The following is a 56,328-nucleotide window of genomic DNA, read 5'->3' as shown; positions in this document are numbered from 1 at the left end:
CCGGCCACGGCCGGCTTGCTCGCCACGTCTCCCAATCGAGCGCATCTCCCACTGCCGTCGGCGCGCCCTTCGTTTGCATCAATGCCTGCGCCAGTGCGCACGCTTCGCCGGTCACCGCCGGCGCCAGCAGATAGCCGTGCCGGTAGAGGCCATTCACGCGCAACAGCCGCGCACCGTCCCACTGCACGCGCGGCAGATGATCGGGCAGCGCTGGGCGGCAGTTGACGTTCAACTCGACGATGCGCGCTTCACCAAACGCGGGGTTCAGCGAATGCGCCGCCGAGAGCAATTCGAGCGCCGAGCGCACGGTCATCGGCGACATGTCTTCGGATTCAAGCTCGGTCGCGCCGATCACATAAAGATCGTTCTCTTTGGGCGCGATGTAGATCGGATAGCGCGGATGCAGCAATCGCACCGGGCGGCGCAGGCCGATCCCCGGCGCGTGAATGCGCACCACTTCACCGCGCACACCGCGAAGCTGCGTGAGCGCCGCGCGCGCACCCAGACCGCGACAGTCGATGACGAGTCCGGCGTCGGGGTAATCCCCTTCGGCAATTTCGGTGTTCCAGTGCAATTCGGCACCGGCTTTTGCCAGCCCTGCGGCGAGTGCCCGCAGCAACTGGCGGTTATCGAGCTGGCCCTCGTTGGGCAGCAGCCAGCCTTCCTGAAAGCGTCCGGCGAGGGCGGGCTCGACTTCGGCGAGCGATTTCGCCCCTTGGCCGTCGAGGCGTTCTACACCACCACGCAGCAACTCAGGCGGGGCGTTGGCGCGCATGCGGCGGTCGAACATGACGGCTTCGGCGCGGTCGGGCTGGTGCCACACGACGAGCGTGCCGTTGCGTTGGAAAAACACGTGTTCGGGAAGTCCGTCGATCAGCCCGGGCCAGCGCTCCAGCCCGACAGCGCCCATTTCGACGATGCTCGGCTCGGCCACGGCCGCTTCGGCCAGCGGTGCGAGCATGGCGGCGGCCACCCAACCGGCGGCGGACGAGCCATCGGCATCGCCGCGCTCATAAAGCGCGACGCGCGCGCCGGCGCGAATCAGTTGCCACGCGACGAGGCGGCCAGACAGCCCCCCGCCGAGCACGGCAACGTCGGGACGTGAAGTCGTGGCGCTCATACGCGCACGCCCGCACAAGCCATCACGGCGTGCAGGCACTCAGGGCAATGCGAAGGAATTTGCGGAAGGTAACGCATGGGGTCCTTTCCTCATGAAAGCAAAAGGACGAAACGGTGCCAGGCACCTTACCCCACTGGAGGAGTCGGAAACTTCCCACGCCGGTATTACCCGGGTCGGGTGCAAAGGGTCTCTCTCAGCCCCGCGATCGTCACGCATGGTCTACACCCGCGTTCGATACGGAGCACCCCTGTTTCGCCCGCAGCCATTACAACATAGATGCCGACGCCCGTGCAAGCTGGCTTCCCGGGTGGGTAGACGCTCGACGCGTCTCGTTTTTTGACGTTTTTCCCGGGCGTTGTAACAGCGCGTAAACTGAATTTCGGCGTGACGCGAGCCCTGGGCCGGGAATCGTGCAACACACTGAGGAAGACGACGGTCAAACGAACCGTCGGGTATCAGTGACGCCGTCGGGCGTCATCGGGTATTCGATCCGGAACACGGGCAGCCGCGCGTCTCCGGGCACTCCCCATAACACGTTGCACCACTGCGGCAACGCCGCCAGACGATCATGGCCCACACGCCGACGCCACCCACGCCACCCACGTCCGACGAGCCGCCGGGCGCTGCCGATCCGGCGAAACCCGCGCCAACACCCCCGAAATCTCCCACGGCATGGCAACTGATCCGGCCGTATTGGGTCTCGGAAAAGCGCTGGGAAGGACGCCGCCTGCTGCTGCTCGTGATCGCCCTGAATCTCGCGGTGGTGTTCATCAACGTGCGCCTGAACGCGTGGAATGCGCGTTTTTACGATGCGCTCGATAAACGCAACTGGCCGGTCTTCACGTCGTCGCTGATGGAGTTCGCCGTGCTGGCGTTCAGCTTCATCATCATCGCGACGTTTCGCACGTACTTCCGGCAGATGCTGGAAATCAAGTGGCGGCAATGGGTCACCGATACGAATCTGACGAAGTGGTTCACGCGTCAGGCCTATTACCGCATCGAGCGCGATCATCTGGCGGACAACCCCGACCAACGTATTTCCGAGGACATCCGCACGCTGGTGAATTCCTCGCTGGCGCTCTCGCTGGACCTGCTGACCACGCTGGTCTCGCTGTTCTCGTTCGTGACGATTCTCTGGACGATTTCGGGCGCGGTCTCGTTCGCGCTCGGCACGATGAACGTGACGGTGCCCGGCTATATGGTCTGGGTGGCCGCCCTCTATGCGGTGGTCGGCTCGTTCTTCATCTTCAAGGTCGGCCGCCCGCTCGTCGGTCTCAGCTATCGCCAACAACAAGTGGAAGCCGACTTCCGTTTTCTGCTGGTACGGCTGCGTGAAAGCTCGGAGCAGATCGCGCTGTATCGCGGCGAAGGTGCCGAGCTTTCGCGCCTGAAATCGGCCTTTGGCGCAGTGCGCGACAACTGGTGGCAGATCATGGTCGTCACCAAGCGGCTGATTTTCGCGAACTCGATTTACGGTCAGATCGCCATCGTGTTTCCGATCATGGCGGCGGCGCCCCGGTACTTCGCGGGCGCCTTCACACTCGGCGTGCTGATGCGCATCATCGACGCGTTCGGCCAAGTGAGCGACGGCTTCTCTTGGTTCGTGAACAGCTTCACGACACTGGCCGACTGGAAAGCCACGATCAACCGGTTGCGGGAATTTACACGCGTGATCGACGAACCGCCGCGCGCAGGCGGCATTGCGGTAGTCCCCGCGCAGGCCGGGGCAGCACCCGCTTTTACCGCCACCGATCTGCAACTCGCACTCCCGAACGGTTCACCGCTCGCGAACGTCGGCTCGTTTGCCTTTGCACGCGGCTCACGCTGGCTGGTGCGCGGGCGCTCGGGCTGCGGCAAGAGCACGATGCTGCGCGCGCTGGCCGGTCTGTGGCCATTCGGCAGCGGGCAGGTCGACGTGCCCGCCGACGCGCGTGTGCTGTTTCTGTCGCAGCAGAGCTATCTGCCGATCGATACGCTGGCGGCTGCGCTCGCCTTCCCGTCGCCACCGCAAACCTTTACCGATGCGCAGTACCGCGATGCGCTCGCTGCGGTAAGCCTCGGGCAGTACAGCGGCGACCTGCAAACCGTCGCGCATTGGGCGCGGCGTCTGTCCGGTGGTGAACAGCAACGCCTCGCTGCTGCCCGTGCGCTGCTTCAGAAACCCGACTTCCTCTTTCTCGACGAAGCGACCAGCGCGCTCGATGTCGAAACCGAAGAAGCCGTGTACGACGCCCTGCACGCGAATCTTCCCGACACCACGATCGTCAGCGTTGCGCATCGCGAGACACTCGTCCGCTTCCATCAGCACACGATGACGTTGCACCCTGTCGAGGAGGTTGCGCCACCGCGCGCGGTCGGGGCGGCGTAGTTTTTGTACGATCCGTTTCACCGCTGCTTTCGGCATTCGCACAACGGTATTAGCCGCGCCTTTGTTCACTTCCTAATTAATATTGACGCGGCTATTCCACGCCTCCCCCCGTTTGGCATAATCACACGCACCCTCCGCTTTATCCGGGCTCACCGTGATTACCCCTACTTCCTCGTCCGGCGGCGACGCCAGACGCACTATCGTCGTGACCGGTGCCGCCTCAGGCATCGGTGCCGCCATCGCACGACACCTCGCCGCCCCCGACACACAACTCTTGCTGCACACACGCGGCAGTTCCCCTGAGAGCCAACAGCGACTCGCCGACGTTCGCACCACGTGCGAATCGCTCGGCGCGAAGTGCGCCGTGTGGCTAGGCGATCTCTCGGATGTGTCTGCGGCGGCGCGACTGATCGACGCCGCACGCGACGCCTTCGGCCCTGTCGACCAGATCGTCAGCAACGCCGGTTTTGCCACGCGCCAAAGTTTCGCCGACATCGACGACGAGGCCTTTGCTCACGCACTGGCGGCGATGCCCGGCACCTTCGCCGCACTGCTGCGTTGCGCCCTGCCCGACTTGCAACGCTCATCGCGCGCGAGCATCGTCGCGATCAGCTCGTTCGTCGCGCATCGTATCGCCGCGAACACGACCGGATTTCCCGCGACAGCCGCCGCGAAAGCCGCCATCGAAGCGCTCGCGAAAAGCGCCGCCGCCGAGTACGCGCGCGCCGGTATTACGGTGAACTGCGTGGCACCGGGCTATACCCGCAAGGACAGCGGACATTCCGCGATGGACCCGGCGGCATGGCAACGGGCGGCCGACGCCACCCCGACCGGCCGCCTCTGCGAACCCGATGACATTGCCGCACTCGCCGCCTTCCTGCTCGGCCCGCACGCGCGGCAAATCACCGGTCAGGTGATTCACGTCGACGGCGGCCTGACGATTTAACACCGCGTCAGAACAACAACTCCGTGCGACGGCACAGGTGACTGGCGCATGCAGCACACGCACACATAACGACAAATACACGATTCACCGAGGAGTCTTCATGGCATTTTTTTCCTGGTTCAACGAACTCAACACGAAGGAACGCAAGGCCCTGTATGCGGGCTTTGGCGGCTACGCCGTCGACGCGTTCGACTTCATGATCTATTCGTTTCTGATCCCGACGCTGATCGCCGCATGGGGCATGACGAAGGGGGAAGCCGGCATGATCGCGACCAGTTCGCTGATCTCGTCGGCGGTCGGCGGATGGCTCGCCGGCATTCTCGCGGACCGCTACGGCCGCGTTCGCGTGCTGCAATGGACGATCGCCACGTTCTGCCTCTTCACGTTCCTCTCGGGCTTCACCAACTCGTTCTGGCAACTGCTCATCACGCGCACGCTGCAAGGCATCGGCTTTGGCGGGGAATGGACGGTGGTCACGATGATGATGGGCGAAATGATTCGCTCGCCCCAACATCGCGCGAAGGCAGTCGGTACGGTGCAAAGCAGCTGGTCCGTGGGCTGGGCCGCGGCAGCGTTGCTCTACTGGTTCTTCTTCGCCGTGCTCGACGAAGGCACCGCATGGCGCGCCTGCTTCTGGATCGGCATTCTGCCCGCCGTGTGGATCACCTACGTGCGCCGCAACGTGTCGGACCCGGAGATCTTCACGCAAACTCGCAAGAAGATTGCGGAAGGAAAACTGCAAAGCAACTTCACGCAAATTTTCGCGCCCGAACACCTGAAGACGACGATTCTCGGCAGCCTGCTTTGCACCGGCATGCTCGGGGGTTACTACGCGATCACGACGTGGCTGCCGACGTATCTGAAAACGGTGCGCGGTCTGTCGGTGTTCAATACGAGTGCGTATCTGATCGTGCTGATCGTCGGCTCGTTCGTGGGCTATATCGTCGGTGCGATTCTCTCGGACAAACTCGGCCGTCGCGGTGCGTTCATCTTCTTCGCCGTCGCCTCGTTCGTGCTCGGCATGGTCTACACGATGCTGCCGATCACCGATAGCGCGATGTTGTGGCTGGGCTTCCCGCTGGGCATCGTGGTGCAGGGTATTTTCGCGGGCATCGGCGCGTATCTGACCGAGTTGTACCCGAACCATATTCGCGGCTCGGGGCAGGGCTTCTGCTACAACCTCGGGCGCGGCATCGGTTCGTTTTTCCCCATCGCAGTGGGCATGCTCGCGCAAACGGGCTCGCTCGTGAAGGCCATCGGCTTCGTCGCCGGCGGCGGCTATCTGCTAGTGGTGGTCTGCGCACTGTTGCTGCCGGAGACGCGCGGCAAGGTGCTCACGACGCCGGACTTCACTCACTGATCGAGTACTGATTACGCACTGATCACGCGCTGAAATGGCAAAACGGGATGCCGGATCGTTGACGACGTTCGATCCGACATCCCGCTGCCTCACCGGGCGTTCGTCTGAACCACCGCGAGCGCGCCGGACAACTACCGCGGTGCGCGCCGCTTGTGCGCGGCGTCGCGACCGTCATACCCCCGCCTACACACCCGCTACCGGCCCAACATTCAAGACGCCCGCATACCGCGTTTCCGGCAAACCCTGCACGCCGCATCGCACGGCGAATACGTGACCATCGTGCTCGTTGGCATTCGCCCCCGGACGGATCGACGTGACAAACAACGTATCGTACTCGCGCCCGCCAAACGCACACATCGAGGGCTTGGACACCGGCAACACGATCTCGCGATCCAGTGCACCGGCAGGGGTGAAACGCAGCAACCGGCTGCCGTCATTCGCACAAGTCCAGTAGCAACCGTCCGCGTCGACCGCCGCGCCATCGGGGCGCCCGGGGTACTGGTTCATATCCACGAACAGGCGCTGCCCGCTGATCGCACCGCTGTCGATATCGAAGTCGAACGCCCACACGAGACGCCGCGTCGGGTGCGAATCGCTCAAATACATGGTGCGGCCATCGGGCGAGAAGCCCAGACCGTTCTGCGTCACCAATGCGTCGACCAGCGGTGCTGACAACTGGCCCGCGGCGTCGAAGCGGAACAACGCACCGGCATCGCTCGCCAGCGACATGTCCTGCACCATCGTGCCCGCCCAGAAGCGGCCCTGCCGGTCACAACGCCCGTCGTTGAAGCGCATGCCCTTCGCCGGAAACACCGGCGCCGCGAGACGATGGAATTGCGTCGTGTCGACGACGTCTGACTTGCCAAGATCAGCAAGATCATCGCGATGCACAGCGAACAGCCCGGTCTCGGCACCGGCGAGCAACGTGCCCGAGGCGTCGAACGTGAAGCACGCGACCTGCTCGGGGAACGTCCATTGACGATGCGCGCCATCGGCCGGCGTCAGCCGATGCAGTTGCTTCGCGGGGATATCCACCCAGTAGAGCGCCTGTTCGTCATCGCGCCAGAGCGGGCTTTCGCCCACCGCGTGCGGTGTCGCACGCGCCGGCTCCAGTCGCTCGATGCGTTCGATCGACAGACTCATGACTTGGGCTCCATCGGCCCCATCAGCACGAACGGACCGCCTTGGTAGCGCTGGGTCCAGTCATCCATTTGCGTATCGGGCGCTTTCGCCGGGAACAGCCCCGCGAATTCAGCCGAACTGTCTTTCGGACGGTAGCCGAGGAACGACGCCTTGGTGTTGTCGACCCACAGCGTTGGGTTGTCCGACACGCCGTAGACGATGGCGTGGCCCACGCGGTTGGTGAACAGCGAGCAACGCACCAGCTCGGCCAGATCGCGAAAGCTCAGATACGTGACCATCATGCGCGGATTCTTCGGCTGCTCGAACGATGAGCCGATGCGCAGACACACGGTCTCGAGGCCGAAGCGATCGAAGTAGTAGCGCGACAAATCTTCGCCAAAACACTTCGACAACCCGTACATGCCATCGGGCCGGTGCGGCACATCGGTGTCGAGCACTTCGGTGACTTCATGGAAGCCCACCGCATGGTTGGAACTCGCGTACACGATGCGCTTCACACCCTGCTTCTGTGCCGCGCTGTAGACGTTGTACAGCCCCAGAATGTTCGCTTGCAGAATGTCGTCGAACGGCGCTTCGACGGAAATGCCGCCCAGATGCACGAGCGCATCCACGCCTTCGAGCAGTGCATGCACGGCGGCGCGGTCCGCGAGATCGACCTGCATCGCTTCTTCGTGCGGGGCGTCTGCGGTGACCGGCACGATGTCGCTCACGCGAACGATGTCTGCCCATTCGGCAAGCTTGCCGCGCAATTGTTTGCCGAGGTTGCCCGCCGCGCCGGTCAGCAGCAGACGGCGGAAGGGTTTGCCGGAAGTCTGGCTCATGTCACTCCTTGTTCATCGGTAGATCGCCATGCATACGTCGATGCATCGCTACAACGAAATCGACACTGCGCCACACACCCATTAAGGTGCGCGACGCAGTGTCCGTCAAACTTGTCGTTCAAATTCAGGCGCAGGCTCACGCATTCGCCGTGCGCCCCACATCAACACGCTGCGCCGGTGCCGGCGTCGCCGTGCCGGTGATATGCGGCTTGACCACGGTCCACAGAATCACCGCACCGATCAGATCGCCCAGCCCCAGTGCCACGAAGAACGGCGCATAACCGACGGCGGTCACGAACGCACCGATCACCAACGTGAACAGCAGATTGCCGATACCGGCCGAGAGACCCGCCAGCCCGGTGACCGTGGCAACCTCGTTACGCGGGAACAGATCGGCAGACATGGAGATCACGCTGATCGAAAGCGTCTGGTGCGCGAAGCCGCCGAGGCACAGCAGGAAGATCGCCATCATCGGGTCTTTGACGAAGCCAACGCCGCACATCGCCGTCATGACAAACGCACCGATGGTGAACACCACGCGCTTGCCGTTGAAGATGGTGATCTTGAAATGCTTGTTGAGCCACACGGAAATGGTGCCGCCCATCAGACAGCCGATGTCGGCCGCCACGAACGGCAGCCATGCCGTCGCCGCAATCGTCTTCAGATCGAAGCCGCGCGCCTGACTCAGATACAGCGGCATCCAGAACACGATGGTGCCCCACACCGGATCGGCGAAGAAACGCGGCAGGGCGATGCCCCAGAAATTACGTTGACGCAGGATCGAACGCAGGTTCGGCTTGCGCGCATCGGCCACGGCATCGACGACGTTGCCTTCGTTGATGTAGTCGGATTCGGCTTGCGTGAGCGCCGGGTGGTCCGTCGGATGACGATAGAACGCGAACCACAGCGCCCCCCACACCAGCCCCAACGCGCCGGCGATCACGAACGCGGTTTCCCAGTTGTAGCGCAGGATCGACCAAGCGATGAGCGGCGGCGCAAGAATGGCGCCGATAGACGTGCCGATGTTGAAGATACCCGCGGCGAACGCGCGCTCTTTCGACGGGAACCAGAAGGCAGCAGCACGCATACCGGCCGGAATGAACGACGCTTCGGCCAGCCCCAGCAAACCGCGCAGGACGAACAGGCCGACCCAGCCGTCTGCCAGACCGTGCAGCATGCACACGATCGACCACATCACGCCGCACAACAGGAAGCCCAGACGCAGGCCGATGCGGTCCATCAGATAGCCCGTCAACGGGGCGCCGATCGGGTACAGCACAAGGAATGCGCCCGTAATCCAGCCGTACTGCTGGGTGGTAATGTGGAGATCCTTCATTACCGTGGGGGCGGCAACGGCAAGCGAGCTGCGCGCAAGGTAGTTCATGACCGTGCCGAGTGTCAGCAGTCCGATCATCCACCAGCGCAGGCCTTTGATCTTCAGTGCCATGATGGTTGTCTCTCTCCGTGGATTTTTTTGTCGCGAGTGCATGGCTCGCATGGAGAGGCATCCTACGTGAGACGATGTACGATGACAATGCCTGTTTGTGGCGTTTACGGATAATCCCTAGTGTTTTGATTGGTCCCGATGCAGCGCGCGTTACGCCTTATAGGTATTGATGTTTGCACATGTTGGGAAGGATTTCTCACATGTCGTCGCGTCGAAATGACGTCTTGTTGTATGACATCTTATATTTAGCGATTTACTGAATTTCCAGCTTGACGGGCATTGCACCCGACAACGCCCGCGCAAGACGAACAGGCAAGAAAAAACCGCCCGGACGTTGCCGTCCGGACGGTTTCTCCACAGCGGCGCAACTGCCTACGGCTGCGCCCCCTCCTCTCAAACTCAACAACCACCCCGTATTTGTGGTTTTGGCAGGCAAACTTGCTTAGCGCGGCAGTTCCGAATGGCCCATCAGGAACTCGTCGACTGCGCGTGCGCACTGACGGCCTTCGCGAATCGCCCACACCACCAGCGACTGACCGCGACGCACGTCACCGGCAGCAAACACCTTCGGCAGATTCGTGGTGTAGGCGCGCTCGCCTTCGGTCGAGGCACGCACGTTGCCGCGCGCATCCTTGTCCACGCCGAACGCGTCGAGCACGGTCTGCACCGGCGAGACGAAGCCCATGGCCAGCAGCACCAGATCGGCCTTCAGCTCGAACTCCGAACCGGCCACTTCCTGCATCTTGCCGTCCTTCCATTCGAGGCGCACGGCGATCAGTTTTTCCACCTTGCCGTTCTTGCCTTCGAAGCGCTTCGTCGCGACCGACCAGTCACGCTCGCAACCTTCGTCATGGCTCGACGACGTGCGCAGCTTGGTCGGCCAGTACGGCCACACCATCGGCTTGTTTTCCTGCTCCGGCGGCTGCGGCAGCAGCTCGAACTGCATCACGTGTTTGGCACCGTGACGGTTCGACGTGCCCACGCAATCCGAACCCGTATCGCCGCCACCGATCACGATCACGCTCTTGCCGGTCGCCAGCATCTGGTTTGCCAGCTTGTCGCCCGCGTTGACCTTGTTCTGCTGCGGCAGGAATTCCATCGCGAAATGCACGCCTTCGAGCTCACGCCCCGGCACCGGCAGATCGCGCGGCTGTTCTGCACCGCCTGCGATGACCACCGCGTCGAACTGCGCTTGCAGTTGCTCCGGCGAAATCGTCTCTTTCGAGAAGTTGTTGATGGTGGCGTCCGGCGCCTCTTTGCCGATGTACACACCGGTGCGGAAGGTCACGCCCTCGGCTTCCATCTGACGCATGCGGCGATCGATCAGCCACTTCTCGAGCTTGAAGTCGGGAATGCCGTAACGCAGCAGGCCGCCCACGCGATCGTTCTTTTCGAACACGGTCACGTCGTGACCGGCGCGTGCCAGTTGTTGCGCCACCGCCAGACCCGCGGGGCCCGAACCGACCACGGCAACCGTCTTGCCGGTCTTGTGCTTGGCGGGCTGCGGCTCAACCCAGCCTTCGCTCCACGCCTTGTCGATGATCGCGTGTTCGATCGACTTGATGCCCACGGCGTCGCTGTTGATGTTCAGCGTGCACGCGGCTTCACACGGTGCCGGGCAGATGCGGCCCGTGAACTCCGGGAAGTTGTTCGTCGAGTGCAACACCGCAATCGCCGACTTCCAGTCCTGGCGATACACCAGATCGTTGAAGTCGGGAATGATGTTGTTGACCGGGCAACCGTTGTTACAGAACGGGATGCCGCAATCCATGCAGCGTGCGCCCTGTACTTTTGCCTGATCGTCGGAGAGCGCGAGCACGAACTCCTTGTAATGCTTGACCCGTGCCAGCGGTGCTTCGTACGACTCGCTCTGGCGCTCGAATTCGAGAAAACCTGTGACCTTGCCCATGTTTCTTCAGTCGGAAAGTTTTGTGGTTACCGTGCCTCACCCGCGCGCGGCACGCCGACAGGGCCCTCACCCTGTGACGTGACCGCGCATTCGGTATCAGGCCGCCAGTGCTTGTTTGTCGTTGGCTTTGGCCATTTCGCCCAAAGCGCGTTTGTATTCGTTCGGGAACACCTTCACGAACTTGCGGCGGGCGCTGTCCCAGTCTTCGAGCAACGCCTTGGCGCGCATCGAACCGGTGTACTGGAAGTGACGCTCGATCAGCTCGCGCAGCAACGCTTCGTCGGTCTGGCCGCGATGCCACAGGCCCTGACTCACCGTACGCTCCTGCTCGCCGTGCGGCAGCACCGGATCCAGCGCGACCATCGCCGTGTTGCACTTGGCGCCGAAGGTGCCGTCGGCGTCGTAGATGTACGCCACGCCACCCGACATGCCCGCAGCAAAGTTGCGGCCCGTCTCGCCCAGCACGACCACCGTGCCGCCGGTCATGTATTCGCAACCGTGATCGCCCGTGCCTTCCACGACGGCCGTAGCCCCCGAGTTACGCACACAGAAACGCTCGCCGGCCACGCCGTTGAAGAAGGCTTCGCCTTCGATCGCGCCGATCATCACGGTGTTGCCCACGATGATGTTGTTCTCGGCGTCGCCGCGGAAGTCGTTGGTCGGACGCACGATGATGCGGCCGCCCGACAAGCCCTTGCCGACGTAGTCGTTACCGTCGCCCACGAGATCGAGCGTGATACCGCGCGCCAGGAAGGCACCGAAGCTCTGACCCGCCGTGCCCTTGAGTTGCACGTGGATCGTGTCGTCCGGCAGACCTTCGTGACCGTAGCGCTTGGCGACTTCGCCCGAGAGCATCGCGCCGACCGTACGGTTACGGTTACGCACCGGCTGGATGAACGAGACGTGCTCGCCCTTCTCCAGCGCCGGCAATGCCTTCTCGATCAGCGCGTGGTCGAGTGCCTGCACCAGACCGTGATCCTGCGATTCGACATGCAGACGCGGCACCGAGTCTTCGACTTCCGGCAGGTAGAAGATGCGCGAGAAGTCGAGACCCTTCGCCTTCCAATGCTCCACGCCCGACTTGGTGTTGAGCAGGTCGGCACGGCCGATCAGGTCATCGAACTTCGCGATGCCCAGTTGCGCCATGATTTCGCGCACTTCCTCGGCCACGAAGAAGAAGTAATTGACGACGTGTTCCGGCTTGCCTTGGAATTTCTTGCGCAGCACCGGATCTTGCGTTGCCACGCCCACCGGACAGGTGTTCAGGTGGCACTTGCGCATCATGATGCAGCCTTCGACGACGAGCGGTGCCGTCGCGAAGCCGAATTCGTCAGCACCGAGCAGCGCGCCGATCACCACGTCGCGGCCGGTCTTCATCTGACCGTCGGCCTGCACGCGGATACGGCCGCGCAGACGGTTGAGCACCAGCGTTTGCTGCGTCTCGGCCAGACCCAGTTCCCACGGCGAGCCGGCATACTTCACCGACGACAGCGGCGAAGCGCCCGTGCCGCCATCGTGACCGGCGATCACGACGTGATCGGCCTTGGCCTTGGCAACACCGGCAGCCACCGTGCCCACGCCCACTTCGGACACGAGCTTCACCGAGATCGACGACGAGGCGTTCACGTTCTTCAGATCGTGAATCAGCTGTGCCAGATCTTCGATCGAGTAGATGTCATGGTGCGGCGGCGGCGAGATCAGACCCACGCCCGGCACCGAGTAACGCAGCTTGCCGATGTACTCGGTCACCTTGTGACCCGGCAATTGACCGCCTTCGCCCGGCTTCGCGCCCTGCGCCATCTTGATCTGGATCTGATCGGCCGAGACCAGATAGTCGGCCGTCACACCGAAGCGGCCCGAGGCCACTTGCTTGATACGCGAGCGCAGCGAGTCGCCGTCTTGCAGCTCGATATCGGCTTCGATGACGTCGTGGCCCACGATCGAGGCAAGCGATTCGCCCTTCTTGATCGGAATGCCCTTGAGTTCGTTGCGATAGCGGCGCGGATCTTCGCCGCCCTCACCCGTGTTCGACTTGCCGCCGATACGGTTCATCGCGACGGCCAGCGTGGCGTGCGCTTCGGTCGAGATCGAACCGAGCGACATGGCCCCCGTGGCGAAACGCTTCACGATGTCTTTGGCCGACTCGACTTGATCGAGCGGGATCGCGCGTTGCGGATCGACGCGGAACTCGAACAGACCGCGCAGCGTCATGTGGCGCTTGCTCTGGTCGTTGATGAGGTTCGCGTATTCCTTGTACGTCTGGTACGAATTGGAACGGGTCGAGTGCTGGAGCTTGGCGATGGCGTCCGGGGTCCACATGTGGTCTTCGCCACGAATGCGGAACGCGTATTCGCCACCGGCGTCGAGCATGTTGGCCAGCACCGGGTTGTCGCCGAAGGCTTCGCGATGCAGACGCACTGCTTCTTCCGCCACTTCGAAGATGCCGATACCGCCGACGTTCGATGCCGTGCCTTGGAAGTACTTGCGGACCAGTTCCTGCGACAGGCCGATCGCTTCAAAAATCTGCGCACCCGTGTACGACATGTACGTCGAGATGCCCATCTTCGACATGACCTTGTGCAGACCCTTGCCGACAGCCTTGACGAAATGCTTCACGGCCTTCTCGGGCGTCAGGTCGCCGCCTTGCTTGCGGGCGATCTGCGCGAGCGTTTCCATCGCGAGGTACGGGTGCACGGCTTCCGCGCCGTAGCCGGCCAGCAGCGCGAAGTGATGCACTTCACGGGCCGAACCGGTTTCCACCACGAGGCCCGTGCTCGTGCGCAGGCCTTGCGCCACCAGATGCTGGTGCACAGCCGACGTGGCGAGCAGTGCCGGCATGGCGACTTGTTCGCGATTCGTCAGACGGTCGGAGACGATCAGGATGTTGTAGCCCGACTTCACCGCGTCCACAGCTTCGGCGCACAGCGATGCGAGGCGGGCTTCGATGCCTTCCTTGCCCCAGGCGACCGGGTAGCAGATGTTCAACTCGTACGAGCGGAATTTGCCGCCGGTGTACTTGTCGATGTGACGGATCTTCGAGATTTCCTTGAAGTCCAGCACCGGCTGCGACACTTCGAGACGCATCGGCGGGTTGATGTTGTTCGTGTCGAGCAGGTTCGGCTTCGGGCCGATGAACGACACCAGCGACATCACCATGTTTTCGCGGATCGGATCGATCGGCGGGTTCGTCACCTGCGCAAACAGCTGACGGAAGTAGTGATAGAGCGTCTTGTTCTTGTTGCTCATGACCGCGAGCGGGCTGTCGTTGCCCATCGAGCCCACGGCTTCTTCGCCGTTGATCGCCATCGGCGTCATCAACAGCTTCACTTCTTCCTGCGTGTAACCGAACGCCTGCTGCAAGTCGATCAGCGGCGTGGCCGTGTCGTGATGCACACCGGCCTCTTCCACCTTCGGCTCGATCTCGTCGAGCTTGATGCGCACGGCGTCGATCCAGCTCTTGTAGGGCTTCGCGTTGGCGAGGTTGTCCTTGAGTTCCTTGTCGTCGATGATGCGGCCCTGTTCCATATCGATCAGGAACATCTTGCCCGGTTGCAGGCGCCACTTCTTGACGATCTTCGACTCGGGAATCGGCAGCACGCCCGACTCCGACGCCAGAATCACCATGTCGTCATCGGTGATGACGTAGCGCGCCGGACGCAGACCGTTACGGTCGAGCGTCGCGCCGATCTGACGGCCGTCGGTGAACGCGATGGCGGCGGGGCCGTCCCACGGCTCCATCATCGCGGCGTGGTACTCGTAGAACGCGCGGCGGTTTTCGTCCATCAACGTGTGCTGCTCCCAGGCTTCCGGGATCATCATCATCATCGCGTGGGCGAGCGGGTAGCCGGCCATCGTGAGCATTTCGAGGCAGTTGTCGAACGATGCCGTGTCCGACTGGCCCGGATAGATCAGCGGCCACAGCTTTTGCAGATCGCTGCCGAGCACGGCCGACGAGATCGCACCCGTGCGGGCGTTGATCCAGTTGACGTTGCCCTTGACCGTGTTGATTTCGCCGTTGTGCGCCACCATGCGGTACGGGTGGGCGAGTTCCCAGGCCGGGAACGTGTTGGTCGAGAAGCGCTGGTGCACGAGGGCGAGCGCCGAGACGGTGCGCGGATCGGCCAGATCGCGGTAGTAGCGGCCGACCTGATCGCACAGCAGCAGGCCCTTGTAGACGATGGTGCGCGCCGACATCGACGGCACGAAGTATTCCTTGCCGTGCTTGAGCTTGAGCGCCTGAATGCGGTGGCTTGCGGTCTTGCGGATGACGTAGAGCTTACGTTCGAGCGCGTCGGTCACCATGATGTCCTGACCGCGGCCGATGAAGATCTGGCGGATCACCGGCTCGGTGGCCTTCACGTTCGGCGACATCGGCATGTCGCGGTCGATGGCGACATCGCGCCAGCCCAGCACGACCTGACCTTCGGCCTTCACGGTGCGCTCGAGCTCTTGTTCGCAAGCGAGACGCGATGCGTGTTCCTTCGGCAGGAAGATCATGCCCACGCCGTACTCGCCAGCCGGCGGCAGCGTGACGCCCTGACGGGCCATCTCTTCGCGGTAGAACTGATCGGGAATCTGGAGCAGGATGCCGGCACCGTCGCCCATCAGCGGGTCAGCGCCGACGGCGCCCCGGTGATCGAGGTTCTCGAGGATCTTCAGACCCTGCTCGACGATGGCGTGACTCTTCACACCCTTGATATGGGCCACGAAGCCGACACCGCAGGCGTCGTGTTCATTGGCCGGGTCGTACATGCCCTGTGCGTCCGGCGCCACGTACGCCTCACCCGGCAGCGCTGCTGCCGTCGCAATCGGTTGCTGTTTCTTTTCCACGAGTTACACCGTCTCTTGGCGAGGCCGCCGCGCGCATGTTCGTCACGGTCGGCCGGGTTAAGTGGGGGTTGGCCGGGCAGGCCAGACTGCGGTGTCGCACGCGTCGAAGGTCATTCTCGAGTGTCGCCACAGGTACCGACTCAGTGCGCACGGTTTTGCGCATCGCACCAATCGGCCGAAGTTGGAATATACGCTATGAAATTCACAATGACAAAATATTTTAATGGGGTCAGATTCTAATTAACGACCGCACCAAAAGAAGGCTTATTTTTATTGGGGTCAGATTGTTTTCGGCAATTTGACCGCCGTCATTAATTTGTTGAATTTCAAGCAGTTGGGGGAGATTGGCGAACCCAGACAGGTTCGCCGATGGGGAGATTCAGCAGGGGATCAGAGCAGGTCGGTGGCCGACTTACGCGGACGGCCACGGGTGAGTGGACTCACTCGGCGATTCGCCGCCAGCGACATTCGCGCCAGATATTCGGGGCCGCCGAGCAGCCACCCCTTCTGCGTGGCTGTACGCAACGCGTCAACCTCGTAGGGTGGCAGGGGAATCGAGAACCCCTCCGCGTAGGTACGTTGACGCTCGAACGGCGTATTGCCGAGTGACCAATACAGCGCGTGATCGGTGACGAGGCTGTCGACCGTCAGGCCCACGTGATGGTTGTAGCTCGACCACACATAGTTACCCGGCGCGTCGGCCAGCCCGGCGCGCACCGGGTTGAGTTCGACATAACGGCTCGCGAGCAGCAGATAGTGCTCGGCTTCGATCACCGTCGCCCGGTAGCGCCCCTCCCACAAGGTGCCGGTGCGCTGGTGCCGCCGGTTGAAATAGAGCACGTAATAGCGGCCGACCGCCTGAAGCGTGGCGGGCAGGCTGCGCTCGTCGGCGGGCGTCGCGACCAGATGGAGGTGGTTCGGCATCATGCACCACGCGTGAATGGCCAGCCCGTGCGCTCGCGCGGCTTCGCGCAGACGGTCATGGAATACACGCCGGTCTTCGTCGTCCACGAAGATGGCTTGCCGGTTGTTGCCGCGCAGAATCACGTGCTGCGGCTGACGGGGAATAAAGAGTCGCGGTAATCGGGCCATGCGAATTCAAATGTAATGCTTTAAAGCTCGATATCACGATTCGCGAGGCAGTTTCGACACCGAAAAACCCTTTAAATACTGATATCTAGCCAATTCCCTTTGATTCGTACAAAAACTCTAGATTCGACGATTGCGCCCAGAGTCCACCAGCGCATAATGCATCGAAAAATAAATAAATAATCTTGGGAGGATAGACAAATGACAACTCGGACCTACCGGTCCGCAGCGTGCTTTTGCGCGCTCGGTATCGGCATATCTCTGGCGTCCACCAGCGCCACAGCACAACAAGCCGGCGACAACGTCGTCAACCTCGGGTGGTTTCACATCGCGCCGCAGGACTCGAGCAAGCCGATGACCACCAGCACCAATCAGGACGGTCTCACCCCCACGCTCGTGCCTGCGAACTTTACCTCGCCGGGCTCTGGCGCGAAGGTCAGTAACGCCGATACGCTCGGGCTCGTCTTCACCCACTTCGTCACCGACAACATCGCCGTGCAGACCGTGGCCGGCGTCCCCGCCAAATTCAAGCTCACCGGCGAGGGTGTGATTGCACCACCGGGTATTGCCGGCGCGCTCACGAGTATCGACCTCGGCGCGCCGCAAAACAACCCGATCGTGCAAAGCGTTCGGCAATGGAGTCCGGCGCTGGTGTTCCAGTATTACTTCGGTCAGGCGAATTCGACGTGGCGCCCTTTTCTCGGTGTCGGCGTGAGTTATACGTTCTTTACAAACGTCAGTCTCAATCCGAGTTTCGAATCGGCGCTGAATCAGAATTTCGGCAGCGTGCTTGCTTTTACTTCCGGACATAACGGTCCGACAAGCGTAGAAGCCAAATCGTCGGCATCGTGGCAACCGGTCGTGAATGCCGGCTTCTCGTATGCGTTCGACAAGCACTGGGTCGCTAGCGCATCGGTTTCCTACATTCCGCTCAAGACCACCGCCAACATCAAGATCAAGGCGCAGGACGGTACGGTGCTTGCGTCCTCAGATGCCGAAATCAAGCTGAATCCGATTGTGACCTTCGTCTCGCTCGGCTACAAGTTCTAAACCCAGCCTGCGGGACGCTAATTGCGTTCGTAATATCGGAGTCCGGAGTTTTTTCTCAAAGCGTGCCTGACGTATAAAGGCACGCTTTTCTTTCGTCCAGCGCTTTTTTCTAAGGGCATTCCATGAGTCGATGCGTGGAAACAACACCTTTAGAGCGACACCTCCAGTCTCATGCTACCCGCGACTTTCCACGCTCGGCATAATGGCCCTGAATTTCATTTACCGAAATTCTCGACAATAAAGAATCTTGAGCAGGAGACGAATCAAATGAAGTTGAAGCATTTGACCATTGCTGCCGTGGCCATGCTGACGGCGTCGGGGGCCGCTTTCGCACAGAAAGCCGGCGATAACGTTGTCAGCCTCGGCTGGTTCCACCTCTCGCCGCAAGTTTCCAGCGATCCGTTGAAAGTGACGGGATCGAGCGTGCCGGGACTGGCTGCCGGCCTTAACGCTGCGCTTGGGGGCAATACGGGCGCCCAAGTGTCTGACGCCGATACGCTCGGCATCACGTTCGCGCATTTCTTCACCGACAACATCGCCGTCGAAGGCGTGTTCGGTGTTCCGCCGAAATTCCATCTGTACGGCCAAGGCCGCCTGCAACTGCCCGGCAACGGTGCACTGGCGTCGGCCAAGCAGTGGAGCCCGGCTCTGTTGCTGAAGTACTACTTCGGTCAGGCTGACGACAAGTGGCGTCCGTTCGTCGGCATTGGTGCCAGCTACTTCTGGTACTCGAACATCGAGCTCACGGATGGCTTCCAGGCACTGGCCAGCAACTCGCTTGCTCTCGGCCCGGGTGGCTCGACCACGGCAAAGCTGACCAACTCGTGGGCACCGGTGTTCAACGCGGGTATCAACTACAACATGGACCAGCACTGGACGCTGTCTTTCTCCGTGTCGTACATCCCGGTGAGCACGACGGCCAAGCTGACCACGACGCGCGGTCCGATCACCACGACCAGCGAAGCCAAGGTCAAGCTGAACCCGGTGGTCACGTTCCTGTCGCTCGGCTATCGCTTCTAAGTCGCAGTCGCGGCCAGATCACGGCAACGCGCTTCAAAGCGACGCAATACGCTTCAGATGGTTCAGAAAACGCCGCCTTTGTGCGGCGTTTTCGCATTTCTTCGCGGAAACGAGCACCATCGCAATCGATCGATCGGTAAATATCTGCAACTTTCCCTTTTGGACCGCTGTCTCTCATGGTGTACGCCCGCGAACGGCCACGCCATAATGGCCGCTCGCACCAGGTTTCCATCGGCGTGACGCCGGCAAGTCCCCCCGGACATGGCGCATGTCGCATTTCAATACCACCATCAGGGAGTCAGAAATGGGAATTGCCTCGAAAGCGGAATCAGCACTGAACAACGGTCTGGACGATGCCCGTTATGCGGGCCGTCGTACGGCACGCGCAGCACGTCTGGCCAGCGGTGACGTCTCGGCACGCGTTCGCGACCTGCTCGACGATCTCGACCACGCCCTCTCCAACGCAAAGTCGGCCTCCGACATTGAAGCGTTGCGCGCGGAAATCGGCGACAAGCTCCGCGAAGCGCGTAGCGACTTCGGCGATGCACGCGCCCATCTGCGCCGTCGTGCGAATGAGGTCTGGGAAGAAGCCGACGGCTATGTGCACGAACGCCCTTGGCAGACGCTCGGGACGGTCGCAGCCGTTGCACTGGTACTCGGGTTTATTGCCGGACGTAGTTAATCACAGCGCACCGCAGCGCAGCGCAAGGGGCGGCCTTCATCGAGGAGGCCGTCCTCACTCACTTACCCACTACAGTGTCGGCTCGATCGTGAAGAGCCTGCGATATTCCTTGATCGCGTAGCGGTCGGTCATCCCCGCAACGTAGTGCGCAATCCAGCGCGGTTGATCGGCCTCATTCTCGGGGCGGTAATTCGGCGGCAGCAACCGCGGGTCCGAGAGAAATGCGGCGAACAACTCCTGCACGATGCGTTGGGCTTTAGCGGCCATGCGCATCACCAGATAGTGGCGGTACAGGTTCTCGAACAGGAAGCGCTTCAACTGGCCCGCCTGCTCTCTCATCTCGTCGCTGAACGCCACCAGCGGCCCGACACCCCGAACATCCTCCATCGAGGCCGGCGAGGCATCCGCCACGCGGCGGCGCGTCGTGGCAATCAAGTCAACGATCAGCGCGTTGATGATGCGTCGTGTCGTCTCGTGCACGAGCCGGCGCCCGGAGATCTCCGGCCACTCGTGTTGCGCGTCGGCGCAATAGCGCTTCCAGAGCGGCACGGCGTCGAGTTGTTCGAGTGACAACAACCCCGAGCGCACCCCATCGTCGATATCGTGATTGTTGTAGGCGATCTCGTCGGCGAGATTCGCGATCTGCGCCTCGATGCCCGGCTGGCGCCCTTTGAGAAACCGCTCACCGAGTTCGCCAAGCTCCCGCGCATTCGCGCGCGAGCAGTGCTTGAGAATGCCCTCTCGCGTCTCGAAGCACAGGTTCAGGCCGTTGAATCCGCCGTAGTGCTCTTCGAGTTCATCGACAACGATGAGGCTTTGCAGGTTGTGCTCGAAGCCGCCGTAGTCGCGCATGCACGCGTTGAGTGCGTCCTGTCCGGCGTGACCGAACGGTGTGTGGCCGAGGTCGTGCGCCAGCGCAATGGCTTCGACCAGATCTTCGTTGACGCGGAGATTGCGGGCAATCGAGCGCCCGATCTGGGCCACTTCGAGGCTATGGGTGAGGCGGGTGCGAAACAGATCGCCTTCGTGATTCACGAAGACCTGTGTCTTGTATTCGAGCCGGCGAAATGCCGTCGAATGGATGATGCGGTCGCGGTCGCGTTGAAATTCACTGCGCGTCGCCGGGGCCGCCTCGGCAAACCGGCGCCCCCGCGAATTCAGCGAGCGGGCCGCGTAAGGGGCAAGCGACGCTTCGTAATCGACCATCGCCAGCCCTCCCGCTTACACGTTGGCGCGCAGCGTTGCGCGCAGTTCGGCATCGGGCACACGCGTCATGAACGCTTCGCCTAGCCGGTTGAGTAGCACGAAGCGGATATCGCCGCCCTCGGCTTTCTTGTCGACTCGCATCAGATCGATATAGCGATCTTCGCCAAGCGCCGGGCCGGTTACCGGCAACTTGGCCGCTGCGACGAGGGCCTTGATGCGCGGCACCAGCGCTTCGTCGATGTAGCCGAGCCGCGCCGACAGATCGGCGCCCATGACCATGCCGCATCCGACCGCTTCGCCGTGCAGCCACTCGCCGTAACCGAGACCCGCTTCGATAGCATGCCCGAACGTGTGCCCGAAGTTCAGCGTGGCGCGCAGCCCTTGTTCGCGTTCGTCGCTGGCCACAACGGCGGCTTTGATCTCGCACGAGCGTTGCACCGCATACGACAGCGCCGCCGTGTTGCGGGCATTCAACGCGTCGATATTGGCTTCGATCCAGTCGAAGTACGCTTCATCGGCGATCGCGCCGTGTTTGATGACTTCCGCAAGGCCCGCTGCTAACTCACGTTCCGGCAGCGTCGACAACGTGTCGATGTCGGCCAGTACGGCGCTCGGCTGCCAGAAGGCACCGATCATGTTCTTGCCCAACGGATGGTTGATACCCGTCTTGCCGCCGACCGACGAATCGACTTGCGCCAGCAGCGTCGTCGGCACCTGCACGAACGGAACACCGCGCATGTAGCATGCTGCGGCAAAACCCGTCATATCGCCCACGACCCCGCCGCCCAAAGCGATCAGCGTTGCCTTGCGATCGGCTTGTGCCCCCAGCAGCTCGTCGAAAATCAGGTTCAGCGTCTGCCAGTTCTTGTACTTTTCGCCATCCGGCAGCACTGCCGTGACGACGTGTTTGCCCAGACGTTGGAGGGTCGCGGCGACTTTCTCTGCATACAGCGGTGCGACGGTCGTGTTCGTCACGATAATCGCGTGCGTGCCGCGAACATGCGGCGCGAACAAAGCGTCCTGCGAAAGCAGGTCGGTGCCGATGTGGATGGGGTAGGCGCGCTCGCCGAGTTCGAGTTTGAGGGTAATCATGCCGCTGACTGGCTAGTTATCGTGGTCGGCAACATCAGCGTGAGACCGTGTCACGAATCGGTGACATGGCCGTTCCCGCTGCGTCGCTGGGAATGGGTTCGTTTGCGTGTGTGCTGGCGTTCGGCGTGCCCGTCCCGGCCGCCTCGCTGGCGCTGCCGGTGCTGCCGGTGCTGCCGGTGCTGCCGGTGCTTCCGGTACTTTCGCCGCCTTCGGTGCGTTCACCGTGGCCTTCATCGCTCGCGCCCTTGGCATCAACAACGTCACCGCCATCCGCATGGACATCGGCTTCAAGCTCAAGGTGAGGCCCGATCGGCACAATGCCGGCGACTTCCAGTTGCATGAGCACCATGTTGACGAGGGCGTTGACGCTTGGCCGGCCCGTCTCGATGACAAACGTCGCACACTCTCGGTACAGCGCGTCGCGCTCTTGAAACAATTGCTCGAGGCGCGCGCGCGGATCCGCCGTTTGCAGCAGCGGGCGGTTTTTGTCGCGACGCGTGCGCAACCACAAGTCATGCGGTGTGGCGCGCAAATAGACGACGGTGCCGCGCGACTTGATGCATTCGCGGTTTTCTGCGCGCAGCACGGCACCCCCGCCGGTGGCGAGAACGATGCCGCTGCGCTGTGTGAGTTCGTCGATGGTATGCGCTTCGCGCTGGCGAAAGCCGTCTTCGCCTTCGTGCTCGAAGATGACCGGGATTCGCACGCCTGTGCGCGCTTCGATCTCATGGTCGGAGTCATAGAACTGCCGTCCGAGACGTCGCGCGACGGCGCGTCCGACCGTGGTCTTGCCCGCCCCCATCAATCCGACAAGTATTACGTTTTCCAGCATGAATCGCTGATATTTGGGTTCCAATCCCTGATGATACCGGGATATGCGTCGGGCGTGCGGAACGCGTCGCCTCCAAAGACGCCGCCGTCAGCCTCGGATGCCCCACCGGAGCGTCGTTGGCCGGCGCCTCCGGGGGCACCACCGGCTGGCCCGTGAGCACCCCCGATCCGCCCCGTAATGCCTTGCGCGCGGGCGTCTCCTCGTTGTCTCCCGGTAACAGCGCGGCGCTGCCCGGTGCGATGTAGGCATCCACGCCACCGGCCGCCGGCACTACGCTGGGGGTGATGAACACCAGCAATTCGGTGCGCCGGCCCCCCTCCGATCGGTTCCGGAATAGTGCCCCCAGCAGGGGCACATCGCCTAACCACGGCACTTGGGCGCGCGAATCGCGCCGTTCCTCCTGATAAATCCCGCCGATGGCGACCGTCCCGCCGTCTTCGACCTGTACCTGCGTCTTAACGTGCCGGGTATCCACGGCAAAGCCATCCGCGACCGCCTGCCCCACGCTGTCCTTGCGCACATCCACGTCGAGAATGACCTGCCCGCCGGGCGTAATCAGCGGCGTGACCTCCAGACGCAGCGTAGCTTTGCGGAACTGCACCGTCGACACGCTTCGCCGCCCGCTGCGGGCCTGATAGGGCAATTCGGTACCCTGCTCGATGACCGCCTCCGCCTTGTCCGCCGTCACCACCCTCGGCCGCGACACCACCCGCCCGCGCCCACTGGTCTCAAGCGCCGACAACTCCAGTTGCAAAAACCGCGTGGCTGAACGCCCGAACAACGTAATGGCCAAGCTTGGCGGCGCCACGCCGGCGAGCGCCGCCGCAGGCAAAGCACTGTCGAGTACGTCGACCAATCCCTGCCCGCCTGCGCCGCCCGGCGAGCCCTGAGTTCCACTCTGAAGCCCATTCTGAATACCATTGCCCGCCGCACCGCCGTTTCGCTGCGACGTTGTACCACCACGCGCAGGCCCGGCCTTTCCGGCCTTCTGGGCTTGGGTCCGCGCGTAATAGCCTGCGAGGTTGACGCCGAGCGACTCGCTGAACCGATCGTCCGCTTCGACGATCCGCGCTTCGATCAATACCTGCCTGACCGGCACATCGATACGAGCGATGAACGCGCCAAGGGCATCGAGACGCTCGGGCAGATCCGTCACGAAGAGCTGATTAGTGCGAAGGTCTGCGATCAAGCTGCCTCGCGACGACAACAGCCGCTGCGTTTTGCGATCCTTCTCGCCGATGATGACTTCGCGTAATTCCAATGCCCGCGGGTAATTCAGCGTGAAGCGCCGACTGACGAGTGGTTGCATGGTCTCGCGCTTCGCGGCGGTCTCCAACTGTGCCTGCTCGTCGGCCAATAGTTCGGTCTTCGGCGCAACCCAGTCCACACCGTGCAGCGATCGCACGCCCAACCCTGCTGCCCGAATCAGCACCTCGAAGGCTGTCGCCGGGGAGACGTTTGCCATTTCCACCTCAAGCCGCCCCGCGACACGTTCGCCCAGCACCAGATTTCTTCCCGTCAATCGCGCAAACGCCTTCAATGCATCGACCGTGTCCACGCCGTGCAACGTCACGCTGATCTGCGCATCAAGGTCCTGCCCGGAAGGGTGTGCCGGTCCCGCCCAATCCGCGGTCACGCCGTTGGCCGCACGCCGGAACGTCACCCGACGCGCGCCAGCCTGCATCACCCCAATGGGGCTGGCGACGTCGGTGGCCGCCACTGGCGGGTCGGCAACCATCGCCGCACTCGCTTGCCCCGGACGCCCCGTCAGCGATGCCCGGAACACATCGACCATGGCCGTCGGCATCCGCCACGGCGCCGGTGCGTCAGGCAGCTTGGGCATCGGCACCGTGTCACTTACGACGCTGGCGGCAGACGTGCGATGCCAGACGTAGGTCGCTATCGTCACCTTGAGCGTTGCCCGTCCGTCACCGTCATGCCCTGAGCCCGTATCGGGCGCCTGCAAATTCAGCCGCTCGACCACAAGATGACGCGGCACCCGGTCGATCTCGGCAAGCAGGCCAATCAAACCCGCCACCGGCCCGGTCACTCGCATTTCCGCTCGCTCGGTGTCGATACCGGCTTTCGAATCGAATGCCCCCGGGCGGGCCATCTCAAGCACCAGTCCAGCGCGCGCGACAAACGACTCGAGATCGGCACGCCACATCCGGCCGGAACCTGTGTCCGCGGCATTCGCCGCATTCGCCGCATCGCGCGGTGATTGACGCGCGTCATCGGGCAATCGGCCGAGCGCCGCTGAAGCGCTATCCGCAAGTGCTCCCTGCGACACCTCCGGTGGCGCTACCGGCAGCAAACGCTCCCACGCCACGGTCTCGGCTTCCGCGTTTCGCAAGGCCGTCAACCATTGCGGCAATTGCTTCGCCTGTGATGTCGCGAGATCTAGCGCCGTGCGCCCGGCAGCAATGTCATTGTTCAACGATGTGCGGGCCGGCAGCCCGACGAGCCACCACATCGACCAACTCAACATGAGTGCCCCGAGCAAGACCCCTGCCCCGATGCCCCAACGCATGGGCGACGGCCATTCTGCTGGCGACACCGATGCCCATACGGACCAGCGTGTTCGACAGCGCTCGACAAGATCGGCAAGCAAATCACGGACATCGGCCGGTGACTGGCGATCATTTGTCATCGATGCCCTCCTCCTGATCCCACACGCCGCCATCAGTCAATGCAGGTTCAGCGACGGGCCGGTGCTCGACGCGCACCGCGAATCGCCGCACGGCCGGCAACGACGCGGGAGCATCCGCGCCCATCAGTTGCCGCGCCGCACCTTCGGGAATCAGACTCGATTCGACTTCCGCGACCTTCTTGACCCACGGCAGGCTTCGCAAGCGCTTCTGCATCTCACGCACACGGGACTGTGTTGTCGCGTAGCCGTCGACATGCAGTTGCCGGCCATCGATATCGACGCTCGACAGACGCACACCGTCGGCACATGCCCGCATCACGTCGAGAAGGCGGTCCGCCATCGCCTGCCGCCGGGCGACTAGGGCGAGCGCCGCGCGCCGGTGCGCCCGGAGTCCCGCCAGCGCGCGACGTGTCGTGTCGAACGACGCTGTCTCGGCGTCAAGTCGCGAGCGCGCCGCGTTTAGCGTCAACAACTGCGCCTGTCCTTCGTTACGCGCACGAACCTCCCAAGCGATCGGCAGCAGCGCCAGTAACGCACCCGCCAGCGCGAGCACCGCCCAGATTTGCCACTGTCGGCGGAAATCTCGCTGACGCCGCTGCGCCAGCGTGGGCAGCAAATCGATTGGCGGCAGATGAGGCCTTACTGCCATGGCAGCCCCCGCATCGACATGGCGCGCAATGCCAGACCACACGCGACGGCAAGGGACGCGCGTTCAGCGAACGGCTGGCGCCGGTGCGCCGGTGGGCTCGCTGCGTCGAGACGGCGCAGCGGATCAAACGGCCGTACGGGAACGTGGCACGCCGCGATGAGGCCATCGCATATCGCCGCAAACGCGCCCGGCGTCACGCTTTGCGCCGCCACATGCAGCGAGCCGGCGGCGACCGGCAGTCTGTCGAGTAGCTCGCGCACCACGCTCGCCAACGCGTCTGGGCTCCCATTCACGCCGTCAAAGCGCTCCCGTAAGTCGGCCACACAGGTTTGCGCGTCAAACACCGCCAGATCGAGATCGTGATCGCTGATCTGAAGTAGCGCCGTGGGCGATTGCAGCGTAACCGGAGTTTCGTCCGCCAACGCCCTCGGCTCACCCACCGCCGGCCACGCCCATTGGAATGCCCGACGCCCGGCGGCATGTGCCACATCGACGGCATGTGCACGCAAGCCCGCCATTTCCAACGCGGCAAGGCGGTCGTCGACGAGTTCGGCCTCACACGCATACAGCCGCAGGCGGTGACTCCCCGGTTCAGCCCAAGTCACTCCCACGCGCGAACGCAACCCGGGGCTACCGTCGCCCGGCAGCAATAACGCCGCATGCCGTTCGCACCAAGCGCGCAAGGCTTGCGCCGGCATATCCGGCGGGTACTCGACCACGTGCGTCTTGAGTAGATGCGCAGGTAGCGCCAGCACGATGGTGTCGCCTCGCAGGGCTTCGGCACTCGTGCCGGCACGTTCGAGCAGTTCGCCGAGCCGCCGCGCCGCCGCCTCTGGTTTGGCCAGTACCCCGCCGCGCAACACGTCGTCGTCGAGCGCCGCCGTACCGTAAGCATCGAGACGCAACCGCGCAGGACCGGCCACTCGTGCCAGTCGAACAAATTGCAGGGTTCCCGCGTCAAAGTGAATACCGCATCCACCACCATCGAGACGCGGCAAAAGGGCCGCAAAGGGGTGTGCGAAGGGACGTACAAAGGGGTGTGTGATGTGGCGCAAGCTGCGCAGAGCGGCTTCGAGCATGACGTGCCTCCCATGTGGGTCGATGTCGATGTGATCGATCCTAGCCATCGGGGAAGCGGCCTCCAATCGGACAAATCCGAATCCTGGCTCGCTGGCAGCGGTTCTTTTCGCTTTCGGAATCTGCGCCGCTTTTTTCTCATCTTTGTCCGAGACACGGCACGCCTGGAATCCCATTTCCAGCATCTTCGGCAAAGGGGCACCGATCGTTCGGGGGGCCTTCGCTAACCGTTCGTTATAATCGGCCCATTGTTTTTTTCGACTCCCCCATGGCAAGCACACCCCAAACAGAGACCCCACGCGACAAGCGCCCACCCAAGCCGCGCCGCTCGATCTGGCTGCGCATCGTTTTGTGGTTCGTCGGCCTGATCGCCGCGATGCTCGTCTGTGGCGCGTTGCTGGCGGGGTACATCCTGGTGGTCATGACGCCGCAGCTGCCGTCGCTCGACACCATCGTCGACTACCGGCCGAAGATTCCGCTGCGCATCTATACCGCCGACGAGATTCAGATCGGCGAGTTCGGCGAGGAACGCCGTAACGTCGTGCGCTTTGCCGATATTCCGGATGTGATGAAGAAGGCGGTGCTCGCCATCGAGGACGATCGCTTCTATCAGCACGGCGGCGTCGATTTCATCGGGATCTTCCGGGCAGGCGTGGCTAACGTCGCCCGCGGCGGCTCGTCGCAAGGCGCCAGCACGATCACGATGCAGGTCGCACGCAACTTCTTCCTGTCGAGCGAGAAGACATACACGCGCAAGATTTACGAAGCACTGCTCGCCTACAAGATCGAGTCGCGCCTGACGAAGGATCAGATTCTCGAGCTGTACATGAATCAGATCTATCTCGGCGAGCGTGCGTACGGGTTCGCGAGCGCCGCCCGCGTGTATTTCGGCAAAGACATCAAGGACGTCACGCTTGCCGAAGCCGCGATGCTGGCCGGTCTGCCCAAGGCCCCGTCGGCGTACAACCCGATCGTCAACTACAAGCGGGCGCGCGTGCGTCAGGAGTACATCCTCAAGCGCATGTACGACCTCGGCTATATCTCGAAGTCGGAATACGATCAGGCCATCTCGCAAGAACTGGTCGTGCGCGGCCTCGGCAGCGAGTTCAGCGTGCATGCCGGTTATGTCGCGGAAATGGTGCGTCAGCTGCTTTACGCCCAGTTCAAGGACGAGATCTATACGCGCGGCTTCAACGTCTACACGACGATCAATTCGGCCGATCAGGAAGCCGCGTATGAAGCCTTGCGCGCCGGGGTCATGGCTTACGAGCTGCGTCACGGTTATCGCGGACCGGAAGCCAACATCGATCTGCCGAGTGATCAGGACGACCGCGAACAGTTGATCGACGATACGCTGGTCGAGCACCCCGACAGCGGCGACATGGTGGCGGCCGTGGTGCTTGCGGCATCGCCGCAACAGGTCAAGGCGGTGCTGCTCAATGGCGACGACGTGAACGTCACGGGCGACGGACTGCGTTTTGCCGCTGCCGGCCTTAGCGCCAAAGCACAGCCCAAGCAAAAAATTCGCCCCGGTTCGGTCATTCGCGTGACGAAGGACGCCAAGGACAACTGGCGCATCGTGCAGATGCCCGATATCGAAGCGGCGTTCGTCTCGCTCGATCCGCAGAACGGCGCGATCCGCTCGCTCGTCGGCGGTTTCGACTTCAACCGCAATAAATTCAATCACGTCACGCAGGCATGGCGTCAGCCGGGGTCGAGCTTCAAGCCGTTCATCTACTCGGCTGCGCTGGAAAAGGGCTTCGCGCCCGCGACGATCATCAATGACGGCCCGCTTTACTTCACCGCGGCACAAACGGGTGGTCAGCCGTGGGAGCCGAAGAACTACGGCGGTGGCTTCGAAGGACCGATGCCGATGCGCGTCGCGTTGATGCGCTCGCGTAATCTCGTGTCGATCCGGATTCTGCAAAGCATCACGCCCGGCTACGCGCAGAAGTACATCGCGCGCTTCGGGTTCGAAGCCGACAAGCATCCGGCCTACCTGCCGATGGCGCTGGGTGCGGGCATGGTCACACCGCTGCAAATGGCAAGCGCCTACGCCGTGTTCGCTAACGGTGGCTTCCGCGTGAACCCGTTCATCGTGGCGCGCATCACGGACTCGAAGGGCAACGTGATCATGGAGGAGAAGCCGGCCACGGCAGGCGATGAAACGTTCCGCGCCATTCCGGCCCGCAACGCCTTCATCATGAACTCGATGCTGCACGACGTGGCAACGCGTGGCACGGCAGCCAAGACGAACGTGCTCAAGCGTAACGACCTCGCAGGCAAGACCGGTACGACCAACGATTCGCACGACGCCTGGTTCGCGGGGTATCAGTCACAACTGGTGGGGGTGGCGTGGATCGGTTTCGATCAACCGCGCAATCTGGGTGACCGGGAAACCGGTGGCGGTCTGGCACTGCCGATCTGGATCGACTACATGACCAAGGCGTTGCGTGGTGTGCCGGAATCGACACGCCCGGTGCCCTCGGGGATCATTCAGGCGAACGGCGATTATTTCTACGACGACTATCCGCCGGGTCGCGCAGTCAGTACGGTAGGCCTGAGCGCCGATACCGCGCCGGACGGCACCACGACCAGTGCACCGCCGGGGCCGGTCGATACGCAGGAGCGCCAACGCATCCTGGATATGTTCAACAAGCCTTGATGGGATTGATTCGAGAAAGGTGCTGATGTGCGTGGTGGGAAACACGCACATCAGCACCGGACGCGGCAGCCTCAGTCGGCTTGCAGCGTTACCGTCTCGCCGGCTTGCTGCGACGCGAAACGCGAGAGCGCTTCGAACAACTCCGAGTCGTCACGGGTATCGCGCCATTCGTCGCCCTTCAGGCGATAGTGGTAGCCGCCCGAGCGCGCCGCCACCCAGATTTCGCTCATCGGCGTTTGCAGATTCACGATGATCTTGCTGCCGTCGTCGAACTCGAGCGTCAGCACGTTGCCCGTGCGCTCACAATCGATGTCCACGTCGCTGTCTTCGACAGCCGCCTCCACCCGCGCCAGTACAGCCTCGGCGAGCGCCAGGAATTCACTTTCCGTCATGCTAAACTCCACGGTTTGCGTCATCGATTGCATGCCGCACCACGCGGCGATACCCCCATGACAGCACCTATTCGAACCTGCGCGATTGTAGCCTCGATTGCCCTGCTGAGCGTATTAGCCAGCTGTGGCCAGGCCGGCCCCCTTTATTACCCGGCGCGGCCTATCAAGCCGACGCCGCCGCCGGGCGCACCTGTGCCCCCGCCGCCGCTCGTGCCTGAGCCGCAGCGTGGTCCGTCGGTCGAAGTGCCGCCGGCCGCGTCGCTGCCCGCCGCGAAACCGGAGTAAGCTTGTCGGCACCGTTGTCGGGCACCCGCTACTCAATACCCGAGTATGGGGCCCGACGGCTAGTGATCCGGACTGCCTGACTGACTGCCGGACGAGCGTTTCCTGCCTGTTTATATTGCGCGCCACGGCGCGTGCCCTTGCCGATTACCCGAGTTTCCGCGATGTCCAACGCCTTCTTCTCTTACCGCGACGACGTACTCCATGCCGAGGGCGTGGCCCTGCCCGTACTCGCCGAGCGTTTTGGTACGCCCTTGTACGTGTATTCGAAGGCGGCCCTGACGTCCGCTTATCAGGCTTACGCCAAGGCTTGCGAAGGGCGTAACGCGGCGGTTCATTACGCGGCCAAGGCCAACTCGAATCTGGCCGTGCTCGGCGTGTTCGCCAAGCTCGGAGCCGGGTTCGACATCGTTTCGGCCGGTGAACTGGCACGCGTGATCGCTGCCGGCGGTGACGCCAGCCGCGTGGTCTTCTCCGGCGTGGGCAAGCATGCTGACGAAATGCGTTATGCGCTCGACAAGGACGTGTTCTGCTTCAACGTCGAATCGCGCCCCGAGCTCGACCGCCTGAACGAAGTGGCCGCCCAGATGAACAAGCGCGCGCGCGTGTCGCTGCGCGTGAATCCGAACGTCGACGCCAAGACGCACCCGTATATTTCTACCGGTCTGCGCGGCAACAAGTTCGGTGTGGCTTACGAAGAAGCGTTCGACGCTTACCGTGCCGCTGCGGCCATGTCGCATCTCGACGTGGTCGGCATCGATTGCCACATCGGCTCGCAAATCACGGAAATTTCGCCGTACCTCGACGCGATCGACAAGCTCCTCGATCTGGTCGAAAAGCTCGACGACGCCGGGATCTCGCTGCATCACATCGACGTGGGTGGCGGCCTCGGCATTCAGTACACGGATGAAACGCCGCCGGACATCACCGCTTTTGCCACCACGATCATCGACCACATCGCCAAGCGCGGTCACGCCCATCGTCAGGTGCTGTTCGAACCGGGCCGCTCGCTGGTCGGCAACGCCGGCGTACTGCTCACGCGCGTGGAATTCCTGAAGCACGGCGAGACCAAGAACTTCGCCATCGTCGACGCGGCCATGAACGATCTCGCCCGCCCGGCAATGTACGAGGCTTATCACGGGATCGATCCGGTGACGCGCCACGCCGCCGACGTGGTGACGTACGACGTGGTGGGCCCGGTGTGCGAAAGCGGCGACTGGCTCGGCCGTGACCGTGCGCTGGCCATTGCGCCGGACGATCTGCTGGCGATTCGCTCGGCCGGTGCGTACGGCTTCACGATGAGCTCGAACTACAACACGCGTCCGCGCGCGGCAGAAGTCATGGTCGATGGCGTCGATGTCCACCTCGTGCGCGAGCGCGAAACGGTCGAATCGCTGTTTGCCGGCGAACGTCTGCTGCCGGCCTGAGGTTGGCCTGAGGTTGACTCAGCTACGCTGATCGGGCCGGTCATCGGATTTCACTTCGCCCTCGCCTTCACAAGCGGGGCGGCAAACCCAAGCGCCGCCCAATAAAAAAGCCGCCTGCGCACATCGCGCGGCGGCTTTTTTACTTCACACACCGACCGGCCGGGTCGGCACGTGGATGACGCGTCAGAGCTGCCCGTAGCTGTGCAGGCCCGACAGGAACATGTTCACACCGAGGAACGCGAACGTCGTGATCAGCAGGCCGGTCAACGACCACCATGCGGCCACCACGCCACGCAGACCCTTCATCAGGCGCATGTGCAGCCACGCCGCGTAATTCAGCCACACGATCAGCGCCCAAGTCTCCTTCGGGTCCCAGCTCCAGTAACCGCCCCATGCGTCGGCCGCCCAGAGCGCACCGAGAATCGTGGCAATCGTGAAGAACGCGAAGCCCACGGCAATCGCCTTGTACATCACGTCGTCGAGCAATTCGAGCGACGGCAGGCGTGACGAGAAGAAACCGCTGTCGATCGCCTTGCCCGCCGCGACGTTACGCTTTTGTTCGCCCGACTTGAGCAGATAAGCCACCGCCACCATCGCCGCCAGCGCAAACGTGCCGTAACCGATGAAGTTGGCCGGTACGTGGATCTTCATCCACCAGCTTTGCAGTGCCGGCACCAGCGGTTGAATCTCGTAAGCACTGCGTGCCACGCTGTACCAGAGATTAAAGCCCACCGCGGCGCTGATGACCAACAGCACGAACGGGCCGAGGGCGCGCGTCGCATAGTGTTGCTCGTAGTACAGGTAGAACAGCGACGTGATCAGGCAGAAGAGGACGAACACTTCGTACAGGTTCGAGATCGGGATGTGCCCGACGTCGGCACCCACCAGATACGACTCGTACCAGCGCACCATCATCCCGGTGAACCCGAGCAGTACGGCCGCCCAGCACAGTGCCGAGCCGACGCTTGCCCCGAACGGCGAGCGCGCCAGCAGACCGCCCCAATAGAACAATGTCGCCAGGAAGAACAGCGCGCTCATCCAGAGGATGGCCGACTGACTCGAAAGGAAATACTTCAGGAAGAACGCCTGATCGGCGCGGGCCAGATCGTGGTGATAGAGCCCGATGCCGGAGAGCGCGAGAATCGCGATACCCGCCATCAGCCAGCGCACCGAGCGCCAGTGCCAACCCAACACGGCGAAGGTCGGCACCGAGAGCACCAGAATCGTGTGCTCGTAGTAATCCATAAAGTGGCCGTAGCGATTGAGCGCGAAGCCCGCCCCAATCGCCAGCGCCAGTGCGAACAGCCAGTCACCGATACTGCGCCGGCGCAGCCACGAGACGTCTGAATAGCCTTGCGATAACTCCATGTCTCTCACCTTCATCGTTTTGTGACGATCGCGTCCAACTCCGCCTTCGTGCGGGCGAATTCCTTGTCGAAATCCAGCGTACGACGCGTGGTCGACGCTGCCATCATGACCGAGCTGCCGCCGTCAGGAGTGTCTTTCACCCACAGCCAGAGACGTCGTTCACGTACGTAAAACATCGAGAAGATGCCGAGTACCAGCAGCAGACTGCCAAGATACACGATCTTCTTGCCGGGCGAGCGCGTGAGCTGGAAGACGCTCGCCTGAATCTGATCGAATGAGTCGAGTTGCAGGAACACCGGCGCGTCGTACAGGAAGTTGTCCGACAGCGCGTTGGTCGCCGTGTGCACGAAACGCTCGTTGTCCGGCGTGGGCGTTGCGGCCGGCTGGCCTGCCTGCTCGCGCGCGACCTGCCAGAGTTGCCAGATCGTGCCGTCGAGAATGCGGCGGAACATGTCGGCCGCACTCGATTGCTGCTCCTGCGGCACTTTCTCGCTCACGAACTCGGCAATCGCTTGCAGCCCGCCGGTGGCATGGCCATTCGCGCTGACCGGAATGGCACCGGCAAACAGATCGAGCTCACGCTTGGCGCTTTCCTGCAATTGGCCCCGCAACTCAGCCGAGGTCTGCGAAGGCAGCGATTGTGCAGCGAACCGGCGCGCGGCTTCGACCCGGGCACCGTCGTCCTGAAGCGCAGCACGCAATAGCATCCATTGTTTGACGGAGCCGTCTTCGTCAGCCGGAATGCGCAGGTACTGGAACGGGCCATCCGGGGTGTCGCGCACGCCCGTCATGAACACGCGCTGTCCGTCTTCCACCAGAGTCGGCAGCATGTAGTTGCGGTATTCCTTGGCTTGGCCGCTGCGATCTCGCACCTTGTACTGCACTGACGGGCCGACGTTGCGCAAGTCCTTGTTCAGATCGGTTTTCGCGCCCGAACCCAGTTGTGCACTCAGGTCGTCGCGGAACGATTTGCGGGCCACGCCGCGTACGTCCTGCTGCCCGCTGCCGTTACTGATGTTCTCGACGTTGATCGCACGGAAATCGCTGAATTCAACCGTGTACTCGTCTTTGGCTGCGGCACCGCCCTTCAACTGCGTGGAGCCGCCGATGTCACCCGAGAAGGCGAACGTCTTGTCGGACGCGCCACGCATCGGGTAGCCGGTGAGCTTGAGCTTGCTGCCGCCGTCTTCAAAGCTCGATTGATAGATCGCGACGCCCTTGTAGATGAACGGCTCGTTGACTTTCACCGTGGCATCCATCGACTTGCCAGTCTCCGGGTCGGTCACCACGATATCGCTCGCGAAGAGCTTGGGCATGCCCGTCGAGTAATAGTCGACGTGGAATTTCTTCAACTCGATGGAGAAGGGCAGGTCCTGCACGACCGAGCCGTCCTGAAAATTCAGAATCGCGGTCGTCGATTTGCCACCCTCGGGCACGAATGCGTAGCCCCGGAACGCGGGGTTGCTCGACGACAGGCGATGTTCCTCGGGAATCTGTGCGATGACCGCGTTGCCTTGCAACGGCGACTTGCCGAACACGGCCATCTGCATGCGGGTGAGCAGATCGCTGTCGACCAGACCACCCAGACAGATGATCACGATGGCGCTGTGCGCGAAGATGTAGCCGATCTTGTTGATGGCGCCGGCCTTCGCGGCAACGAGCGTCGCCCCATCGCGATCACGCACGACGAAGCGGTAACCGCGCCGCCCCAGAAAGCCCGTCAGTCTGGGCAGCAGCTCGGCGCGCGGCGTCGGGCCGGAAAACTCGCCCTTGTGACCGAAGGCGCGCAGGCTGCCTTCACGCACGTGGTCGCGCCAGCTGCGGATGTCCGCGATCATCTTCGGCGCGTTGCGCACAACGCACAGCGTCGTCGACGCCATCAGGAAGAAGAGGATCAGCAGGAACCACCACGAGCTGTAGACCTTATAAAGGCCGAGCGAGCGGAAGACGTCGGCCCAGAAGGGGCCGAACTGATTGACGTAGTTGGGGTAGGGGTCGCCTTGCTTGAGCACGGTGCCGACAATGCTGGCGATCGCGAGCACGGTGAGCAGGCTGATGGCAAAACGCATCGAGCTGACCAGCTCGACACCGTCGCGCACCCATCGCTGCGCGCTTTTGATCTGCATTCCCGAAGTACTGATGCTCATCCTGTTTCCGGCAACAAAAAAGGGCGGGAGCGCGTTTTTCACGCGCCCGCCACCCTGTGTATGCTAAACCAGTTCTATCCCGTCACCCTGCGGCGACGGAGCTGGTTTCGTTATAAGTCAGCGAATATACCCCGACGTTCACACGATGTCAGGGCAGACCTTACCGATCAGCGCAAACCGGCGATGTAATCCGCGACTGCCTTGATTTCCTTGTCCGACAGTCGCGACGCAACGGCATGCATCGGCGCGTTGTTCAAACGCGTTTCGTCGCGGAAGGCCACGAGTTGTGCAGCGGTGTAATCGGCCCACTGGCCGCCGAGGCGCGGGTATTGCGACGGCATGCCGGCACCGGCCGGACCGTGACAGGCAGCGCAGGCGGGCACGCCCTTCTCTGCAATACCGCCACGGAAAATCTTTTCGCCCAGCGGCACGGTGTCCTTGTTGCGCGCGGCGCCCGGTTTCTCGGTTTGCGACGCGAAATAAGCGGACACGTTACGCATATCCTGATCGGACAGCGCCGCGACCATACCGGCCATGATGGGATTGTTGCGCGCCGGTGTCTTGCCGGGCTGCGCCTTGAAGTCGGTCAGTTGCTTGTAGAGGTACTCAGCGTGCTGGCCGGCAATTTTTGGATAAGCACCACCGGTGCTGTTACCGTCTGCCGCGTGGCACGATGCGCAGACCTGACTGGCAATCGCCTGTCCCCGGTTCAAGTCTGGTTTGGCAGGCGCCTGAGGCTCGGCGGCTTGTCCTGCTCCGCTCAGTAGAAAGCATGCCAGCGCCAATGGTGTTGCAGCGAGAGACTTCCACACTCCTCGGTTCATTCGCACACCTTATATCTGTTTTGTCGGGAAATCGGTCGTTCGAACTCACCGTCCGGCGCCGTGTTTCTCCTCCAACCTCACGGCGTGCGAGACGTTCGGACAAGCCTTGGCAAGGCCAAGGTTAACTTTCGTATTGTACAATAAAGTCTTTCCCCGACTTTAGGGGATTCCATGTAGAAGGCCGCAGAGCGGGGCTTCCCGGGCTTTGGCCGGCAGCATCCCCTCTCATCGTTCTGCGCCCCCTGCGCCCGCGTTGCCAGCCCGTCTCCTGTGGCTGCGGCGCTCCCCGGTTCCTGTCATGTCCCTACTTCATCAAGCCCGCTTCTTTACGACCGTCAATCATCTGCGCGATCTGCCGCCCACGGCAGTGCCCGAGGTCGCCTTCGCGGGTCGCTCGAACGCGGGCAAATCCAGCGCGCTGAACATTCTGTGCAATCAGAAGCGGCTGGCCTTCTCCAGTAAGACGCCGGGCCGCACGCAGCACATCAATTACTTCGAGATTGCCCACCTCGAACATCTCTACGGCTATCTCGTCGACCTGCCCGGCTACGGCTACGCCGAAGTGGGCGGCGGCGTGAAAGTGCACTGGCAGCAACTGCTCGGCGATTATCTGGTGCAACGCCCGCAACTGCGCGGGCTGGTGCTGGTGATGGACTCGCGTCGACCGTTCACGGATCTCGATTGCGAACTGATCGACTGGTTCCTGCCGACCGGGCGCCCGATTCACGTGCTGCTGACCAAAGCCGACAAGCTCACCCGTCAGGAAGCCACCGTCGTCCTGCGCGACACCCAGAAGCGCCTGAACGCCCTTCAGCGCACCGACGGCCTCCCGGCGGACGATCCCAACACGCTGCCCCAGTTCACCGCGCAGCTGTTCTCGTCGCTCAAGCGCACCGGTGTCGAAGCCGCGCAACGCGTGCTCGAAGACTGGCTCGCCATTCCGCCGCGCGAATCCGCGAAGAAATGAGCGTGTCTCAGTAATTTCGCCGTCCGGCACGATTCGGCATTCCACTGCCACCCCCAAAGGTAGATGACCCACGAGCCCGCCGGGCGCGACATAACGTCGCGGCCCGTGGCGGCGTCATTGGTGTCGTTGGCGTCGATGGGAAGGCAATCGGAGCGGCGTGTCGCTGCCTCAACCGAACGGATGAGGGGGCGCGCCAATATAGCGAGATGGGCCGCGATCCCCGCATGCCGCCGATTTCCGGGGCGTTGGGTGCGAGCTGAGGACGACAAAGCGAGCGCACATAAAAAAACCGCCGTGTAGGCACGGCGGGTTTAAATGAGCCTTATCGTAGAACGACAGGCGCCCGCTCAGGGAGGAGAAGCGGGGGACGCCACACACAGTGCGAACATCCGGTTGGTATGATATACCATGCGTCCGAAAGTTTCCCGGCAAGCGGCCTTTTTTGCGCGCTTTCCTCCTTACGGAATCGTTGAGCCGATCGCAACGGCAACGCCTTTTCGGGACGTCTTCACCCGACGAATCACGGAATTTTCAGACGCGCTATTCCCCGTCCAAAGGACCGATCGCATGAGTTCCTATCCCCTGCTTCGCCCGCGCCGCATGCGACGCGATGACTTCTCGCGCCGCTTGATGCGCGAAAACCACCTGACCTGTGACGACCTGATCTATCCGGTGTTCGTGCTCGAGGGTCAGAATCGCCGCGAGGCGGTCGACTCGATGCCCGGCGTCGAGCGCGTCTCGGTCGACGAATTGCTGCGCGTGGCTGACACGTGCGTCACGCTCGGTGTGCCCGTCATTGCGCTGTTCCCGAATATCGATGCGTCGCTCAAGACGCCCGACGGTATCGAAGCCACCAACCCCGAAGGCCTGATCCCACGCGCCGTGCGCGAGATCAAACGCAACTTCCCCGATCTTGGCGTGCTCACCGACGTGGCCCTCGACCCGTACACCAGCCACGGTCAGGACGGCGTGCTCGATGAGAACGGCTACGTCATCAACGACGTGACGACCGCAATTCTCGTGAAGCAAGCACTTACGCAGGCTGAAGCCGGCGTAGATATCGTCGCACCGTCCGACATGATGGATGGCCGCATCGGCGCCATTCGCGAGGCTCTCGAAGCTGCCGGACACATTCACACGCGCATCATGGCCTACGCGGCCAAGTACGCGTCGGCCTTCTACGGCCCGTTCCGCGACGCCGTCGGTTCGGCATCGAATCTCGGCAAGGGCAACAAGATGACCTACCAGATGGACCCGGCCAATTCGGACGAAGCGCTGCGTGAAGTAGCGCTCGATATCGAAGAGGGCGCAGACATGGTCATGGTCAAACCCGGCATGCCGTACCTCGACATCGTGCGCCGCGTGAAAGATGAGTTCCGCTACCCGACGTATGCCTATCAGGTCAGCGGCGAATACGCGATGTTGAAGGCTGCGGCCCAGAACGGCTGGCTCGATCACGACAAGGTCATGATGGAATCGCTGCTCGCCTTCAAGCGCGCAGGCGCCGATGGCATCCTGACCTACTTCGCACTCGACGCAGCGCGCCTGATTCGCGCACAAGCCTGAGCGGAAGAGACCTGAGTAGACTTGAGCTGGCTTGAGCTGGCTTGAGCAGACTTTAGGAACCGCCGGCCACCGGCTGGGCGTATCCGGTCAAGTTCTTGCAGAGAAAAGACAAACAGCTAGTCCGTCACCGGGCTAGCTGTTTGTTTATGTAGCGGCAGGGCCGTACGCCTTATCCAGACTGCGCAGGAATTGGTCGGCCGACTGCGCACCGATCACGCGCGAGCCTGCAACCTCAGCGCCCTTGCCATCGAAGAAGATGATGCCGGGCGGACCGAACAGCGCGAAACGTTTGAGCAGCGCCTGATCATCAGCATTGTTTGCAGTCACGTCGGCTTGTACGAGCAGCATCTGATCAAGGCGCGCCTTCACGCGAGGATCGGTGAACACGAACCGCTCCATCTCTTTGCAACTGATACACCAGTCGGCATAGAAATCGAACATGACCGGCCGCCCCGCCGTGGCAACGACCTGATCGAGTTCAGCAACACTTCGCACGCGCTGGAATTTCACGCCCTCGGAAGCCTGCGCACCCGCACTGGCGCTCCCCGACGCGACGCTCGACAAACCGGCCAGCGGGGCCAGCGGATCACGGGCGCCTGCGGCAGCACCGACCAACGCCACCGCGCCCAGCAACGCAACGGCAACGCCAAGACCTTTGAGCAGCCGTCGCGCACCGCTCACCCCGTCGGGCAAGCTATCGAAGACACGCATAAACGTCGCGGCCACCAACAGCAGCACACCCCAGCCGAGCAGCAAGACTTGCGTCGACAGCAGCGGGCGCACGATCCACAGCGCAACACCCAGCAACAGGAAGCCGAAGAACCGCTTCACACCATCCATCCATGCGCCGGCGCGCGGCAGCAACGTGCCACCACCACCGGCCAGAATCACCAGCGGCAGCCCCATCCCCAACGACAGCGCGAAGAGCGTGGCGCCGCCAAAAACGGCATCCCCTGTCTTGGCGATAAAAGCGAGCGCAGCGGCGAGCGGTGCCGTCACGCAAGGGCTGACGATCAGGCCGGACAGGATGCCCATCATGGCTGCGCCCACCCACTGCCCCGACTTCTGTTTGCGCGCGGCATCGTCGATGCGCTCACGCAGCGCCGACGGCAACTGGATCTCGTACATGCCAAACATCGACAGCGACAAAATCACCATCAGCAGCGCAAACAGCGCGAGCACCCACGGCGCCTGAAGAAACGCGATGAGGCCTTGCCCGAGCAGGCCTGCCGCGACACCGATCACGGTGTTCACGATGGCCATACCGAGCACGTAGGCGATCGCCAGACGCACGGCCTTGCCGCGACTGGCCTCCTGACCGGCGACGATCGACAACAAGATAGGCACCATCGGCAAGACGCACGGCGTGAAGGCCAGCCCCACGCCCAGCGCGAAGAAGATGCCCAACGCCAGCAGGAAGCTACCGCCAGAGAGAATGCGTTCGGCTTCGCTGTAATCGTCACGCGCCGAGAGCCAGCTGCCACCCGAACCGCTTGGCGCAGCCGCGTTTGCATTCGACGTCGCCGTCGCGGGCTTGGCGCCGAGCAGCGCCTGCGTGGCCGGACCGGCAGCGGCTTGCGACGACATCGACGACATCGACGACGCGCCGCCGACACCGCTGGTACCGCTAGCACCGCCAGAGCTACCGACAGCCGCCGAGATCTTGAATGGCTTGTCCATCGGCGGATAGCACAGCCCCTTGTCCGCACAGCCCTGCATCGTCACGGTCAGCGTGAAGGGGGCTGTAACGTCAGCGACAGGAATCCTGACGTCGATGGGCTCGTGATAGACCTCCATATCCTTACCGAAGGTCTCGTCGTGCTTGACCTCACCTTTCGGGAATTCAGGGGTACCGAGCTTGATGGCCGGGTTATCGGCGGCGAACGCAAAACGCTCGCGATAGAGGTAGTAGCCTTTGGCCACTTCAAAATGCAGCAGCACCGCACCGGGTTGCTCAGACTTCGACACCTTGAAGGCAACATCCGGGTCGAGGAAATCGTCTGCCGCATGGGCACGACCGACGCCGACCGTCATCAGCAGCAACGCTGCACAAAGCCACGCGAAGGCCCAGAACGTGAGCCTCCTTTGGGCGCCGATCGTCGATTCAAACATGCAACTTCCCCCGAGTCTCATCCTCAACCCAGCGCGCGTACGCGGGCAACGCAGCCGTCGCGGGCCACGCCACGATCTCCGGCACGTCGTAAGGATGGTGTTCCTTGATGAACTGCTCAAGCGCCGTGTAACGCGCGGCACTTGTCTTGATCATGAGTGGCACTTCGACACTCGTCTCGCGCTTGCCCTGCCAGCGGTAGCTTGAACGCACCGGCGCCATTTGCTGCACGCAGGCCGCCAACCCGGCATCCAGCATGCCGTCGATAGCAGCCTCGGCGCTGGCCTCGTCGGGAAACGTCGTCATGACGATAAGAAGGGCATCCATAGTGTGCAATAGACCGGTCAAACGTAGCGATTGTTCACTGTACACCGGCCGTAAGCAAGCTGCGCAGACGGCCCGTTATTCCGGAGATATCTGCGGCGCGGTTCGGACAACACCTTAAATGAAAAAAGCCAGGTCAATGACCTGGCTTCTCTCTGACAGCTCACGGTACCCGAAGGTCCGTTGCGCAAGTCACTTACTCAGCAACTTCCGGCGCTTCCGTATCGACTTCCGGACGGTCCAGCAGTTCGACGAACGCCATCGGGGCGTTATCGCCAACGCGGAAACCCATCTTCAGGATACGCAGGTAGCCACCCGGACGGGTTGCAAAACGCGGGCCGAGCACGTTGAACAGCTTCGACACCGAGTCACGATCACGCAGGCGGTTGAAAGCCAGGCGGCGGTTAGCCAGCGAGTCCTTCTTGCCCAGGGTGATGAGGGGCTCGACGACCTTACGCAGTTCCTTGGCCTTCGGCAGCGTGGTCTTGATCGCTTCGTGTTCGATCAGCGAGTTCGACATGTTACGGAGCATTGCCAGACGGTGGCTGCTCGTACGATTCAGTTTACGCAAACCATGACGGTGACGCATTTCAACTTTCCTTTAAACAGAGTTTTTCGACCAAGCTCTTCTATCGGTGACAACCACCGCGGGCCGGTGTCGTTACAAACGGCCGTATCGGATCACTCCGACGCACCGCACTTTTGTTGCAACACGGCCGCCCGAAGGCGGCCATGTCTTCACAACTTACTTCTCGAGACCAGCCGGCGGCCAGTTTTCGAGCTTCATACCCAGCGTGAGACCACGCGAGGCCAGCACTTCCTTGATCTCGTTGAGCGACTTGCGACCCAGATTCGGGGTCTTGAGCAATTCGTTCTCGGTACGTTGGATCAGGTCGCCGATGTAGTAGATGTTTTCGGCCTTCAAGCAGTTGGCCGAACGCACCGTCAACTCGAGATCGTCCACCGGACGCAACAGGATCGGATCGATCTGCGGCGCACGCGACGGCGCTTCGCTGGCGGCTTCCGTGCCTTCCAGCGCAGCGAACACCGACAGCTGGTCGACGAGGATGCGAGCCGATTGACGGATCGCTTCTTCCGGCGACACAACACCGTTGGTTTCGATGTTCATCACGAGCTTGTCCAGGTCGGTACGCTGTTCCACGCGGGCCGATTCGACCGCATAGCTCACACGCTTGACCGGCGAGAACGACGCGTCGAGGACGATACGACCAATAACCTTGGCCGAATCATCGCCATAACGGCGCACGTTACCCGGGACATAACCACGACCCTTCTCAATCTTGATCTGGACGTCGAGCTTACCGCCCTTGGCCAAATGTGCAATCACGTGATCGGGGTTGATCAGTTCGACGTCGTGCGGCAGTTCGATATCCGAAGCACGCACCACACCTTCACCATCCTTGCGCAGCGTAACGGTGACTTCGTCACGGTTATGCAGCTTGAACACAACACCCTTCAGGTTCAGCAGGAAGTTGACAACATCCTCCTGAACGCCGTCGATGGTGGAGTATTCATGCACGACGCCGGCGATCGTCACTTCGGTCGGCGCGTAGCCGAGCATCGACGACAACAGCACGCGGCGCAGCGCATTGCCCAAGGTGTGGCCGTAACCACGTTCGAACGGCTCCATCACAACTTTGGCGTGATGCTCACCGACTTCTTCAACCTCGATGATCTTGGGCTTCAATAAACTGTTTTGCATAGGTTTCCTTTTCAATACCCTCGGCTCGTTACACCGATAAGGCTGATGGGTGACAAACCTGCACGGAACGCAAACGCGCCGTGAGGCGCGTCAGCGTTTGGATTAACGCGAATACAATTCGACGATCAGGCTTTCGTTGATGTCGCCCGCGATATCGCTACGTTCCGGCAGTGCCTTGAAAGTGCCTTCCATCTTCTTGGCGTCAACCGAAACCCAGATCGGGAAACCGACTTGTTCTGCCAGCGTCAGCGATTCTTGAATACGCACTTGCTTCTTGGCCTTTTCGCGCACGGTGATCACATCACCGGCCTTGACCTTGATCGACGGGATGTTGGCGACAACACCGTTCAGCACGATGGCCTTGTGGCCAACCAGCTGGCGCGCTTCAGCGCGCGTCGAACCAAAACCCATGCGGTACACGACGTTGTCCAGACGCGACTCGAGGACTTGCAGCAGGTTTTCACCCGTGTTGCCCTTCAGACGATCGGCTTCCGCGAAATAACGACGGAACTGACGCTCGAGCACGCCGTAAATACGCTTGACCTTCTGCTTTTCGCGCAGTTGGTTGCCGTAGTCGGACGTACGAGCACCCGAGGTGCGGCCATGCTGACCCGGCTTGCTATCCAGCTTGCACTTGTCGGCGAGCGAGCGACGTGCGCTCTTCAGGAAGAGATCAGTACCTTCACGACGGGAGAGTTTGGCCTTCGGGCCGATATAACGTGCCACGGTTGTTCCTTTATCTCAAAATTTGACGCAGCGGCGCCTTGTCCACTACGCAAGTCCGGTACCAATGTACCGGACGGTGGTCTTAGAAATTGCTTCGCGCACGGCCGAGACCGTGCGCGAACCCGCGATTATAGCAGGATTTTCTAAAGCGTCTTAGATACGACGACGCTTCGGCGGGCGGCAGCCGTTGTGCGGGACCGGCGTCACGTCCGAGATGGCCGTGATTTTGATACCCAGCGCATTCAGTGCGCGAACCGCGGATTCGCGACCCGGGCCCGGGCCCTTGATGCGAACTTCCAGGTTCTTCACGCCGTATTCCAGCGCCACGCGGCCAGCCGATTCAGCAGCAACCTGGGCAGCAAACGGGGTCGACTTACGCGAACCCTTGAAGCCCTGGCCACCCGAAGTCGCCCATGCCAGTGCGTTGCCCTGACGATCGGTGATCGTGATGATGGTGTTGTTGAACGAAGCGTGGACGTGCACGACGCCTTCAGCAACGCTCTTCTTGACCTTCTTACGAACGCGCTGTGAAGCGGCGTTGTTCTGTTGCTTAGCCATGAGTTTCCTATCCTCTGGTTACTTCTTCAGCGAGACGCCGGCCTTACGCGGGCCCTTGCGGGTACGCGCATTGGTACGGGTGCGCTGGCCGCGGACCGGCAGGCCCTTGCGGTGACGCAGACCACGATAGCAGCCCAAGTCCATCAGGCGCTTGATGCTCATGGTCACTTCACGGCGCAGGTCGCCTTCAACCGTCAGCTGACCGACTTGGTCACGCAGCTTTTCGAGATCGTTGTCGTCGAGGTCCTTGACCTTCTTCGAGAACGGCACACCAGCGGCTTCGCAAATCTGGCGAGCGCGCGTGCGACCGACACCGTAAATAGCCGTCAGGCCGATTTCCGTGTGCTGGTGGTTCGGGATGTTAACCCCTGCAATACGAGCCATTCGTAATTCCCCAACTAAATAGCGTTAAAGGCCGATTAGCCCTGACGTTGCTTGTGGCGTTGATCCGTGCTGCAAATCACGCGCACTACGCCTTTGCGCTTCACAATCTTGCAATTGCGGCACAGACACTTAACAGATGCCAAAACTTTCATGACAATTCCCTCTCTCTAATCACTTCGCCCGGAAGACGATCCGCGCACGCGACAGATCGTAGGGCGTCAACTCAACCGTCACCTTATCCCCGGGAAGGATGCGGATGTAATGCATCCGCATCTTGCCGGAAATATGTCCGAGTACTACATGGCCATTTTCCAGTTTCACCCGGAAGGTGGCATTGGGGAGGTTTTCAAGGACCTCACCCTGCATTTGAATAACGTCGTCTTTCGACATGATCCCAGATGATCAGCGAAGCGTCATGTTATTGCCGCCCTTGAAATTCGCCTTGCGGAGCAGCGACTCATACTGTTGCGACATCACATACGACTGCACTTGCGCCATGAAATCCATCGTGACCACGACGATGATCAGCAGTGACGTTCCGCCAAAATAAAACGGGACGTTCCAGCGCAACACCAGGAACTCGGGCAGCAGACACACCAGGGTGACATAAGCTGCACCGGCCAGCGTCAGACGCGTCAAGATCTTGTCGATGTACCGTGCCGTCTGGTCGCCCGGACGGATACCCGGCACAAACGCGCCGCTCTTCTTCAGGTTCTCGGCCGTTTCTTTGCTGTTAAACACCAGTGCGGTGTAGAAGAAGCAGAAAAACACGATTGCCAAAGCATAGAGCATCACGTAGATCGGCTGACCCGGCGACAACTTGGCCGCGATGTCCTTGAGCCAACGCGTGTTGTCACCTGCGCCGAACCAGTTCGCGATCGTTGCCGGGAACAGGATGATCGACGACGCAAAGATCGGCGGAATCACACCAGCCATATTCAGCTTGAGCGGCAGGTGCGATGCTTGACCACCGTATACCTTGTTGCCCACCTGACGTTTGGCGTAATTCACCAGAATCTTGCGCTGACCCCGTTCCACAAACACGACGAAGAACGTCACGAGCACAACGAGCGCACAGATCACGATCGCCGAGAACGGACCGATCGAACCAGTACCGACGAGCTCGAACAGGCCGCCCACAGCATTCGGCAAACCGGCCGCGATACCACCAAAGATGATGATCGAGATACCGTTACCGAGGCCGCGTTCAGTGATCTGCTCACCGAGCCACATCAGGAACATCGTGCCGGTCACGAGCGTGATCACCGTCGTCAGGCGGAACATCATGCCTGGATCAACGACGAGTCCCGGCTCGCTTTCCAACGTCACCGCGATTGCAGCTGCCTGGAAGAGCGCAAGTACCACCGTGAAATACCGGGTGTACTGCGTAATCTTGCGTTGGCCGGCTTGGCCTTCCTTACGCAAGGCTTCCAACTGTGGCGAAACCATCGCCAGCAACTGCATGATGATCGACGCCGAGATGTACGGCATGATCCCGAGCGCGAAGATCGTGAAACGCGACAACGCACCGCCCGAGAACATGTTGAACATGCCCAGGATCCCGCCCGACTGGCGCTGGAACAGCTGCGCCAGCTGATCGGGGTCGATGCCCGGCACCGGGATATGCGCACCAATACGGTAGACGATCAACGCCAGCAGCAGGAAAACCAGCCGCCGGCGCAGATCCGCATACTTCGGGCCCTGCGTACCAGGCTTAGCGAGATTAGGAGACTTGGCCAATGATGGCTCCGGGGTGTCCTAACTTACTCTGCGACCGAACCGCCAGCCGCCTGAATTGCCGTGAGCGCACCCTTGGTGACGCCCAGACCCTTCACAACGACCTTGCGGGTGATCTCGCCAGCGGCGATGATCTTGGCCGACAACGACAGCTCGCTCACCAGACCGGCCTGCTTCAGAACCAACAGATCGATTTCGTCGACCGGCAGGTTGTTCAGGTCCGACAGGCGAACTTCGCCCACGAAACGGCGCGTCAGCGACTTGAAGCCACGCTTCGGCAGACGACGTTGCAGCGGCATTTGACCGCCTTCGAAGCCCACCTTGTGGAAGCCGCCCGAACGCGACTTCTGACCCTTGTGACCACGGCCGGCGGTTTTACCCAGACCCGAACCGATGCCACGGCCAACGCGGCGCTTGGCGTGTTTAGCGCCTTCTGCCGGCTTAATCGAATTCAATTCCATTTTGCCCTCGCTCAGTCGACGATCTTCACAAGGTACGAGACCTTGTTGATCATGCCCCGCACAGCGGGCGTGTCCTGCAACTCATACGTCGAATTGAGGCGACGCAGGCCGAGACCGCGAACGGTGGCACGATGTTCTTCGCGCGTACCGATCAGGCTCTTGACCAGCTTGACTTTCACAGTTTGTTGCTGCGACATATTGATCACCCTTAGCCGAGGATCTCTTCCACCGACTTGCCACGCTTAGCGGCGATGTCAGCAGGAGTCGATTGTTTCTTCAGGCCGTCGAGCGTGGCGCGGACCAGGTTGTACGGGTTCGTCGAGCCAAGGCTCTTCGTCACCACGTTGGTCACGCCCATCACCTCGAACACCGCACGCATCGGGCCACCAGCGATAACGCCGGTACCGTCTTTCGCCGGCGACATCAGGACGCGCGAGGCGCCATGCTGGCCGAGAACGTTATGTTGCAGGGTGCCATTCTTCAGGGCGACCTTGAACATATTGCGGCGGGCTTGTTCCATTGCCTTTTGAACGGCAACCGGGACTTCCTTCGCCTTGCCTTTGCCCATGCCGATGCGGCCATCGCCGTCACCAACCACGGTCAACGCGGCAAAACCGAGAATACGACCACCCTTCACCACTTTCGTGACGCGGTTGACCGAAATCATCTTCTCGCGAAGGCCGTCGTCGCGTTCGTCAGCCTGAACTTTCGCTTGCATCTTTGCCATGACGGATCCTTACTTAGAACTTGAGGCCGGCTTCACGGGCAGCGTCGGCCAAAGCCTTGACGCGACCGTGATAGCGGAAGCCCGAGCGGTCGAAAGAGACGCTTTCGATGCCGGCAGCCTTCGCCTTTTCGGCGATACGACGGCCGATCAGCGCAGCAGCAGCAGCGTTTCCGCCCTTGCCTTCCTTGTCGCCCAGTTCCTTGCGCACTTCGGCTTCCAGCGTCGAAGCGCTGGCCAGCACTTGCGTGCCGTCTTCCGAGAAAACTTGCGCGTAAATGTGCACGTTGGTGCGATGCACGGAAAGGCGATGCACCTTTTGAGCTGCCAGCTTGATACGAGTCTGGCGAGCGCGGCGCACACGTGATTGTTTCTTGTCCATGTTTCGCACCCTTACTTCTTCTTGGTTTCCTTGAGGATCACCACTTCGTCCGCATAGCGGACACCCTTACCCTTGTAGGGCTCGGGCGGACGGTAACCGCGAACTTCCGCAGCCACTTGTCCGATGCGTTGTTTATCAACGCCTTTGATGATGATCTCCGTTTGCGTCGGGGTTTCCGCCTTAACACCTTCCGGCATGGCGTGCACAACATCGTGCGAGAAACCCAGCTCGAGCTTCAGGTTGTTACCTTCAGCCTTGGCGCGATAACCCACGCCAACGAGTTGCAGCTTCTTCTCGAAACCCTTGCTCACACCGGTCACCATATTGTTGACCAGTGCACGTTCCGTACCATACAGCGCGTTCGCTTCACGGCTTTCATCGGCCGGGGCGAAGGTGATGGTTGCGTCTTCAATCTTGACGTTCACGAGGGTGTTGATGCCGCGGGTCAACGAACCCAGGGCGCCCTTGATCGTCAGCACATTGCCAGTCAGCGTTGCGTCAACGCCCTTCGGCAGTGCAATAGGACTCTTACCTACGCGAGACATTTAAACTCTCCTCGGTTAGGCGACGTAGCAGATGACTTCGCCGCCCACGCCGGTGGCGCGTGCTTTGCGATCGGTCATCACGCCCTTCGGGGTCGAGACGATTGCAACGCCGAGGCCATTCATGACCTGCGGGATCTCGTTGCGGCTCTTGTACACACGCAGACCCGGACGCGACACGCGCTCGAGGCGCTCAATCACAGGACGGCCAGCGTAGTACTTCAGTGCGATGTTCAGCACCGGCTTGGTTTCTTCTGCCTCAACCGCGAAGTCATCGATGTAGCCTTCGTCCTTCAGGACTTTGGCGATCGAGACCTTCAGCTTGGACGAGGGCATCTTCACGGATGCCTTCTCAACCATCTGAGCGTTGCGGATGCGGGTCAGCATATCGGCGATAGGATCGCTCATGCTCATGGTGCTTCTCCTATTACCAGCTAGCTTTGGTCACGCCCGGGATTTCGCCACGGAAGGCGATTTCACGGATCTTGTTACGGGCCAGGCCGAATTTGCGGAAGGTTCCGCGCGGACGGCCAGTCAGTTCGCAACGATTGCGTTGACGCGTCGGGTTGGCGTTACGCGGCAGCTGTTGCAGCGCCAGACGTGCTTCATAACGCTCGTCTTCCGACTTGCTGGTGTCTTCGATGATCGCTTTGAGGGCGTCGCGCTTGGCAGAAAATTTCTGCGCCAGACGGGCGCGTTTCTTTTCGCGTTCGATAAGTGCCAGTTTAGCCACGATTACCTCAGTTACGGAACGGGAATTTGAACGCCGACAGAAGAGCCTTGGCTTCTTCGTCAGTCTTCGCGGTGGTGGTGATGCTGATGTTCAGCCCACGCAGCGCGTCGATTTTGTCGTACTCGATTTCGGGGAAGATGATCTGTTCCTTCACACCGATGTTGTAATTGCCACGACCGTCGAACGCACGACCCGAAATACCGCGGAAGTCACGCACGCGCGGCAGAGCCACGGTGATGAAACGATCCAGGAATTCGAACATACGCTCACCGCGCAACGTCACCATCGTACCGATCGGGTAACCTTCGCGGATCTTGAAACCGGCGATAGCCTTGCGAGCCTTCGTCACCACCGGCTTTTGGCCGGCAATCTTCGTCAGGTCGCCAACGGCGTGTTCAATGATCTTCTTGTCAGCAACCGCTTGGCCAAGGCCCATGTTCAGGGTGATCTTGGTGATACGCGGCACTTCCATGACAGACTTGTAACCGAACTGAGTCGTCAGATCGGCAACAACCTTGTCTTTGTAGAACTCTTGCAAACGGGCCATTCTCTATACTCCCTGCGACTTAGGCACCGACGACCGTAGCACCGGTCGTCTTGAGGAAGCGGACCTTCTTGCCGTCTTCGACCTTGATGCCCACGCGCGACGGCTTGCCATTGGCATCCACCAGCGCCACGTTCGAAACGTGGATCGGCATCGTTTTGTCGACCACGCCACCTTGCGTGCCCTTCATCGGGTTCGGCTTGACGTGCTTCTTAGCAACGTTCACGCCCTCGACGACCAACTTGTCGCCATCAATGGCCAGGACCGTGCCACGCTTGGCCTTGTCCTTACCCGTCAGCACGATGACCTGGTCACCCTTGCGAATCTTGTTCATGTGTCGGCTCCTTACAGCACTTCCGGGGCCAGCGACACGATCTTCATGAAGCGTTCGGTACGCAGTTCACGCGTAACCGGTCCGAAGATACGGGTGCCGATCGGCTCGAGCTTGGTGTTCAGCAGCACGGCGGCGTTGCCGTCGAATTTGACCAGCGAGCCGTCTTGGCGACGCACGCCCTTGGCGGTACGCACGACCACTGCATTGTAAATTTCGCCCTTCTTGACGCGACCACGCGGCGCAGCGTCTTTCACGCTGACCTTGATGATGTCGCCAATGCCGGCGTAACGACGCTTGGAGCCGCCCAGCACCTTGATGCACATCACTTCGCGCGCACCGGTGTTGTCGGCCACTTCGAGCCGGGTTTCAGTTTGAATCATGGTGTTATCTTCCCAACTTAATCCGACACCTGGGCGTCGGTCAGTCTTGGTCCCCGTCAGCATCAAAGGATGCTGTTTGGGTTGAGTCGTTCAAAAGTGGACAACCTTGCTACCTCAACACGACTCGTAGAGGATACGAATCAGTCTCGGAAGCCATCCACTCCCTTGCGAAACCAAAGACCGGTTTTGGCGAAAGAAGCGGAAAGTCCGGAATTATACATCGATAATTCCGGACTTGCAAGTCAGCCTTCGCTTCAGCGCGCCTTAGATGATGCGGGCGGCTTCCACGAGACGGGAAACCGTCCAGGCCTTGGTCTTCGACAGCGGACGAGTTTCTTGAATCTCGACCGTATCGCCTTCCTTGATCTGGTTGGTTTCATCGTGCGCGTGATACTTCTTCGAACGCACAATGTACTTGCCGTAGAGCGGGTGCTTCATTTGACGCTCGACCAGCACGGTAACCGTCTTGTCCATCTTGTCGCTGACAACCTTACCCACGAGGGTACGCTTCAGCGAGGTCTTAGCGGTATCGTTCATTTCTGGCTCGCCTTCTCAGTCAACACGGTACGCACGCGCGCGATGTCCTTGCGCACCTTCTTCAGCTGGCTGGTGTTGCTCAGCTGTTGGGTGGCCGCTTGCATGCGAAGACCGAATTGGGCCTTCAGCAGATCCGACAGCTCATTGTTCAGAGCGACGGGATCCTTGGCACGAAGTTCGGATGCTTTCATTTCAATCTCTCCAATCAAGCGCCAAGGCGACGGACGAAGAACGTCGTCTGAATCGGCAGCTTAGCGGCAGCCAGGCGGAACGCCTCGCGTGCCAGTGCTTCATCAACACCGTCCATCTCGTACAGCATCTTGCCCGGTTGAATCTCGGCGACGTAGTACTCAGGGTTACCCTTACCGTTACCCATACGCACTTCGGCCGGCTTTTGCGAGATCGGCTTATCCGGGAAAATGCGAATCCAGATACGGCCACCACGCTTGATGTGACGGGTCATGGCGCGACGAGCGGCTTCGATCTGACGAGCCGTCAGACGACCGCGACCGACCGCCTTGAGACCGAATTCGCCGAACGACACTTCGTTGCCACGGGTGGCGACGCCAGTGTTACGGCCCTTCTGCTCTTTACGATACTTTCTGCGTTTCGGTTGCAGCATGATTATTCTCCAGTCTTGGCGTCGCCTTCAGGCTTGCCAGCCGGACGGCGTGCACCACCGCGCTTCGCACCGGCCTTATCGCCAGCGTCGTCACGACGGGGGCGACGGTCGCCCGGACGCGCGTTGCGGCGCGGACGCTTTTCTTCGGCCGGCTCTTCAGCCACCGGAGCGTCGTTGCGGCCCAGCGTGTCACCCTTGTACACCCACACCTTGATACCGATGATGCCGTAGGTCGTCTTCGCTTCCGAGGTCGCGTAGTCGATGTCGGCGCGCAGGGTGTGCAGGGGCACACGGCCTTCGCGATACCATTCGGTACGGGCGATTTCGATACCGTTCAGACGGCCGGCGCTCATGATCTTGATGCCTTGGGCACCCAGACGCATCGCGTTCTGCATCGCGCGCTTCATTGCGCGACGGAACATGATACGGCGCTCAAGCTGCTGAGCGATCGAGTCGGCGATCAGTTGAGCATCGGTTTCCGGCTTGCGGATTTCTTCGATGTTCACGTGAACCGGCACGCCCATGCGCTTTTGCAGTTCGGCCTTGAGGATTTCGATGTCCTCGCCCTTCTTGCCGATCACAACGCCCGGACGCGAGCTGAAAATCGTAATGCGAGCATTACGGGCCGGACGCTCGATGATGACGCGGCCAACCGAAGCGTTCTTCAGCTTCTTCTTCAGGTAATCGCGAACGCCGATGTCTTCCTGCAACATCTGAGCGAAATTCTGGTTGTTCGCGTACCAACGCGAAGACCAGTTACGACTGACGGCCAAGCGGAAGCCAGTCGGATGAATTTTCTGTCCCATCGTGACCCCTTAGTTACCCAGCGTCACAGTGATGTGACAGGATTGCTTCTCGATGCGGTTACCACGGCCCTTGGCGCGCGCGGTGAAACGCTTGAGCGAGGTCGCCTTGTCGACGAAGATGCCCTTAACGCGCAGCTCGTCGATGTCAGCACCTTCATTGTGCTCGGCGTTGGCGATTGCCGACTCGAGCACCTTCTTGATGATGACAGCGGCCTTCTTCGGCGAGAAGGTCAGGACATTCAGTGCACGTTCGAGCGGCAGGCCACGAATCTGGTCAGCGACCAGACGCGTCTTCTGCGCCGAGATACGAGCACCGCGATGAATTGCTTTCACTTCCATGATCGGGCCCCTTATTTCTTCGCCTTCTTGTCGGCCGCATGGCCTTTGAAGGTACGGGTAAGTGCGAACTCACCCAGCTTGTGGCCGACCATGTTTTCCGTCACGTACACCGGCACGTGTTGACGGCCGTTATGCACAGCGATCGTCAAACCGATGAAATCGGGCAGAACGGTCGAACGACGCGACCAGGTTTTGATCGGCTTCTTGTCCCGCGATGCAGCAGCCGCTTCCACTTTCTTCAGCAGATGAGCGTCGCAAAACGGACCTTTTTTAACAGAACGAGTCATTTGCTAGCTCCTTAACGCTTCTTGCGACGCTGAACAATCATGCTGTCGGTGCGCTTGGTCGAGCGGGTACGCTTACCCTTGGTATGCTGACCCCACGGGCTGACCGGATGACGACCAGCAGCCGTACGACCTTCACCACCACCGTGCGGGTGATCCACCGGGTTCATCGCCACACCGCGAACGGTCGGGCGAATACCGCGCCAACGCTTTGCACCGGCCTTGCCCAATTGGCGCAGGCTGTGCTCTTCGTTACCGACTTCACCGATGGTGGCGCGGCACTCGATGTGCACGCGACGGATTTCACCCGAACGCAGACGCACCTGGGCGTACACGCCTTCACGGGCCAGCAGCATTGCCGAGGTACCTGCAGCACGAGCGATTTGCGCGCCCTTGCCCGGCAGGATTTCGATGCCGTGGATCGTGGTACCGACCGGAATGTTGCGGATCGGCAGTGCATTGCCAGCCTTGATCGGCGCTTCCGAGCCGCTCACCACTTGCTGGCCGACGGTCAGACCGCGCGGAGCAATGATGTAACGACGCTCGCCGTCGGCGTAGCAAAGCAGTGCGATGTTCGCGCTGCGGTTCGGGTCATATTCCAGACGCTCAACCTTCGCCGGAATGCCGTCCTTGTTACGACGGAAATCGACGATACGGTAATGTTGCTTATGACCGCCACCCATGTGACGGGTGGTGATGTGACCGTTGTTGTTACGGCCGGCGGTCTTGCTCTTGGTATCCAGCAGCGGGGCGAACGGCTTGCCCTTATGCAGATCCTTGTTGACGACCTTAACCAGGGCACGACGGCCCGGCGATGTCGGCTTAGTTTTGACGAGTGCCATGATTACTTGGCCTCCGCTTCAAAATTGATTTCCTGACCCGGCTTCAGGCTGACGTAGGCCTTCTTCTCATGGTCGCGACGACCCATGAAACGGCCAAAGCGCTTTTGCTTGCCCTTGCGGTTCAGGATTTGCACCGACTCGACTTCCACTTTGAAGAGAAGCTCAACAGCAGCCTTCACTTCTTGCTTGTTCGCGTCACGTGCAACTTGGAACACCACTTGCTCGTTCTTGTCGGCCACCAGCGTCGCCTTTTCGGAGATCACCGGCGCGAGCAGGACCTGCATCAGACGATGGTCGTTTTTACGCACGTCGCTCATGACAGCATCTCCTCAATCTTGGCGATCGCGCCCTTCGTCAGCAACACCTTCTTGAAGTAGATGAGCGACAGCGGGTCGGCGAAACGCGGCTCGGTGACAGCGAAGTGAGCCAGATTGCGCGAGGCCAAGAACAGGTTCTCGTCCACGGTATCCGTGATCAGCAGCACCGAATCGAGGCCCATGGCCTTGATCTTTTCAGCGAGCAGTTTGGTCTTCGGGGCATCAATCTTGATGTCGTCGACCACTACCAGACGACCTTCACGGGCGAGCTGCGACAGAATCGAGCACACACCGGCGCGGTACATCTTCTTGTTGATTTTGTGGGTGAAGTTTTCTTCCGGCGAATTCGGGAAGATACGGCCACCGCCGCGCCACAACGGGCTCGACGACATACCGGCACGAGCGCGGCCCGTACCCTTCTGACGCCACGGCTTCTTGGTCGTGTGCTTGACCTGTTCACGGTCTTTTTGCGCACGATTGCCGCTGCGGGCGTTGGCTTGATAAGCCACAACCACTTGGTGGATCAGCGCTTCGTTGTAGTCACGACCGAACACGACGTCCGACGCGTTGACCGCAGCGCCTTCCTGACCTTGCTCATTCAGGAGCTTCAGTTCCATTGTTACGCTCCCTTCGCGAGTTTGGCCTTGACAGCCGTGGTCACGAAAACCTTGCCTTCGTTGGCGCCCGGAACGGCACCCTTCACGAAGAGCAGGCCACGTTCAGCGTCAATGCGCGCGATTTCGAGATTCTGCACCGTCGTCGTCGCGTCACCCATGTGACCCGTCATGCGCTTACCCGGGAACACACGGCCCGGATCCTGCGCCATACCGATCGAACCCGGAACGTTGTGCGAACGCGAGTTACCGTGCGAGGCACGGCCGGAAGCGAAGTTGTAACGCTTGATCGTACCGGCGTAACCCTTACCGATCGACACGCCTTGCACGTCGACCTTCTGGCCTACTTGGAACAGATCAACGCCAACGGCTGCGCCCGGCTGCAATTCAGCAGCTTTAGCAGCTTCGACGCGGAATTCCTTCAGGATTTCACCGGCTTCGACACCCGCTTTCGCGTAGTGACCGGCGGCGGCTTTGGTCACGCGCGTGGCGCGACGCTTACCGAAAGTAACTTGAACGGCGGTATAGCCGTCCGTTTCATCCGTCTTGATTTGCGTCACACGGTTGTTAGACACGTCGAGCACGGTAACGGGAATCGAATCGCCGTCGTCCGTGAAAATACGCGTCATGCCAACCTTGCGACCGACAAGGCCAAGGCTCATGATTTTCTCCATTCCCGACTGCGATTGGCCGGGGCTAAATGACAAAAGGATGGACCACGGATGTGGGCCATCTTTTCAAAACTACACTTGAGCCCGCCATTATAGACGAGCTTTTATCGCTTGACAAGTGTTGCTAAATCGCATAACAAAAGCCCCACCAGATCCAGCATTGGCGGGGCTTTCGAGAGCAAAGTCGCCCGTAAGCCTTACTGCAGCTTGATCTCGACGTCGACACCAGCCGGCAGGTCCAGCTTCATCAGCGCGTCGACGGTCTTGTCCGTCGGATCGACGATGTCCATCAGGCGTTGGTGCGTGCGGATTTCGAGCTGATCGCGCGACGTCTTGTTGACGTGCGGCGAACGCAGGATGTCGAAACGCTCGATGCGCGTCGGCAGGGGCACCGGGCCCTTGACGATTGCGCCCGTGCGCTTGGCGGTTTCGACGATTTCAGCAGCCGACTGGTCGATCAAACGATAGTCGAAGGCTTTCAGGCGGATACGGATTTTTTGGTTCTGCATGGAAATTCTCCAAAGAGCGTGGCAGCCCTCGTTCGGGTGCCGGGTAAATCACAAAGAGCAAACAGACATTCGGTGGCAGGCGCCGGACTCGCCGGCACTTGCCACCTCAAAATCCGCTATTAGGCAACGATCGTAGCAACCACGCCGGCGCCGACGGTACGGCCACCTTCGCGGATTGCGAAACGCAGACCTTCGG

Annotated in this window: 59 protein-coding genes, 1 pseudogene and 1 riboswitch (1 of these 61 only partly in view); of the genes and pseudogenes, 11 read left to right on the top strand and 49 right to left on the bottom strand. The window is 61.4% G+C overall.

The annotated features are described in order from the left end of the window. Positions 1 to 1,120, bottom strand: the 5' portion of a protein-coding gene (locus tag PIN31009_RS25200; RefSeq protein WP_150791922.1) for an FAD-dependent oxidoreductase. The gene continues 20 nt to the left of window position 1, outside the view; the window shows 1,120 of its 1,140 coding nt (coding positions 1-1,120); its start codon is at positions 1,118 to 1,120; its stop codon lies off the left edge, out of view. Positions 1,121 to 1,253: 133 nt separating this feature from the next. Then, positions 1,254 to 1,379: riboswitch (TPP riboswitch) on the bottom strand. A gap of 309 nt (positions 1,380 to 1,688) precedes the next feature. Between PIN31009_RS25200 and PIN31009_RS25195 the strand changes: the two genes are divergently transcribed. From PIN31009_RS25195 to PIN31009_RS25185, 3 genes are all read left to right on the top strand, one after another. Beyond that, complete coding sequence (locus PIN31009_RS25195) at positions 1,689 to 3,488, top strand: ABC transporter ATP-binding protein/permease (protein ID WP_150791921.1); 1,800 nt, start codon at positions 1,689 to 1,691, stop codon at positions 3,486 to 3,488. 157 nt (positions 3,489 to 3,645) lie between these two features. Then, the gene (locus PIN31009_RS25190) at positions 3,646 to 4,434 is read left to right on the top strand and encodes an SDR family NAD(P)-dependent oxidoreductase (protein WP_174997402.1); all 789 of its coding nucleotides are present in this window, start codon (positions 3,646 to 3,648) and stop codon (positions 4,432 to 4,434) included. 100 nt (positions 4,435 to 4,534) lie between these two features. Next, a complete protein-coding gene (locus PIN31009_RS25185) occupies positions 4,535 to 5,794 on the top strand; it encodes an MFS transporter (protein ID WP_150791920.1) in 1,260 nt (419 codons plus the stop codon). Between the two features lie 183 nt (positions 5,795 to 5,977). On the opposite strand, the gene PIN31009_RS25180 is transcribed toward PIN31009_RS25185, so the two are convergent. The 6 genes from PIN31009_RS25180 to PIN31009_RS25155 form a co-directional block, all read right to left on the bottom strand. Beyond that, positions 5,978 to 6,937, bottom strand: a complete 960-nt coding sequence (locus PIN31009_RS25180; protein ID WP_150791919.1) for an SMP-30/gluconolactonase/LRE family protein — start codon at positions 6,935 to 6,937, stop codon at positions 5,978 to 5,980. Next, complete coding sequence (locus PIN31009_RS25175) at positions 6,934 to 7,758, bottom strand: NAD-dependent epimerase/dehydratase family protein (RefSeq protein WP_150791918.1); 825 nt, start codon at positions 7,756 to 7,758, stop codon at positions 6,934 to 6,936. The genes PIN31009_RS25180 and PIN31009_RS25175 overlap by 4 nt, the downstream gene beginning before the upstream one ends. A 136-nt stretch (positions 7,759 to 7,894) precedes the next feature. Next, a complete protein-coding gene (locus PIN31009_RS25170; protein ID WP_150686668.1) occupies positions 7,895 to 9,205 on the bottom strand; it encodes an MFS transporter in 1,311 nt (436 codons plus the stop codon). Between the two features lie 442 nt (positions 9,206 to 9,647). Next, positions 9,648 to 11,114 (bottom strand): glutamate synthase subunit beta, encoded by a 1,467-nt coding sequence (locus PIN31009_RS25165; RefSeq protein WP_150791917.1) that lies wholly within the window; start codon positions 11,112 to 11,114, stop codon positions 9,648 to 9,650. 96 nt (positions 11,115 to 11,210) lie between these two features. Then, the gene (locus PIN31009_RS25160; protein WP_371328714.1) at positions 11,211 to 15,944 is read right to left on the bottom strand and encodes a glutamate synthase-related protein; all 4,734 of its coding nucleotides are present in this window, start codon (positions 15,942 to 15,944) and stop codon (positions 11,211 to 11,213) included. Positions 15,945 to 16,334: 390 nt separating this feature from the next. Beyond that, positions 16,335 to 17,036, bottom strand: coding sequence for a transposase (locus tag PIN31009_RS25155; protein WP_150791916.1), 702 nt, complete (start codon positions 17,034 to 17,036; stop codon positions 16,335 to 16,337). A gap of 198 nt (positions 17,037 to 17,234) precedes the next feature. Between PIN31009_RS25155 and PIN31009_RS25150 the strand changes: the two genes are divergently transcribed. The 3 genes from PIN31009_RS25150 (at position 17,235) to PIN31009_RS25140 (ending at position 19,785) form a co-directional block, all read left to right on the top strand. Beyond that, complete coding sequence (locus PIN31009_RS25150; RefSeq protein ID WP_150686671.1) at positions 17,235 to 18,083, top strand: OmpW/AlkL family protein; 849 nt, start codon at positions 17,235 to 17,237, stop codon at positions 18,081 to 18,083. 267 nt (positions 18,084 to 18,350) lie between these two features. Then, positions 18,351 to 19,103, top strand: a complete 753-nt coding sequence (locus PIN31009_RS25145; RefSeq protein ID WP_058376352.1) for an OmpW/AlkL family protein — start codon at positions 18,351 to 18,353, stop codon at positions 19,101 to 19,103. Positions 19,104 to 19,407: 304 nt separating this feature from the next. Next, entirely contained in the window at positions 19,408 to 19,785 is a 378-nt protein-coding gene (locus PIN31009_RS25140; protein WP_150682342.1) for an ElaB/YgaM/YqjD family protein, read from the top strand. 69 nt (positions 19,786 to 19,854) lie between these two features. Here the strand turns inward: PIN31009_RS25140 and PIN31009_RS25135 are convergent, their stop codons facing one another. From PIN31009_RS25135 to PIN31009_RS25110, 6 genes and pseudogenes are all read right to left on the bottom strand, one after another. Continuing rightward, positions 19,855 to 20,991 carry a deoxyguanosinetriphosphate triphosphohydrolase gene (locus PIN31009_RS25135; protein ID WP_150791915.1) on the bottom strand — a complete coding sequence of 379 codons (1,137 nt, stop codon included), beginning with the start codon at positions 20,989 to 20,991 and terminating at the stop codon, positions 19,855 to 19,857. Between the two features lie 15 nt (positions 20,992 to 21,006). Next, positions 21,007 to 22,083: a 3-dehydroquinate synthase gene (gene aroB / locus PIN31009_RS25130; protein WP_150791914.1), complete on the bottom strand. Its 1,077-nt coding sequence runs from the start codon at positions 22,081 to 22,083 to the stop codon at positions 21,007 to 21,009. A 313-nt stretch (positions 22,084 to 22,396) separates the two neighbouring features. Continuing rightward, positions 22,397 to 22,915: pseudogene (locus PIN31009_RS25125) on the bottom strand (shikimate kinase); the annotation flags it as partial. Continuing rightward, positions 22,821 to 25,565 carry a type IV pilus secretin PilQ gene (gene pilQ, locus PIN31009_RS25120; protein WP_174997388.1) on the bottom strand — a complete coding sequence of 915 codons (2,745 nt, stop codon included), beginning with the start codon at positions 25,563 to 25,565 and terminating at the stop codon, positions 22,821 to 22,823. The pseudogene PIN31009_RS25125 and the gene pilQ, both read right to left, overlap by 95 nt. Then, entirely contained in the window at positions 25,555 to 26,214 is a 660-nt protein-coding gene (locus PIN31009_RS25115) for a PilN domain-containing protein (protein WP_150791912.1), read from the bottom strand. The genes pilQ and PIN31009_RS25115 overlap by 11 nt, the downstream gene beginning before the upstream one ends. Beyond that, entirely contained in the window at positions 26,205 to 27,137 is a 933-nt protein-coding gene (locus PIN31009_RS25110; RefSeq protein ID WP_174997386.1) for a type IV pilus biogenesis protein PilM, read from the bottom strand. Before PIN31009_RS25110 ends, PIN31009_RS25115 begins: the two co-directional genes overlap by 10 nt. A gap of 39 nt (positions 27,138 to 27,176) precedes the next feature. Here PIN31009_RS25110 and PIN31009_RS28000 point away from each other — a divergent pair, with 39 nt between their 5' ends. Both PIN31009_RS28000 and PIN31009_RS25105 read left to right on the top strand, forming a co-directional pair. Then, positions 27,177 to 27,518, top strand: coding sequence for a hypothetical protein (locus PIN31009_RS28000; protein WP_174997384.1), 342 nt, complete (start codon positions 27,177 to 27,179; stop codon positions 27,516 to 27,518). A gap of 41 nt (positions 27,519 to 27,559) precedes the next feature. Then, a complete protein-coding gene (locus PIN31009_RS25105; RefSeq protein WP_150791910.1) occupies positions 27,560 to 29,956 on the top strand; it encodes a penicillin-binding protein 1A in 2,397 nt (798 codons plus the stop codon). A 71-nt stretch (positions 29,957 to 30,027) separates the two neighbouring features. Here the strand turns inward: PIN31009_RS25105 and cyaY are convergent, their stop codons facing one another. After that, complete coding sequence (gene cyaY, locus PIN31009_RS25100) at positions 30,028 to 30,348, bottom strand: iron donor protein CyaY (protein WP_150686680.1); 321 nt, start codon at positions 30,346 to 30,348, stop codon at positions 30,028 to 30,030. A gap of 446 nt (positions 30,349 to 30,794) precedes the next feature. Here cyaY and lysA point away from each other — a divergent pair, with 446 nt between their 5' ends. Further along, on the top strand, positions 30,795 to 32,057 hold the full coding sequence (lysA, locus tag PIN31009_RS25095) for a diaminopimelate decarboxylase (protein WP_150791909.1): 1,263 nt from the start codon (positions 30,795 to 30,797) through the stop codon (positions 32,055 to 32,057). 183 nt (positions 32,058 to 32,240) lie between these two features. On the opposite strand, the gene ccsB is transcribed toward lysA, so the two are convergent. The 3 genes from ccsB to PIN31009_RS25080 all read right to left on the bottom strand — a co-directional run bounded on the left by ccsB (position 32,241) and on the right by PIN31009_RS25080 (position 36,396). Beyond that, a complete protein-coding gene (gene ccsB, locus PIN31009_RS25090) occupies positions 32,241 to 33,425 on the bottom strand; it encodes a c-type cytochrome biogenesis protein CcsB (RefSeq protein ID WP_087721623.1) in 1,185 nt (394 codons plus the stop codon). Positions 33,426 to 33,436: 11 nt separating this feature from the next. Further along, positions 33,437 to 35,572 (bottom strand): cytochrome c biogenesis protein ResB, encoded by a 2,136-nt coding sequence (locus PIN31009_RS25085; protein WP_150791908.1) that lies wholly within the window; start codon positions 35,570 to 35,572, stop codon positions 33,437 to 33,439. 167 nt (positions 35,573 to 35,739) lie between these two features. Next, on the bottom strand, positions 35,740 to 36,396 hold the full coding sequence (locus PIN31009_RS25080; RefSeq protein WP_058376363.1) for a c-type cytochrome: 657 nt from the start codon (positions 36,394 to 36,396) through the stop codon (positions 35,740 to 35,742). Between the two features lie 298 nt (positions 36,397 to 36,694). On the opposite strand from PIN31009_RS25080, the gene yihA reads away from it, so the two are divergent. Together yihA and hemB are read left to right on the top strand one after the other, a co-directional pair. Next, entirely contained in the window at positions 36,695 to 37,363 is a 669-nt protein-coding gene (gene yihA, locus PIN31009_RS25075; RefSeq protein ID WP_087686303.1) for a ribosome biogenesis GTP-binding protein YihA/YsxC, read from the top strand. Between the two features lie 567 nt (positions 37,364 to 37,930). Further along, complete coding sequence (gene hemB, locus PIN31009_RS25070; RefSeq protein ID WP_150791907.1) at positions 37,931 to 38,929, top strand: porphobilinogen synthase; 999 nt, start codon at positions 37,931 to 37,933, stop codon at positions 38,927 to 38,929. Between the two features lie 144 nt (positions 38,930 to 39,073). Here the strand turns inward: hemB and dsbD are convergent, their stop codons facing one another. The 32 genes from dsbD to PIN31009_RS24910 form a co-directional block, all read right to left on the bottom strand. Then, entirely contained in the window at positions 39,074 to 41,041 is a 1,968-nt protein-coding gene (gene dsbD / locus PIN31009_RS25065; RefSeq protein WP_150791906.1) for a protein-disulfide reductase DsbD, read from the bottom strand. Next, on the bottom strand, positions 41,034 to 41,366 hold the full coding sequence (gene cutA / locus PIN31009_RS25060; RefSeq protein ID WP_150791905.1) for a divalent-cation tolerance protein CutA: 333 nt from the start codon (positions 41,364 to 41,366) through the stop codon (positions 41,034 to 41,036). The genes dsbD and cutA overlap by 8 nt, the downstream gene beginning before the upstream one ends. A gap of 193 nt (positions 41,367 to 41,559) precedes the next feature. Beyond that, positions 41,560 to 41,952, bottom strand: a complete 393-nt coding sequence (gene rplQ / locus PIN31009_RS25055) for a 50S ribosomal protein L17 (RefSeq protein WP_058376367.1) — start codon at positions 41,950 to 41,952, stop codon at positions 41,560 to 41,562. 156 nt (positions 41,953 to 42,108) lie between these two features. Then, on the bottom strand, positions 42,109 to 43,086 hold the full coding sequence (locus PIN31009_RS25050; protein WP_058376368.1) for a DNA-directed RNA polymerase subunit alpha: 978 nt from the start codon (positions 43,084 to 43,086) through the stop codon (positions 42,109 to 42,111). 102 nt (positions 43,087 to 43,188) lie between these two features. Then, complete coding sequence (gene rpsD, locus PIN31009_RS25045) at positions 43,189 to 43,812, bottom strand: 30S ribosomal protein S4 (RefSeq protein ID WP_150682360.1); 624 nt, start codon at positions 43,810 to 43,812, stop codon at positions 43,189 to 43,191. Positions 43,813 to 43,965: 153 nt separating this feature from the next. Beyond that, complete coding sequence (gene rpsK / locus PIN31009_RS25040; protein WP_010804113.1) at positions 43,966 to 44,370, bottom strand: 30S ribosomal protein S11; 405 nt, start codon at positions 44,368 to 44,370, stop codon at positions 43,966 to 43,968. Positions 44,371 to 44,388: 18 nt separating this feature from the next. Further along, a complete protein-coding gene (rpsM, locus tag PIN31009_RS25035) occupies positions 44,389 to 44,754 on the bottom strand; it encodes a 30S ribosomal protein S13 (RefSeq protein ID WP_058376370.1) in 366 nt (121 codons plus the stop codon). Positions 44,755 to 44,789: 35 nt separating this feature from the next. After that, positions 44,790 to 44,906 (bottom strand): 50S ribosomal protein L36, encoded by a 117-nt coding sequence (gene rpmJ, locus PIN31009_RS25030; protein ID WP_084656468.1) that lies wholly within the window; start codon positions 44,904 to 44,906, stop codon positions 44,790 to 44,792. Between the two features lie 19 nt (positions 44,907 to 44,925). Then, complete coding sequence (gene infA, locus PIN31009_RS25025) at positions 44,926 to 45,144, bottom strand: translation initiation factor IF-1 (protein ID WP_010804116.1); 219 nt, start codon at positions 45,142 to 45,144, stop codon at positions 44,926 to 44,928. A 12-nt stretch (positions 45,145 to 45,156) separates the two neighbouring features. Further along, on the bottom strand, positions 45,157 to 46,494 hold the full coding sequence (gene secY, locus PIN31009_RS25020; RefSeq protein ID WP_058376371.1) for a preprotein translocase subunit SecY: 1,338 nt from the start codon (positions 46,492 to 46,494) through the stop codon (positions 45,157 to 45,159). 23 nt (positions 46,495 to 46,517) lie between these two features. Continuing rightward, entirely contained in the window at positions 46,518 to 46,952 is a 435-nt protein-coding gene (rplO, locus tag PIN31009_RS25015; protein WP_039393709.1) for a 50S ribosomal protein L15, read from the bottom strand. 11 nt (positions 46,953 to 46,963) lie between these two features. After that, positions 46,964 to 47,149 (bottom strand): 50S ribosomal protein L30, encoded by a 186-nt coding sequence (gene rpmD / locus PIN31009_RS25010; protein WP_058379946.1) that lies wholly within the window; start codon positions 47,147 to 47,149, stop codon positions 46,964 to 46,966. An 11-nt stretch (positions 47,150 to 47,160) separates the two neighbouring features. Beyond that, on the bottom strand, positions 47,161 to 47,679 hold the full coding sequence (gene rpsE / locus PIN31009_RS25005; protein WP_058376372.1) for a 30S ribosomal protein S5: 519 nt from the start codon (positions 47,677 to 47,679) through the stop codon (positions 47,161 to 47,163). Between the two features lie 13 nt (positions 47,680 to 47,692). Further along, entirely contained in the window at positions 47,693 to 48,058 is a 366-nt protein-coding gene (gene rplR / locus PIN31009_RS25000) for a 50S ribosomal protein L18 (RefSeq protein WP_039393713.1), read from the bottom strand. Between the two features lie 11 nt (positions 48,059 to 48,069). Then, positions 48,070 to 48,603: a 50S ribosomal protein L6 gene (gene rplF, locus PIN31009_RS24995; RefSeq protein WP_058376373.1), complete on the bottom strand. Its 534-nt coding sequence runs from the start codon at positions 48,601 to 48,603 to the stop codon at positions 48,070 to 48,072. 15 nt (positions 48,604 to 48,618) lie between these two features. After that, the gene (gene rpsH / locus PIN31009_RS24990; protein WP_150686685.1) at positions 48,619 to 49,014 is read right to left on the bottom strand and encodes a 30S ribosomal protein S8; all 396 of its coding nucleotides are present in this window, start codon (positions 49,012 to 49,014) and stop codon (positions 48,619 to 48,621) included. Between the two features lie 13 nt (positions 49,015 to 49,027). After that, entirely contained in the window at positions 49,028 to 49,333 is a 306-nt protein-coding gene (rpsN, locus tag PIN31009_RS24985) for a 30S ribosomal protein S14 (RefSeq protein ID WP_058376374.1), read from the bottom strand. A gap of 7 nt (positions 49,334 to 49,340) precedes the next feature. Further along, complete coding sequence (gene rplE / locus PIN31009_RS24980; RefSeq protein WP_150686686.1) at positions 49,341 to 49,880, bottom strand: 50S ribosomal protein L5; 540 nt, start codon at positions 49,878 to 49,880, stop codon at positions 49,341 to 49,343. A 19-nt stretch (positions 49,881 to 49,899) separates the two neighbouring features. After that, positions 49,900 to 50,211: a 50S ribosomal protein L24 gene (gene rplX / locus PIN31009_RS24975; RefSeq protein WP_058376376.1), complete on the bottom strand. Its 312-nt coding sequence runs from the start codon at positions 50,209 to 50,211 to the stop codon at positions 49,900 to 49,902. Positions 50,212 to 50,222: 11 nt separating this feature from the next. Further along, positions 50,223 to 50,591, bottom strand: coding sequence for a 50S ribosomal protein L14 (rplN, locus tag PIN31009_RS24970; protein WP_010804127.1), 369 nt, complete (start codon positions 50,589 to 50,591; stop codon positions 50,223 to 50,225). Between the two features lie 264 nt (positions 50,592 to 50,855). Next, positions 50,856 to 51,128 (bottom strand): 30S ribosomal protein S17, encoded by a 273-nt coding sequence (gene rpsQ / locus PIN31009_RS24965; protein WP_039374937.1) that lies wholly within the window; start codon positions 51,126 to 51,128, stop codon positions 50,856 to 50,858. Next, a complete protein-coding gene (gene rpmC / locus PIN31009_RS24960; protein ID WP_058376377.1) occupies positions 51,125 to 51,319 on the bottom strand; it encodes a 50S ribosomal protein L29 in 195 nt (64 codons plus the stop codon). Before rpmC ends, rpsQ begins: the two co-directional genes overlap by 4 nt. 14 nt (positions 51,320 to 51,333) lie before the next feature. Then, positions 51,334 to 51,750, bottom strand: a complete 417-nt coding sequence (gene rplP, locus PIN31009_RS24955; protein WP_010804130.1) for a 50S ribosomal protein L16 — start codon at positions 51,748 to 51,750, stop codon at positions 51,334 to 51,336. A 2-nt stretch (positions 51,751 to 51,752) separates the two neighbouring features. After that, the gene (gene rpsC / locus PIN31009_RS24950; RefSeq protein WP_058376378.1) at positions 51,753 to 52,556 is read right to left on the bottom strand and encodes a 30S ribosomal protein S3; all 804 of its coding nucleotides are present in this window, start codon (positions 52,554 to 52,556) and stop codon (positions 51,753 to 51,755) included. 9 nt (positions 52,557 to 52,565) lie between these two features. Continuing rightward, positions 52,566 to 52,895 (bottom strand): 50S ribosomal protein L22, encoded by a 330-nt coding sequence (gene rplV, locus PIN31009_RS24945; protein ID WP_058376379.1) that lies wholly within the window; start codon positions 52,893 to 52,895, stop codon positions 52,566 to 52,568. An 11-nt stretch (positions 52,896 to 52,906) separates the two neighbouring features. Next, entirely contained in the window at positions 52,907 to 53,182 is a 276-nt protein-coding gene (gene rpsS / locus PIN31009_RS24940; RefSeq protein ID WP_010804133.1) for a 30S ribosomal protein S19, read from the bottom strand. A gap of 11 nt (positions 53,183 to 53,193) precedes the next feature. After that, on the bottom strand, positions 53,194 to 54,021 hold the full coding sequence (rplB, locus tag PIN31009_RS24935; RefSeq protein WP_058376380.1) for a 50S ribosomal protein L2: 828 nt from the start codon (positions 54,019 to 54,021) through the stop codon (positions 53,194 to 53,196). A 2-nt stretch (positions 54,022 to 54,023) separates the two neighbouring features. After that, positions 54,024 to 54,338 (bottom strand): 50S ribosomal protein L23, encoded by a 315-nt coding sequence (gene rplW, locus PIN31009_RS24930; protein ID WP_058376381.1) that lies wholly within the window; start codon positions 54,336 to 54,338, stop codon positions 54,024 to 54,026. After that, positions 54,335 to 54,955: a 50S ribosomal protein L4 gene (gene rplD / locus PIN31009_RS24925; RefSeq protein WP_058376382.1), complete on the bottom strand. Its 621-nt coding sequence runs from the start codon at positions 54,953 to 54,955 to the stop codon at positions 54,335 to 54,337. The genes rplW and rplD overlap by 4 nt, the downstream gene beginning before the upstream one ends. A 2-nt stretch (positions 54,956 to 54,957) precedes the next feature. Further along, entirely contained in the window at positions 54,958 to 55,614 is a 657-nt protein-coding gene (rplC, locus tag PIN31009_RS24920) for a 50S ribosomal protein L3 (RefSeq protein WP_058376383.1), read from the bottom strand. 206 nt (positions 55,615 to 55,820) lie between these two features. Beyond that, positions 55,821 to 56,132, bottom strand: a complete 312-nt coding sequence (gene rpsJ, locus PIN31009_RS24915) for a 30S ribosomal protein S10 (RefSeq protein ID WP_010804138.1) — start codon at positions 56,130 to 56,132, stop codon at positions 55,821 to 55,823. Positions 56,133 to 56,251: 119 nt separating this feature from the next. After that, a partial coding sequence (locus tag PIN31009_RS24910) for an EF-Tu C-terminal domain-related protein (RefSeq protein ID WP_455657243.1) occupies positions 56,252 to 56,328 on the bottom strand: 77 nt, incomplete at its 5' end.

The sequence above is a fragment of the Pandoraea iniqua genome, from assembly GCF_902459685.1.
GTDB lineage: Bacteria > Pseudomonadota > Gammaproteobacteria > Burkholderiales > Burkholderiaceae > Pandoraea > Pandoraea iniqua.
Note: the sequence above shows the minus strand (reverse complement) of the source record. Positions and strands in the feature narration are given on the sequence as shown.

Coding starts and splice junctions, on each gene's coding strand:
- rpmC (WP_058376377.1), bottom strand. CDS start 51,319: ATGAAAGCATCCGAACTTCGTGCCAAGGATCCCGTCGCTCTGAACAAT.
- rplD (WP_058376382.1), bottom strand. CDS start 54,955: ATGGAACTGAAGCTCCTGAATGAGCAAGGTCAGGAAGGCGCTGCGGTC.
- rplV (WP_058376379.1), bottom strand. CDS start 52,895: ATGGAAGTGAAAGCAATTCATCGCGGTGCTCGTATCTCGGCGCAGAAG.
- rplF (WP_058376373.1), bottom strand. CDS start 48,603: ATGTCTCGCGTAGGTAAGAGTCCTATTGCACTGCCGAAGGGCGTTGAC.
- rplX (WP_058376376.1), bottom strand. CDS start 50,211: ATGAACAAGATTCGCAAGGGTGACCAGGTCATCGTGCTGACGGGTAAG.
- rpsE (WP_058376372.1), bottom strand. CDS start 47,679: ATGGCAAAGATGCAAGCGAAAGTTCAGGCTGACGAACGCGACGACGGC.
- rpmJ (WP_084656468.1), bottom strand. CDS start 44,906: ATGAAAGTTTTGGCATCTGTTAAGTGTCTGTGCCGCAATTGCAAGATT.
- PIN31009_RS25140 (WP_150682342.1), top strand. CDS start 19,408: ATGGGAATTGCCTCGAAAGCGGAATCAGCACTGAACAACGGTCTGGAC.
- lysA (WP_150791909.1), top strand. CDS start 30,795: ATGTCCAACGCCTTCTTCTCTTACCGCGACGACGTACTCCATGCCGAG.
- PIN31009_RS25135 (WP_150791915.1), bottom strand. CDS start 20,991: ATGGTCGATTACGAAGCGTCGCTTGCCCCTTACGCGGCCCGCTCGCTG.
- PIN31009_RS25150 (WP_150686671.1), top strand. CDS start 17,235: ATGACAACTCGGACCTACCGGTCCGCAGCGTGCTTTTGCGCGCTCGGT.
- PIN31009_RS25115 (WP_150791912.1), bottom strand. CDS start 26,214: ATGGCAGTAAGGCCTCATCTGCCGCCAATCGATTTGCTGCCCACGCTG.
- rpmD (WP_058379946.1), bottom strand. CDS start 47,149: ATGTCGCAGCAACAAACTGTGAAAGTCAAGCTGGTCAAGAGCCTGATC.
- rpsC (WP_058376378.1), bottom strand. CDS start 52,556: ATGGGACAGAAAATTCATCCGACTGGCTTCCGCTTGGCCGTCAGTCGT.
- PIN31009_RS25080 (WP_058376363.1), bottom strand. CDS start 36,396: ATGAACCGAGGAGTGTGGAAGTCTCTCGCTGCAACACCATTGGCGCTG.
- rpsM (WP_058376370.1), bottom strand. CDS start 44,754: ATGGCTCGTATTGCAGGGGTTAACATCCCGAACCACCAGCACACGGAA.
- rpsS (WP_010804133.1), bottom strand. CDS start 53,182: ATGACTCGTTCTGTTAAAAAAGGTCCGTTTTGCGACGCTCATCTGCTG.
- rplW (WP_058376381.1), bottom strand. CDS start 54,338: ATGAGCGACGTGCGTAAAAACGACCATCGTCTGATGCAGGTCCTGCTC.
- aroB (WP_150791914.1), bottom strand. CDS start 22,083: ATGATTACCCTCAAACTCGAACTCGGCGAGCGCGCCTACCCCATCCAC.
- PIN31009_RS25155 (WP_150791916.1), bottom strand. CDS start 17,036: ATGGCCCGATTACCGCGACTCTTTATTCCCCGTCAGCCGCAGCACGTG.
- rplR (WP_039393713.1), bottom strand. CDS start 48,058: ATGGACAAGAAACAATCACGTGTGCGCCGCGCTCGCCAGACTCGTATC.
- rplQ (WP_058376367.1), bottom strand. CDS start 41,952: ATGCGTCACCGTCATGGTTTGCGTAAACTGAATCGTACGAGCAGCCAC.
- pilQ (WP_174997388.1), bottom strand. CDS start 25,565: ATGACAAATGATCGCCAGTCACCGGCCGATGTCCGTGATTTGCTTGCC.
- rpsK (WP_010804113.1), bottom strand. CDS start 44,370: ATGGCTAAGCAACAGAACAACGCCGCTTCACAGCGCGTTCGTAAGAAG.
- ccsB (WP_087721623.1), bottom strand. CDS start 33,425: ATGGAGTTATCGCAAGGCTATTCAGACGTCTCGTGGCTGCGCCGGCGC.
- PIN31009_RS25165 (WP_150791917.1), bottom strand. CDS start 11,114: ATGGGCAAGGTCACAGGTTTTCTCGAATTCGAGCGCCAGAGCGAGTCG.
- dsbD (WP_150791906.1), bottom strand. CDS start 41,041: ATGTTTGAATCGACGATCGGCGCCCAAAGGAGGCTCACGTTCTGGGCC.
- hemB (WP_150791907.1), top strand. CDS start 37,931: ATGAGTTCCTATCCCCTGCTTCGCCCGCGCCGCATGCGACGCGATGAC.
- rplE (WP_150686686.1), bottom strand. CDS start 49,880: ATGGCCCGTTTGCAAGAGTTCTACAAAGACAAGGTTGTTGCCGATCTG.
- rpsJ (WP_010804138.1), bottom strand. CDS start 56,132: ATGCAGAACCAAAAAATCCGTATCCGCCTGAAAGCCTTCGACTATCGT.
- PIN31009_RS25170 (WP_150686668.1), bottom strand. CDS start 9,205: ATGGCACTGAAGATCAAAGGCCTGCGCTGGTGGATGATCGGACTGCTG.
- PIN31009_RS25105 (WP_150791910.1), top strand. CDS start 27,560: ATGGCAAGCACACCCCAAACAGAGACCCCACGCGACAAGCGCCCACCC.
- rplN (WP_010804127.1), bottom strand. CDS start 50,591: ATGATTCAAACTGAAACCCGGCTCGAAGTGGCCGACAACACCGGTGCG.
- PIN31009_RS25050 (WP_058376368.1), bottom strand. CDS start 43,086: ATGCAAAACAGTTTATTGAAGCCCAAGATCATCGAGGTTGAAGAAGTC.
- rpsH (WP_150686685.1), bottom strand. CDS start 49,014: ATGAGCATGAGCGATCCTATCGCCGATATGCTGACCCGCATCCGCAAC.
- rplB (WP_058376380.1), bottom strand. CDS start 54,021: ATGGCACTCGTCAAAACTAAGCCGACATCGCCGGGCCGTCGTGCCCTG.
- PIN31009_RS25175 (WP_150791918.1), bottom strand. CDS start 7,758: ATGAGCCAGACTTCCGGCAAACCCTTCCGCCGTCTGCTGCTGACCGGC.
- PIN31009_RS25085 (WP_150791908.1), bottom strand. CDS start 35,572: ATGAGCATCAGTACTTCGGGAATGCAGATCAAAAGCGCGCAGCGATGG.
- PIN31009_RS25195 (WP_150791921.1), top strand. CDS start 1,689: ATGGCCCACACGCCGACGCCACCCACGCCACCCACGTCCGACGAGCCG.
- PIN31009_RS25145 (WP_058376352.1), top strand. CDS start 18,351: ATGAAGTTGAAGCATTTGACCATTGCTGCCGTGGCCATGCTGACGGCG.
- rplO (WP_039393709.1), bottom strand. CDS start 46,952: ATGGAATTGAATTCGATTAAGCCGGCAGAAGGCGCTAAACACGCCAAG.
- cutA (WP_150791905.1), bottom strand. CDS start 41,366: ATGGATGCCCTTCTTATCGTCATGACGACGTTTCCCGACGAGGCCAGC.
- rpsQ (WP_039374937.1), bottom strand. CDS start 51,128: ATGAACGATACCGCTAAGACCTCGCTGAAGCGTACCCTCGTGGGTAAG.
- PIN31009_RS25180 (WP_150791919.1), bottom strand. CDS start 6,937: ATGAGTCTGTCGATCGAACGCATCGAGCGACTGGAGCCGGCGCGTGCG.
- yihA (WP_087686303.1), top strand. CDS start 36,695: ATGTCCCTACTTCATCAAGCCCGCTTCTTTACGACCGTCAATCATCTG.
- infA (WP_010804116.1), bottom strand. CDS start 45,144: ATGTCGAAAGACGACGTTATTCAAATGCAGGGTGAGGTCCTTGAAAAC.
- rplC (WP_058376383.1), bottom strand. CDS start 55,614: ATGAGCCTTGGCCTTGTCGGTCGCAAGGTTGGCATGACGCGTATTTTC.
- rplP (WP_010804130.1), bottom strand. CDS start 51,750: ATGCTGCAACCGAAACGCAGAAAGTATCGTAAAGAGCAGAAGGGCCGT.
- PIN31009_RS25185 (WP_150791920.1), top strand. CDS start 4,535: ATGGCATTTTTTTCCTGGTTCAACGAACTCAACACGAAGGAACGCAAG.
- cyaY (WP_150686680.1), bottom strand. CDS start 30,348: ATGACGGAAAGTGAATTCCTGGCGCTCGCCGAGGCTGTACTGGCGCGG.